Source organism: Pseudomonas sp. CBS (genome assembly GCF_024734645.1).
In the GTDB taxonomy this organism is placed as follows: Bacteria; Pseudomonadota; Gammaproteobacteria; order Pseudomonadales; family Pseudomonadaceae; genus Aquipseudomonas.
Map to the genome: position 1 here is coordinate 5,425,122 of NZ_CP102929.1, position 55,679 is coordinate 5,480,800.

The 55,679-nt window shown below is 60.8% G+C and carries 55 protein-coding genes (2 of these 55 cut by a window edge); 28 read left to right on the forward strand and 27 right to left on the reverse strand.

All coding sequences use genetic code 11. The features are described from left to right. The 4 genes from NVB75_RS24725 to NVB75_RS24740 all read right to left on the reverse strand — a co-directional run. Positions 1-33: the 5' end (the start) of a MerR family transcriptional regulator gene (locus NVB75_RS24725; RefSeq protein ID WP_258343741.1), read on the reverse strand. 897 nt of this gene lie to the left of the window's left edge; 33 of the gene's 930 nt are visible here — the first part of the coding sequence; it begins with the start codon at positions 31-33; its stop codon lies beyond the left edge, outside the window. A 3-nt stretch (positions 34-36) separates the two neighbouring features. Further along, positions 37-1,008, reverse strand: a complete 972-nt coding sequence (locus NVB75_RS24730; RefSeq protein WP_258343742.1) for a DUF523 and DUF1722 domain-containing protein — start codon at positions 1,006-1,008, stop codon at positions 37-39. A gap of 112 nt (positions 1,009-1,120) precedes the next feature. Next, positions 1,121-1,336: a TIGR02450 family Trp-rich protein gene (locus NVB75_RS24735; protein WP_003208432.1), complete on the reverse strand. Its 216-nt coding sequence runs from the start codon at positions 1,334-1,336 to the stop codon at positions 1,121-1,123. Then, positions 1,333-2,319, reverse strand: a complete 987-nt coding sequence (locus NVB75_RS24740; RefSeq protein WP_258343743.1) for an NAD(P)/FAD-dependent oxidoreductase — start codon at positions 2,317-2,319, stop codon at positions 1,333-1,335. Before NVB75_RS24740 ends, NVB75_RS24735 begins: the two co-directional genes overlap by 4 nt. A 209-nt stretch (positions 2,320-2,528) precedes the next feature. Here NVB75_RS24740 and NVB75_RS24745 point away from each other — a divergent pair, with 209 nt between their 5' ends. Further along, positions 2,529-3,428, forward strand: a complete 900-nt coding sequence (locus tag NVB75_RS24745) for a TIGR01777 family oxidoreductase (protein ID WP_258343744.1) — start codon at positions 2,529-2,531, stop codon at positions 3,426-3,428. 14 nt (positions 3,429-3,442) lie between these two features. Further along, a complete protein-coding gene (gene hemH, locus NVB75_RS24750) occupies positions 3,443-4,468 on the forward strand; it encodes a ferrochelatase (protein ID WP_258343745.1) in 1,026 nt (341 codons plus the stop codon). A gap of 1,618 nt (positions 4,469-6,086) precedes the next feature. Here the strand turns inward: hemH and NVB75_RS24755 are convergent. From NVB75_RS24755 to algW, 3 genes are all read right to left on the reverse strand, one after another. Beyond that, a complete protein-coding gene (locus tag NVB75_RS24755; RefSeq protein ID WP_258343747.1) occupies positions 6,087-6,806 on the reverse strand; it encodes a DUF4198 domain-containing protein in 720 nt (239 codons plus the stop codon). A 12-nt stretch (positions 6,807-6,818) separates the two neighbouring features. After that, positions 6,819-8,930, reverse strand: coding sequence for a TonB-dependent siderophore receptor (locus NVB75_RS24760; RefSeq protein WP_258343748.1), 2,112 nt, complete (start codon positions 8,928-8,930; stop codon positions 6,819-6,821). A 108-nt stretch (positions 8,931-9,038) separates the two neighbouring features. Further along, the gene (gene algW / locus NVB75_RS24765; protein WP_258343749.1) at positions 9,039-10,193 is read right to left on the reverse strand and encodes a Do family serine endopeptidase AlgW; all 1,155 of its coding nucleotides are present in this window, start codon (positions 10,191-10,193) and stop codon (positions 9,039-9,041) included. Positions 10,194-10,296: 103 nt separating this feature from the next. On the opposite strand from algW, the gene NVB75_RS24770 reads away from it, so the two are divergent. From NVB75_RS24770 to cysN, 3 genes are all read left to right on the forward strand, one after another. After that, positions 10,297-11,055 (forward strand): Nif3-like dinuclear metal center hexameric protein, encoded by a 759-nt coding sequence (locus tag NVB75_RS24770; protein ID WP_258343750.1) that lies wholly within the window; start codon positions 10,297-10,299, stop codon positions 11,053-11,055. Positions 11,056-11,311: 256 nt separating this feature from the next. Continuing rightward, a complete protein-coding gene (cysD, locus tag NVB75_RS24775; RefSeq protein WP_063033107.1) occupies positions 11,312-12,229 on the forward strand; it encodes a sulfate adenylyltransferase subunit CysD in 918 nt (305 codons plus the stop codon). A 9-nt stretch (positions 12,230-12,238) separates the two neighbouring features. Continuing rightward, on the forward strand, positions 12,239-14,137 hold the full coding sequence (cysN, locus tag NVB75_RS24780) for a sulfate adenylyltransferase subunit CysN (protein ID WP_063033106.1): 1,899 nt from the start codon (positions 12,239-12,241) through the stop codon (positions 14,135-14,137). 174 nt (positions 14,138-14,311) lie between these two features. Here cysN and NVB75_RS24785 read toward each other — a convergent pair whose 3' ends face one another. Genes NVB75_RS24785 through NVB75_RS24795 form a run of 3 tightly spaced genes read right to left on the reverse strand, consistent with a single transcriptional unit; the run spans position 14,312 to position 17,704 of the window. Further along, positions 14,312-15,205: an acyltransferase gene (locus NVB75_RS24785; protein WP_076014989.1), complete on the reverse strand. Its 894-nt coding sequence runs from the start codon at positions 15,203-15,205 to the stop codon at positions 14,312-14,314. Beyond that, complete coding sequence (gene pta / locus NVB75_RS24790; RefSeq protein WP_017476010.1) at positions 15,206-17,305, reverse strand: phosphate acetyltransferase; 2,100 nt, start codon at positions 17,303-17,305, stop codon at positions 15,206-15,208. A 60-nt stretch (positions 17,306-17,365) separates the two neighbouring features. Then, on the reverse strand, positions 17,366-17,704 hold the full coding sequence (locus NVB75_RS24795) for a DUF3565 domain-containing protein (protein WP_258343751.1): 339 nt from the start codon (positions 17,702-17,704) through the stop codon (positions 17,366-17,368). Between NVB75_RS24795 and NVB75_RS24800 the strand changes: the two genes are divergently transcribed. The 3 genes from NVB75_RS24800 (at position 17,673) to NVB75_RS24810 (ending at position 20,076) form a co-directional block, all read left to right on the forward strand. Then, the gene (locus tag NVB75_RS24800) at positions 17,673-18,158 is read left to right on the forward strand and encodes a peptidylprolyl isomerase (protein ID WP_003208457.1); all 486 of its coding nucleotides are present in this window, start codon (positions 17,673-17,675) and stop codon (positions 18,156-18,158) included. The two genes, NVB75_RS24795 and NVB75_RS24800, sit on opposite strands and share 32 nt — an antisense overlap. A 135-nt stretch (positions 18,159-18,293) precedes the next feature. Further along, positions 18,294-18,776 (forward strand): glutathione peroxidase, encoded by a 483-nt coding sequence (locus NVB75_RS24805; protein ID WP_258343753.1) that lies wholly within the window; start codon positions 18,294-18,296, stop codon positions 18,774-18,776. 196 nt (positions 18,777-18,972) lie between these two features. Next, positions 18,973-20,076, forward strand: coding sequence for an NADH:flavin oxidoreductase (locus NVB75_RS24810; RefSeq protein ID WP_258343754.1), 1,104 nt, complete (start codon positions 18,973-18,975; stop codon positions 20,074-20,076). Here the strand turns inward: NVB75_RS24810 and NVB75_RS24815 are convergent. Both NVB75_RS24815 and cysZ read right to left on the reverse strand, forming a co-directional pair. Then, entirely contained in the window at positions 20,045-21,247 is a 1,203-nt protein-coding gene (locus NVB75_RS24815; RefSeq protein WP_258343756.1) for a glycosyltransferase family 1 protein, read from the reverse strand. The genes NVB75_RS24810 and NVB75_RS24815 overlap by 32 nt on opposite strands. Positions 21,248-21,311: 64 nt before the next feature. Continuing rightward, positions 21,312-22,067: a sulfate transporter CysZ gene (gene cysZ, locus NVB75_RS24820; RefSeq protein WP_258343758.1), complete on the reverse strand. Its 756-nt coding sequence runs from the start codon at positions 22,065-22,067 to the stop codon at positions 21,312-21,314. Positions 22,068-22,360: 293 nt separating this feature from the next. On the opposite strand from cysZ, the gene trxB reads away from it, so the two are divergent. Next, positions 22,361-23,323, forward strand: coding sequence for a thioredoxin-disulfide reductase (gene trxB / locus NVB75_RS24825; protein ID WP_010176992.1), 963 nt, complete (start codon positions 22,361-22,363; stop codon positions 23,321-23,323). Positions 23,324-23,505: 182 nt separating this feature from the next. On the opposite strand, the gene NVB75_RS24830 is transcribed toward trxB, so the two are convergent. From NVB75_RS24830 to NVB75_RS24855, 6 genes are read right to left on the reverse strand one after another with little or no spacing between them, the layout of a single operon-like run. Continuing rightward, positions 23,506-23,847: a HopJ type III effector protein gene (locus NVB75_RS24830; protein ID WP_258343760.1), complete on the reverse strand. Its 342-nt coding sequence runs from the start codon at positions 23,845-23,847 to the stop codon at positions 23,506-23,508. Further along, on the reverse strand, positions 23,840-24,136 hold the full coding sequence (locus tag NVB75_RS24835) for a DUF1244 domain-containing protein (RefSeq protein ID WP_008432302.1): 297 nt from the start codon (positions 24,134-24,136) through the stop codon (positions 23,840-23,842). Before NVB75_RS24835 ends, NVB75_RS24830 begins: the two co-directional genes overlap by 8 nt. A gap of 23 nt (positions 24,137-24,159) precedes the next feature. Further along, positions 24,160-24,531, reverse strand: coding sequence for a dihydroneopterin triphosphate 2'-epimerase (folX, locus tag NVB75_RS24840; protein ID WP_003208474.1), 372 nt, complete (start codon positions 24,529-24,531; stop codon positions 24,160-24,162). A gap of 2 nt (positions 24,532-24,533) precedes the next feature. Further along, positions 24,534-25,094, reverse strand: a complete 561-nt coding sequence (gene folE, locus NVB75_RS24845; protein ID WP_258343761.1) for a GTP cyclohydrolase I FolE — start codon at positions 25,092-25,094, stop codon at positions 24,534-24,536. Positions 25,095-25,114: 20 nt separating this feature from the next. After that, positions 25,115-25,825 carry a dihydromonapterin reductase gene (gene folM / locus NVB75_RS24850; RefSeq protein WP_258343763.1) on the reverse strand — a complete coding sequence of 237 codons (711 nt, stop codon included), beginning with the start codon at positions 25,823-25,825 and terminating at the stop codon, positions 25,115-25,117. Positions 25,826-25,882: 57 nt separating this feature from the next. Then, complete coding sequence (locus tag NVB75_RS24855; protein ID WP_258343765.1) at positions 25,883-26,443, reverse strand: antibiotic biosynthesis monooxygenase; 561 nt, start codon at positions 26,441-26,443, stop codon at positions 25,883-25,885. A gap of 215 nt (positions 26,444-26,658) precedes the next feature. Between NVB75_RS24855 and NVB75_RS24860 the strand changes: the two genes are divergently transcribed. Further along, positions 26,659-27,615: a MerR family transcriptional regulator gene (locus tag NVB75_RS24860; RefSeq protein ID WP_375378884.1), complete on the forward strand. Its 957-nt coding sequence runs from the start codon at positions 26,659-26,661 to the stop codon at positions 27,613-27,615. A 2-nt stretch (positions 27,616-27,617) separates the two neighbouring features. Here the strand turns inward: NVB75_RS24860 and NVB75_RS24865 are convergent, their stop codons facing one another. Together NVB75_RS24865 and NVB75_RS24870 are read right to left on the reverse strand one after the other, a co-directional pair. Beyond that, complete coding sequence (locus NVB75_RS24865) at positions 27,618-28,223, reverse strand: hypothetical protein (RefSeq protein WP_017476024.1); 606 nt, start codon at positions 28,221-28,223, stop codon at positions 27,618-27,620. 58 nt (positions 28,224-28,281) lie between these two features. Further along, complete coding sequence (locus NVB75_RS24870; protein WP_258343767.1) at positions 28,282-28,749, reverse strand: PAS domain-containing protein; 468 nt, start codon at positions 28,747-28,749, stop codon at positions 28,282-28,284. Positions 28,750-28,862: 113 nt separating this feature from the next. Here NVB75_RS24870 and NVB75_RS24875 point away from each other — a divergent pair, with 113 nt between their 5' ends. Then, entirely contained in the window at positions 28,863-29,318 is a 456-nt protein-coding gene (locus NVB75_RS24875; RefSeq protein WP_003208486.1) for a flavodoxin, read from the forward strand. Here NVB75_RS24875 and NVB75_RS24880 read toward each other — a convergent pair. Then, positions 29,299-30,195, reverse strand: coding sequence for a LysR substrate-binding domain-containing protein (locus NVB75_RS24880; RefSeq protein ID WP_258343768.1), 897 nt, complete (start codon positions 30,193-30,195; stop codon positions 29,299-29,301). The two genes, NVB75_RS24875 and NVB75_RS24880, sit on opposite strands and share 20 nt — an antisense overlap. 99 nt (positions 30,196-30,294) lie before the next feature. Here NVB75_RS24880 and NVB75_RS24885 point away from each other — a divergent pair, with 99 nt between their 5' ends. The 9 genes from NVB75_RS24885 to NVB75_RS24925 all read left to right on the forward strand — a co-directional run bounded on the left by NVB75_RS24885 (position 30,295) and on the right by NVB75_RS24925 (position 41,455). Beyond that, the gene (locus tag NVB75_RS24885) at positions 30,295-30,681 is read left to right on the forward strand and encodes a CidA/LrgA family protein (protein ID WP_177022708.1); all 387 of its coding nucleotides are present in this window, start codon (positions 30,295-30,297) and stop codon (positions 30,679-30,681) included. Next, positions 30,671-31,357 carry an LrgB family protein gene (locus NVB75_RS24890; protein WP_258343769.1) on the forward strand — a complete coding sequence of 229 codons (687 nt, stop codon included), beginning with the start codon at positions 30,671-30,673 and terminating at the stop codon, positions 31,355-31,357. The genes NVB75_RS24885 and NVB75_RS24890 overlap by 11 nt, the downstream gene beginning before the upstream one ends. A 164-nt stretch (positions 31,358-31,521) precedes the next feature. Next, the gene (locus tag NVB75_RS24895) at positions 31,522-32,304 is read left to right on the forward strand and encodes a class II aldolase/adducin family protein (RefSeq protein ID WP_063033089.1); all 783 of its coding nucleotides are present in this window, start codon (positions 31,522-31,524) and stop codon (positions 32,302-32,304) included. After that, positions 32,304-33,206 (forward strand): alpha/beta fold hydrolase, encoded by a 903-nt coding sequence (locus NVB75_RS24900; protein WP_017476031.1) that lies wholly within the window; start codon positions 32,304-32,306, stop codon positions 33,204-33,206. The genes NVB75_RS24895 and NVB75_RS24900 overlap by 1 nt, the downstream gene beginning before the upstream one ends. A gap of 313 nt (positions 33,207-33,519) precedes the next feature. Continuing rightward, on the forward strand, positions 33,520-33,753 hold the full coding sequence (locus tag NVB75_RS24905; protein ID WP_258343770.1) for a hypothetical protein: 234 nt from the start codon (positions 33,520-33,522) through the stop codon (positions 33,751-33,753). 400 nt (positions 33,754-34,153) lie between these two features. Then, on the forward strand, positions 34,154-35,065 hold the full coding sequence (locus NVB75_RS24910) for an SDR family oxidoreductase (RefSeq protein WP_258343771.1): 912 nt from the start codon (positions 34,154-34,156) through the stop codon (positions 35,063-35,065). 484 nt (positions 35,066-35,549) lie between these two features. Then, positions 35,550-37,340, forward strand: coding sequence for a DUF1302 domain-containing protein (locus NVB75_RS24915; RefSeq protein ID WP_258343772.1), 1,791 nt, complete (start codon positions 35,550-35,552; stop codon positions 37,338-37,340). Positions 37,341-37,366: 26 nt separating this feature from the next. Then, complete coding sequence (locus NVB75_RS24920) at positions 37,367-38,734, forward strand: DUF1329 domain-containing protein (RefSeq protein WP_258343773.1); 1,368 nt, start codon at positions 37,367-37,369, stop codon at positions 38,732-38,734. A gap of 240 nt (positions 38,735-38,974) precedes the next feature. Further along, positions 38,975-41,455: a LuxR C-terminal-related transcriptional regulator gene (locus tag NVB75_RS24925; protein ID WP_258343775.1), complete on the forward strand. Its 2,481-nt coding sequence runs from the start codon at positions 38,975-38,977 to the stop codon at positions 41,453-41,455. Positions 41,456-41,610: 155 nt separating this feature from the next. On the opposite strand, the gene NVB75_RS24930 is transcribed toward NVB75_RS24925, so the two are convergent. After that, positions 41,611-42,399 carry an IclR family transcriptional regulator gene (locus NVB75_RS24930; RefSeq protein ID WP_258343776.1) on the reverse strand — a complete coding sequence of 263 codons (789 nt, stop codon included), beginning with the start codon at positions 42,397-42,399 and terminating at the stop codon, positions 41,611-41,613. Positions 42,400-42,518: 119 nt separating this feature from the next. Here NVB75_RS24930 and hmgA point away from each other — a divergent pair, with 119 nt between their 5' ends. The 4 genes from hmgA to NVB75_RS24950 all read left to right on the forward strand — a co-directional run bounded on the left by hmgA (position 42,519) and on the right by NVB75_RS24950 (position 47,291). Beyond that, positions 42,519-43,802 carry a homogentisate 1,2-dioxygenase gene (gene hmgA / locus NVB75_RS24935; protein ID WP_258343777.1) on the forward strand — a complete coding sequence of 428 codons (1,284 nt, stop codon included), beginning with the start codon at positions 42,519-42,521 and terminating at the stop codon, positions 43,800-43,802. 3 nt (positions 43,803-43,805) lie between these two features. Then, positions 43,806-45,092, forward strand: a complete 1,287-nt coding sequence (gene fahA / locus NVB75_RS24940; RefSeq protein ID WP_258343778.1) for a fumarylacetoacetase — start codon at positions 43,806-43,808, stop codon at positions 45,090-45,092. Between the two features lie 12 nt (positions 45,093-45,104). Further along, positions 45,105-45,740, forward strand: a complete 636-nt coding sequence (gene maiA, locus NVB75_RS24945; RefSeq protein WP_258343779.1) for a maleylacetoacetate isomerase — start codon at positions 45,105-45,107, stop codon at positions 45,738-45,740. Positions 45,741-45,905: 165 nt separating this feature from the next. Beyond that, positions 45,906-47,291: an aromatic acid/H+ symport family MFS transporter gene (locus NVB75_RS24950; protein ID WP_258343780.1), complete on the forward strand. Its 1,386-nt coding sequence runs from the start codon at positions 45,906-45,908 to the stop codon at positions 47,289-47,291. Here NVB75_RS24950 and NVB75_RS24955 read toward each other — a convergent pair. Beyond that, positions 47,215-48,018: a SirB1 family protein gene (locus NVB75_RS24955; RefSeq protein WP_258343781.1), complete on the reverse strand. Its 804-nt coding sequence runs from the start codon at positions 48,016-48,018 to the stop codon at positions 47,215-47,217. The two genes, NVB75_RS24950 and NVB75_RS24955, sit on opposite strands and share 77 nt — an antisense overlap. Before the next feature lie 186 nt (positions 48,019-48,204). On the opposite strand from NVB75_RS24955, the gene NVB75_RS24960 reads away from it, so the two are divergent. Both NVB75_RS24960 and NVB75_RS24965 read left to right on the forward strand, forming a co-directional pair. After that, entirely contained in the window at positions 48,205-49,224 is a 1,020-nt protein-coding gene (locus NVB75_RS24960) for a Glu/Leu/Phe/Val dehydrogenase dimerization domain-containing protein (protein WP_076017715.1), read from the forward strand. A 137-nt stretch (positions 49,225-49,361) separates the two neighbouring features. Then, positions 49,362-50,087 carry a dienelactone hydrolase family protein gene (locus NVB75_RS24965; protein WP_258343782.1) on the forward strand — a complete coding sequence of 242 codons (726 nt, stop codon included), beginning with the start codon at positions 49,362-49,364 and terminating at the stop codon, positions 50,085-50,087. A gap of 207 nt (positions 50,088-50,294) precedes the next feature. Here NVB75_RS24965 and NVB75_RS24970 read toward each other — a convergent pair whose 3' ends face one another. Beyond that, positions 50,295-50,555: a YebG family protein gene (locus NVB75_RS24970; RefSeq protein WP_003212789.1), complete on the reverse strand. Its 261-nt coding sequence runs from the start codon at positions 50,553-50,555 to the stop codon at positions 50,295-50,297. Positions 50,556-51,010: 455 nt separating this feature from the next. Here NVB75_RS24970 and NVB75_RS24975 point away from each other — a divergent pair, with 455 nt between their 5' ends. Both NVB75_RS24975 and NVB75_RS24980 read left to right on the forward strand, forming a co-directional pair. After that, complete coding sequence (locus tag NVB75_RS24975; protein WP_258343783.1) at positions 51,011-51,346, forward strand: DUF6124 family protein; 336 nt, start codon at positions 51,011-51,013, stop codon at positions 51,344-51,346. A gap of 451 nt (positions 51,347-51,797) precedes the next feature. Next, positions 51,798-52,286, forward strand: a complete 489-nt coding sequence (locus NVB75_RS24980) for a phosphate-starvation-inducible protein PsiE (protein ID WP_258343784.1) — start codon at positions 51,798-51,800, stop codon at positions 52,284-52,286. On the opposite strand, the gene NVB75_RS24985 is transcribed toward NVB75_RS24980, so the two are convergent. The 3 genes from NVB75_RS24985 to NVB75_RS24995 form a co-directional block, all read right to left on the reverse strand. Then, positions 52,283-52,600: a DUF3509 domain-containing protein gene (locus tag NVB75_RS24985; protein WP_076017627.1), complete on the reverse strand. Its 318-nt coding sequence runs from the start codon at positions 52,598-52,600 to the stop codon at positions 52,283-52,285. The genes NVB75_RS24980 and NVB75_RS24985 overlap by 4 nt on opposite strands. A 300-nt stretch (positions 52,601-52,900) precedes the next feature. Beyond that, complete coding sequence (locus tag NVB75_RS24990) at positions 52,901-54,196, reverse strand: serine/threonine transporter (protein WP_258343786.1); 1,296 nt, start codon at positions 54,194-54,196, stop codon at positions 52,901-52,903. Between the two features lie 201 nt (positions 54,197-54,397). Continuing rightward, on the reverse strand, positions 54,398-55,679 hold the 3' portion of the coding sequence (locus tag NVB75_RS24995; protein ID WP_258343787.1) for an L-serine ammonia-lyase. It continues 95 nt past the right edge of the window; 1,282 of the gene's 1,377 nt are visible here — the last part of the coding sequence; the start codon falls outside the window, past its right edge; it ends in the stop codon at positions 54,398-54,400.

Genomic DNA, 55,679 nt, shown 5'->3' on the forward strand with positions numbered 1-55,679 from the left:
GTCTTCCACAGGTGCTTGCAGGGGGAAAGTCATAGGTTAAATCGCATTACGCAGGCTGAGGTTTTCCGGGTGCGGTTGCAGGTAGGCCTGCTGCGCGATATAGCGGTCCGGATGCTGGCGAAAGTGGTGCTTGAGCAGCGTCAGCGGCACCACCAGCGGCACGATGCCCTGGCGGTATTGGCCAATGATGGTCTGCATTTCCTGTTTGTCTTCGGCGCTGATGGCTTGCTTGAGGTAGCCGCTGATGTGTTGCAGCACGTTGGTGTGGGTGCCGCGGGTGGCGCACTGGGTCAGGGCGGTCATCAGTTCGCTGAAGTAGCCGGCGGCCAAGGCGTCAAGGTCGACGTCCTTGGGCATGCTGCCCAGCAGGTTGCCCAGGCTTTTGTAATGCACCGGGCTGTGGGCCATCAGCAGGTATTTGTAGCGCGAGTGAAATTCCAGCAGGCGGTGACGAGTCAGGCCTTCGGCGAGCAGTTGCTGCCAGGTGGCATAGACGAATACCCGGGTCAGGAAGTTTTCCCGCAGCACCGGGTCATTCAGCCGACCGTCTTCTTCCACCGGCAGGTTGGGGTGGCGCGCGCAGAATGCCTGGGCGTAGATGCCGCGCCCGCCGCCGTCGATGGGCATGCCGTTGTCTTGATAAACCTTCACCCGCTCCAGGCCGCAGGACGGGGATTTCTGCATGAAGATGTAACCGCAGAGGTCGGTGTGTTCAGCGGCCATTTGCTGGCCGTAATCATCCAGTGGCTGGGTCACGTTGAGTTCGCGGTGCACGGTGCCGACAGCTTGGGGATTAAGCGGGTCACCCACCAGGCGAATCGGCTCGCGGGGAATGCCCAGGCCGATGGCGACTTCAGGGCACAGCGGCACGAAGTCGAAATAATCGGCGAGGGTCTGGCTGCACAGTTGAGATTGTTTGTGCCCGCCGTTGAAGCGCACGTTCTCGCCCAACAAGCAGGCGCTGATGGCGATTTTCGGTTTTCCGGTGGCGGGCAGGGTGCTGGACATGGCCAAACCTCAGTGAAATTCCTGTACAGAGTTAAATTTCTGTACAACTTGATCTCATCATAGGTTTGAAGCTGTACAAGTCAAATAATTTGTACAGGTATTTGCAGGATGGCTATTTCCAGCCGATTTTCCAGTCTTCGGCGTTTTGCAGGGTTTGCCAGGCCAGGCGCTGAACGCGATGGCTCATCACCGCTTCCAGTTCGATTTCCTGCACATCGCCTTCGTCGTCGCGCAACAGTTTGGTCACCAGGAAGTGTTTTTCCTTGTGCTGCGGGCGGGCTGCTGTCCACTTCGACAGCAGCAACTTGGCGGGATTGATCCGGTTCATTGCAGATGCTCGATCAACCGCCGTGCCGCTTCCTGGCCGCTGAGCCAGGCACCTTCCACACGGCCCGACAGGCACCAGTCGCCGCACACGTACAAGCCCAGGTCGGCGTCGGCCAGCACGCCAAACTCATGGCTGGTGGACGGCCGTGCATACAGCCAGCGGTGGGCGAGTGTGAAGGACGGCGCGGGCATGGCGCTGTGCAAAAGTTCGGCGAAGGCACCGTGCAGGTGTTCGATCACCGCTTCCTTGGACAGGTCCAGGTGTTGCTTGCTCCAGGTGCTGGTGGCGTGCAGTACCCAGGTGTCGAGGGTGGTGTCGCGCCCGGGTTTGCTGCGGTTGCGGGCCAGCCAGTCAAGCGGGCTGTCCTGCACGAAGCAGCCTTCCATGGGGGTGTCCAACGGTTTGTCGAAGGCCAGGGCGACGGCCCAGGTCGGGTCCATTTTCACCCCGGCGGCGGCACTCGCCAGCTTCGGCGCGGCGGCCAGCAAGGCAGTGGCTTGGGGCGCCGGGGTGGCAATGATCACGTGGCTGAACGGGCCGTGGTTTTCGCCGTCGGCGTCCAGCAGGTTCCAGTGGTGTTTGCCCTGGAACACTTCGGTGATGCGGCAACCGAACTGCACCGGCAAGTCATCCAGCAGGGCGCGGGTGATCGCACTCATGCGCGGCGTGCCGACCCAGCGGATCTGTTCATCGGGGGAGGGCGTCAGTTGCCCGGACTTGAAATTGTACAGCTGCGGCTTCCACTGCTCGGCACAACCATCGGCCTGCCAGCGTTGCACCTCGTTGACGAAGCGCCGGTCGCGGGCGGTGAAGTACTGCGCGCCCATGTCCAGTGCCCCCGCATCGCTGCGCTTGCTGGACATGCGGCCGCCACTGCCGCGGCTTTTATCAAAGAGTTGTACAACGTGCCCCGCGTTTTTCAACGCTCGGGCGGCGGAGAGACCGGCGATGCCGGTGCCGATGATCGCGATGGGAACAGTCATGGGAGGCCTCGTTTTACCGTTGGGTACAGACTACGCCGACACCAATAGCTGTACAATATTGTTTTTTGGTATAAGTTTTGGCGTACCTGATCGTTTGGCGTGACCTATGGTTAACCGTGAGGGTTTAACCACCGTTGCGCCCGATTAAAACATCCCTGTCTATAAAATAGACTAACGGTGGTCGGCGAACGTTACACGAGGAACGACTCATGCACATTTTGCTGACCGGCGGTACGGGTTTGATCGGCCGCCAACTTTGCCAATACTGGCTTGCCCAGGGCCATCGCCTTACGGTCTGGAGCCGCCATCCTGAACAAGTAGCCAAATTGTGTGGCGCCCAAGTGCGCGGCATTGCTCGCCTGCAAGACGTAAACGAGCCGGTGGACGCGGTGGTCAACCTCGCCGGCGCGCCGATTGCCGATCGGCCCTGGACGCATAAGCGCAAGGCGCTGCTGTGGAGCAGCCGCATCGGCCTCACCGAAACATTACTGGCCTGGCTTGAGGGCCTTGAGCAAAAACCGGCGGTGTTGATTTCCGGTTCTGCGGTGGGCTGGTACGGCGACGGCGGTGAGCGTGAGCTGACCGAAGACAGCGGCCCGGTACAGGACGATTTCGCCAGCCAGCTCTCCATTGCCTGGGAAGAAACCGCCCAGCGCGCCGAGGCTTTGGGTATCCGCGTAGTCCTGGTGCGTACCGGGCTGGTGCTGGCGGCCGAGGGCGGCTTTTTGTCGCGGCTGTTATTGCCGTTCAAACTGGCGCTGGGCGGGCCGATCGGCAATGGTCGGCAGTGGATGCCGTGGGTCCATATAAAGGATCAAATCGCCCTGATTGATTTTCTTCTGCACAAGAGCGATGCCCGCGGTCCTTATAATGCCTGCGCGCCACACCCGGTGCGCAATCTCGAATTCGCCAAGACCCTGGGCAAGGTGCTGCACCGCCCGGCGTTCATGCCCATGCCGGCGTTTGCCTTGCGCATCGGCCTGGGCGAACTGTCCGGTTTATTGCTGGGCGGCCAGCGGGCTTTGCCACAGCGTCTGTTGGCCGCCGGTTTCACTTTCCAGTTCACTGAGTTGCACGCGGCCCTGGACGACTTGTCCAGCCGCCTCTAGAAATAGGATGTTGCATGACGGATCACGCGTTGTTACTGGTCAACCTGGGTTCACCGGCCTCCACTTCGGTGGCGGATGTGCGCAGCTACCTTAATCAATTTCTGATGGACCCTTACGTCATCGACCTGCCGTGGCCGGTGCGGCGCTTGCTGGTGTCGCTGATCCTGATCAAGCGCCCGGAGCAATCGGCCCATGCGTACGCTTCGATCTGGTGGGACGAAGGTTCGCCGCTGGTAGTCCTCAGCCGCCGCCTGCAACAACAGATGACCGCGCAGTGGACTCAGGGGCCGGTGGAACTGGCAATGCGTTATGGCGAGCCGTCGATTGAAAGCGTACTGACGCGCCTGGCGTCCCAGGGCATCAAGAAAGTCACCCTCGCGCCGTTGTACCCGCAATTTGCTGACAGCACCGTGACCACGGTGATCGAAGAAGCCCGACGCGTGGTGCGGGACAAAAAGCTGGCGATCGAGTTTTCGATTCTGCAGCCCTTCTACGATGAACCGGAGTACCTCGACGCCTTGGCCAACAGCGCCAGGGCCTATGTGGAACAGGATTTCGATCACTTGCTGCTGAGCTTTCATGGGTTGCCCGAGCGCCACCTGAAAAAGCTCGACCCTACCGGACAGCACTGTTTCAAGGACGCCAACTGCTGCCAGAACGCCTCACCCGAGGTGCTTGCCACGTGCTATCGCGCGCAGTGCTTCAGCGTTGCGCGGGACTTCGCGGAGCGGCTGGGGTTGCCGGATGGCAAATGGTCGGTGGCGTTCCAGTCGCGGCTGGGCCGGGCCAAGTGGATCGAACCCTATACCGAGGCACGCCTTGAAGCGTTGGCTCAACAAGGCGTGAAGAAGTTGCTGGTGATGTGCCCGGCGTTTGTCGCGGACTGCATCGAAACGCTGGAGGAGATCGGCGATCGTGGCCTGGAACAATTCCGCGAAGCGGGGGGCGAGGAGCTGGTGTTGGTGCCTTGCCTGAATGATGACCCGCAGTGGGCGGTGGCGCTCAATACCTTGTGTGAAAGAGCGCCGGTTGCACTGTAATCAAGCCGAGTGAGGACTGAATGTGGGAGCCCACTCTGAATTTTCGGTGTTACTCGTGATGCGGCTCGCCCAGGAAGGTCAGGGAGCTGGAAAGAGCGCCGGTGGCGCTGTAATCAAGCCGAGTGAGACTGAATGTGGGAGCGGGCTTGCTCGCGAATACGGTGGGTCAGTTAATGAAGATAGCGACTGACACACCGCCTTCGCGAGCAAGCCCGCTCCCACATTGACGGTGCCCACTCTGAATTTTCGGTGTTACTCGTGATGCGGCTCGCCCAGGAAGATCAGGGAGCTGGAAAGAGCGCCGGTTGCACTGTAATCAAGCCGAGCGAGGACTGAATGTGGGAGCGGGCTTGCTCGCGAATACGGTGGGTCAGTTAATGAAGATAGTGACTGACACACCGCCTTCGCGAGCAAGCCCGCTCACACACTGACTGTGCCCACTCTGAATTTTCGGTGTTACTCGTGATGCGGCTCGCCCAGGAAGGTCAGGGAGCTGGAAAGAGCGCCGGTTGCACTGTAATCAAGCCGAGTGAGGACTGAATGTGGGAGCGGGCTTGCTCGCGAATACGGTGGGTCAGTTAATGAAGATAGCGACTGACCCACCGCCTTCGCGAGCAAGCCCGCTCCCACATTGACGGTGCCCACTCTGAATTTTCGGTGTTACTCGTGATGCGGCTCGCCCAGGAAGGTCAGGGAGCTGGAAAGAGCGCCGGTTGCACTGTAATCAAGCCGAGTGAGGACTGAATGTGGGAGCGGGCTTGCTCGCGAATACGGTGGGTCAGTTAAAGAAGATAGCGACTGACCCACCGCCTTCGCGAGCAAGCCCGCTCCCACATTGATGGTGCCCACTCTGAATTTTCGGTGTTACTCGTGATGCGGCTCGCCCTGAAAGGTCAGGGAGCTGGAAAGAGCGTCGGTTGCACTGTAATCAAGCCGAGTGAGGACTGAATGTGGGAGCGGGCTTGCTCGCGAATACGGTGGGTCAGTTAATGAAGATAGCGACTGACCCACCGCCTTCGCGAGCAAGCCCGCTCCCACATTGACGGTGCCCACTCTGAATTTTCGGTGTTACTCGTGATGCGGCTCGCCCAGGAAGGTCAGGGAGCTGGAAAGAGCGCCGGTTGCACTGTAATCAAGCCGAGTGAGGACTGAATGTGGGAGCGGGCTTGCTCGCGAATACGGTGGGTCAGTTAAAGAAGATAGCGACTGACCCACCGCCTTCGCGAGCAAGCCCGCTCCCACATTGATGGTGCCCACTCTGAATTTTCGGTGTTACTCGTGATGCGGCTCGCCCTGAAAGGTCAGGGAGCTGGAAAGAGCGCCGGTTGCACTGTAATCAAGCCGAGTGAGGACTGAATGTGGGAGCGAGCAAGCCCGCTCCCACATTGACGGTGCCCACTCTGAATTTTCGGTGCTACTCGTGATGCGGCTCGCCCAGGAAGATCAGGGAGCTGGAAAAAGCGCCGGTGGCACTGTAATCAAGCCGAGTGAGGACTGAATGTGGGAGCGGGCTTGCTCGCGAATACGGTGTGTCAGTTAATGAAGATAGCGACTGACCCACCGCCTTCGCGAGCAAGCCCGCTCCCACATTGACGGTGCCCACTCTGAATTTTCGGTGTTACTCGTGATGCGGCTCGCCCAGGAAGGTCAGGGAACTGAACAGTCCGCGAGTCGCGACATCAGCATTGTCTTTAAGCGGGATCTCAACCTGCGCCGCAATCACATTCAATCCTTCATTCCTCACCAGTACCTGGGCACGACCCTCTTTATCGGTCTCGGTGCTCAAGGTGTTCGGTGCGTTGCGATAGTCTCCGATCAGCTTGACTCCTGCCGCCGGCTTGCCATCCAGCAGCACCCGTACGGGCAGTGATTTACCCGGGCCGACCGTCAGCGGATCAACTTCCGGCAAGATCAGCAGTTTGATCTGATCCAGCTTCGGCAACTTCGCCCCCGGCTGGTAGATCGCCAGGCTGTACTTGAAGGTCTGGGTCGACTCAATCGCCCCCGGCACTTTGCTGCGGCCCTCGTTGATCCACTTCTTGTCAGGCGTCTGTGACCACATCCCGTTATCCAGGGCGACCGCCAATACAGCCGGCGATTTGAGCGGCTTCAGGCGCGCATGGTCGGGCAGACGTTCCACGGTCACCGGGATCATTTTGCCGCTGGCGTCGTAGGCCCAGGCGCCGCTGATTTTCTGCGCCTTGAACGCGTTGTCTTCGGCGCCGTGGCCGTAGATCACTTCGATATTGCCGCGCCGTTGTTCGGTCCACAGCCCGTGGGCCGAGACTTGGGTGGCAAACAGCAGGCCGAGCACGGCGAGGGATTTGAAGGCTTGCATGGAGACGTCCTTTTACAGGTTGAGGGTCAGGCTGACGGTGAAATTGCGCGGCTCGCCGGGGTTGACCCAGTAATTGCTGTAGGAGCGCTCGTAGTACTTTTCATCGAACAGGTTGTTGAGGTTCAGGCCCACGGTGACGTTGTCGCTGGCCTTGTAATGGGCCAGCAAATCGACGGTGTGGTAGGCCGGTAATTCAAAGCTTTTGCCGGCTTCGCCGGAGCGGTCGCCGACGTAGGTAAAGGCCGCGCCGAGGTCGGAGCCACGTAATAGGCCGTCCTGGAATTCATACACCCCGAGCAAACTGCCGCTCCGTTTGGCCACGCCGAGAATCCGGCTGCCCGCAGGGATGTCTTTGTCGCCTTTGGTCACTTCGGCGTCGATGTAGGCAAAGGCGCCGATCACCCGTATCGCGTCAGTCACTTGCCCGGTCAGTTGCAGGTCAAAACCCTGGCTGCGTGCTTTGCCCATGGCCCGCTGGGTGTCGGTGGCCGGGTCTTGGGTCAGGACATTTTCCTTCTCGATATGGAAGGCGGCGAGGGTGGTGCTCAGGCGGTCGTCGAACAGCTCGCTCTTGATCCCGATTTCATAACCCACGCCCTCTTCGGGCTTGAAGGATTTGCCGCCGGCGTCCAGGCCATTGTTGGGTTTGAACGAGGTGGAGGCGTTGGCGAACAGGCCCACTTCGGGCGTCAACTGATAGAGCAGGCCAGCGCGTTGGGTCAGGGCATCATGAGTCTGCCGGCTTTTGGCGTGGTTGCGGGCGAAGTCGTCGGTGTGTTGCTCGAAGTGTTCGAAGCGTGCGCCGATAATCCCGCGCAGGCGGTCGGTGAAGATGATCTGGTCCTGCAGGTTCAGCGCCTGGCTCTTCACCTGTTCGAAAAAGTCGGTACCCGAGCGTCCGCCGTTGGGTTTTGGCTTGCCATAGACCGGCTTATAGATGTCGAGGGTGTAGTTGCCGCCAGCAATCGCGGTGACTCGTTCTTTCTTGCGGTAATCCTCGTATTCGGTGCCGATCAGCAACTCGTGCTGCCAGCTGCCGATGTCGAACAGGCCGCGCAGTTCGAGCTGGGTGATGCTGTCGTGCCAACCGGTGGAGCGTTCGCGGTAGCGACGGTTGAGGGTGTGGCCGTCGGCACTCAGTGGGCGGTTTTCCGACGCATCGCCCCACAGGCTGCCCTGTTTGTAGTGGCTGGCCAGGCGCAGTTGCCAGGCATCGTTGAGGTGATGTTCGAGGGTGGCTTGCAGGCGGTTGTTGTGGTTGCGGATATCGCCGTCGTTGGGCTCGCCGAGGAAGGTCGAGCGGGAAACGCCGCTCCAGCGATTGTTCGGCGCGACGATGCCACGGTCGAAGGTGGAGCGGTGGCGCACGAATTCGCTTTCTACCAGCAGGCGGGTGTCCGGGTCCAGTTGCCAACTGATGGAGGGCGCGACGAAAACCCGTTTGGCCTCCACGTGGTCGCGGAAGCTGTGGTTGTCTTCCACCGCCAGGTTGACCCGTGACAACACGTTACCCTCGCTGTCGAGCGGCGTGTTCACGTCCAGCGCGGTGCGATAGCGGTCCCAGCTGCCGGCGCTGGTCTGCACGGTGGTGAAGGCTTCGGGCTGCGGCTTCTTGCTGACGATATTCACCGTGCCGCCCGGGTCGCCACGGCCATACAGGCTGGCGGCGGGGCCCTTGAGCACTTCGATGCGCTCGATATTGGCCGCATCCGGCGTGCTTGGGTAACCGCGGTTGGCACTGAAGCCGTCGACGTAAAACTCTGAGGTGGTGAAGCCGCGAACGCTGTATTCGTAAAGCGTCAGGCCGCCGAAGTTGTTCTGTCTGGATACGCCGCCGGCAAATTCCAGGGCGCGCTCGACGTTGGTACTGCCCAGGTCCGTGAGCACCGAGGCGGGAATCACGCTGATGGATTGTGGGATGTCTCGCAGGGCGGTGTCGGTTTTGGTAGCGCTGGCGGAGCGGGTGGCGCGATAGCCTTTGATGGGGCTGGTGGCGGATTCAAACGCCTCACTGGTGATGCGGGTGGCCTCCAGTTCAAGGGTGGCGGTGTCTTCGGCGTAGACCGGGTCTACCAACAAACCCAGGGCGATTCCCGCCAGTGGGGCAAATCTTCGAGACGGCATGATAGAACGTTCCAATAGCGATATTGAAACAATATAACATCTCTATTGAGAGTAATTTTCTTCTGAAACATTAGGTAACAGGAGCCCGCGAGCGGGCTCCTTTCCAGGTTATTCCTCTTCTTTCACCGGCGCCGGCGGCGGACGCAGGCCGATCTCTGCCGACAGCTTGATTTCCTTGCCATTGCGCATCACCTGGATCGCCACCTTGTCGGTCGGCTTGATCCGCGCCACCTGGTTCATCGATTTGCGGCCATCACCGGCCGGCTCGCCGTCGATGCTGAGGATCACATCCCCCAGTTGCAGGCCGGCTTTCTGCGCCGGGCCGTCGCGGAAAATCCCGGCGACCACGATGCCTGGGCGCCCGGTCAGGCCAAACGACTCGGCCAGTTCCTTGGTCAGCGGTTGGACTTCAATCCCCAGCCAGCCACGAATCACCTGGCCATGCTCGATGATCGACTTCATCACTTCCGTCGCGAGTTTTACCGGGATGGCGAAGCCGATGCCTTGGGAGCCACCGGACTTGGAGAAGATCGCGGTGTTGATGCCGGTCAGGTTGCCGTTGGCATCCACCAGCGCGCCGCCGGAGTTGCCCGGGTTGATCGCCGCGTCGGTCTGGATAAAGTCTTCGTAGCTGTTGAGGCCCAACTGGTTACGCCCGGTGGCGCTGATGATGCCCATGGTCACGGTCTGGCCCACACCGAACGGGTTGCCGATGGCCAGCGCCACGTCACCTACGCGCAAGCCTTCGGAACGACCGATGGTGATCGAAGGCAGGCTTTTCAGATCGATTTTCAGCACAGCGAGGTCGGTTTCCGGGTCGCTGCCGACTACGCGGGCCAGGGTTTCCCGGCCATCACGCAGGGCCACCACAATCTGGTCGGCGCCGGTGGTCACGTGGTTGTTGGTCAGGATGTAGCCTTCGGGGCTCATGATCACGCCGGAGCCGAGGCTGGATTCCATGCGTCGCTGCTTGGGCGAGTTGTCGCCGAAAAAGCGCCGGAACTGCGGGTCTTCAAACAGCGGATGCGCCGGTTTGTTGATGACTTTGGTGGTGTACAGGTTCACCACGGCGGGCGCGGCGATCATCACCGCGTCGGCGTAAGTCACCGGGCCTTGTACCACCGCGCTGGTTTGCGGTGCCTGTTGCAGGTTGACATCGAGGGTCGGCAGACCGACCAGTTGTGGATAACGCTGAATAATCAGCATCGCGATCAGCACGCCAGCCAACAATGGCCATCCAAAAAAACGCAGTGCCTTGAGCATTAAGAAAAATCCTGACGGGTTGCAGGGGGCGGGAGAGCGCCCATAATGTCGCGCATTATACGAGGCCGTGAGCGCCTCTGAACGGGATATTTAGGAGTCTTTTATGGCCGTTGCCCTGAGCACCCTAGTCGAGGAAGCGGACCGCTACCTTAATAGTGCAAAAATCGCCGATTACTGCCCCAACGGCCTGCAGGTCGAGGGCCGCCCGCAAGTGCTGCGCATCGTCAGCGGCGTGACCGCCAGCCAGGCATTGCTGGACGCGGCCGTCGAAGCCCAGGCCGACCTGGTGCTGGTGCACCACGGTTACTTCTGGAAAGGCGAAAGCCCGTGCATCACCGGCATGAAGCAGCGCCGCCTGAAAACCCTGCTCAAGCACGACATCAGTTTGCTGGCCTACCACTTGCCCCTCGACCTGCACCCGGAGGTCGGCAACAACGTGCAACTGGCCCGGCAACTGGACATCACCATCGAAGGCCCACTGGACCCGGACAACCTCAAGGTCGTCGGCCTGGTGGGCTCCCTGGCCGAACCGGTGTCGCCCCGCGATTTCGCCCGCCGTGTGCAGGAAGCCATGGGCCGCGAGCCGCTGCTGATCGAAGGCAGCGAGATGATCCGTCGGGTCGGCTGGTGCACCGGTGGTGGCCAGGGCTATATCGACCAGGCGGTGCTGGCCGGTGTCGACCTGTACTTGAGCGGCGAAGCCTCGGAGCAGACCTTCCACAGCGCCCGGGAAAACGACATCAGCTTCATAGCGGCCGGGCATCACGCCACCGAACGGTATGGTGTACAGGCGTTGGGTGATTACCTGGCGCGACGCTTCGCCCTCGAACACCTCTTCATCGATTGCCCAAACCCGATCTGACGAACACCACCGGACACATGTGGGAGCGGGCTTGCTCGCGAATGCGGTGCATCAGTCGCCATATGCATTGACTGACACACCGCATTCGCGAGCAAGCCCGCTCCCACATTTGATCGAGTTGAGCCAAACCGGGCGGTATATTGATATACCGTTTCGATCTAGCCAGCTCCCTCAATAGAATCAGGTGCTGTGCTAGCATGCCCCGCTCGAACACGGCCCGCTGGCCGTCCATAAGATCGTTTTTCCGTGAGTAGCCATGGTCGACAAACTGACGCATCTGAAACAGCTGGAAGCGGAAAGCATCCACATCATCCGCGAGGTCGCCGCCGAGTTCGATAACCCGGTGATGCTCTACTCGATCGGTAAAGACTCCGCCGTGATGCTGCACCTGGCACGCAAGGCATTTTTCCCGGGCAAGCTGCCGTTTCCGGTGATGCACGTCGACACCCGCTGGAAATTCCAGGAGATGTACAAGTTCCGCGACAAGATGGTCGAGGAACTGGGCCTGGACCTGATCACCCACGTCAACCCGGACGGCGTAGCGCAGGGCATCAACCCGTTCACCCACGGCAGCGCCAAGCACACCGACATCATGAAGACCGAGGGCCTGAAACAGGCACTCGACAAATATGGTTTCGACGCCGCATTCGGCGGTGCCCGTCGCGATGAAGAGAAATCCCGCGCCAAAGAGCGCGTGTACTCGTTCCGCGACAGCAAGCACCGCTGGGACCCGAAAAACCAGCGCCCGGAGCTGTGGAACGTCTACAACGGTAACGTCAACAAGGGCGAGTCGATCCGTGTGTTCCCGCTGTCCAACTGGACCGAGCTGGACATCTGGCAGTACATCTACCTTGAAGGCATTCCGATTGTTCCGCTGTACTTCGCCGCCGAACGCGAAGTGATCGAGAAAAACGGCACGTTGATCATGATCGACGACGACCGCATCCTCGAGCACCTGTCTGACGAAGACAAAGCCCGAATCGTCAAAAAGAAAGTACGTTTCCGTACCCTTGGCTGCTACCCGTTGACGGGCGCGGTGGAGTCCGAAGCCGAGACGCTGACGGACATCATTCAGGAAATGCTCCTGACGCGAACTTCCGAGCGCCAGGGCCGTGTCATCGACCACGATGGTGCAGGCTCGATGGAAGATAAAAAACGTCAAGGCTATTTCTAAGGGGCTGTCATGTCGCATCAATCTGATTTGATCAGCGAGGACATCCTCGCCTACCTGGGCCAGCACGAGCGCAAGGAAATGTTGCGCTTCCTGACCTGTGGCAACGTCGACGACGGCAAGAGCACCCTGATCGGGCGCCTGCTGCACGACTCCAAGATGATCTACGAAGATCACCTGGAAGCCATCACCCGCGATTCGAAGAAGTCCGGCACCACCGGTGACGACATCGACCTGGCCTTGCTGGTCGACGGCCTGCAGGCCGAGCGTGAGCAGGGCATCACCATCGATGTTGCCTACCGCTACTTCTCCACCGCCAAGCGCAAATTCATCATCGCCGACACCCCCGGCCATGAGCAGTACACCCGCAACATGGCCACCGGTGCCTCCACCTGTGACCTGGCGATCATCCTGATCGACGCCCGCTACGGCGTGCAGACCCAGACCCGTCGCCACAGCTTTATCGCCTCGTTGCTGGGGATCAAACACATCGTGGTGGCCGTCAACAAGATGGACATCAACGGCTTCGACCAAAGCGTATTCGAGTCGATCAAGGCCGATTACCTGAAGTTCGCCGACGGTATCGCGTTCAAGCCGAGCACCCTGGCCTTCGTGCCGATGTCGGCGCTCAAGGGCGACAACGTGGTGAACAAGAGCGAGCGTTCGCCCTGGTACACCGGCCAGTCGTTGATGGAGATTCTCGAAACTGTCGAGATCGCCAACGACCGCAATTACACCGACCTGCGTTTCCCGGTGCAGTACGTCAACCGTCCGAACCTGAATTTCCGTGGTTTCGCCGGCACCCTGGCCAGTGGCATCGTGCACAAGGGTGACGAAGTCGTGGTGCTGCCGTCGGGCAAGAGCAGCCGCGTCAAATCCATCGTCACCTTTGAAGGTGAACTGGAAAACGCCGGCCCAGGCCAGGCCGTGACCCTGACCATGGAAGACGAGATCGACATCTCCCGTGGCGACCTGCTGGTACACGCCGACAACGTGCCGCAAGTGACCGACGCCTTCGACGCCATGCTGGTGTGGATGGCTGAAGAGCCGATGCTGCCGGGCAAGAAATACGACATCAAGCGCGCCACCAGCTACGTGCCGGGCTCCATCACCAGCATCGTGCATCGTGTTGATGTGAACACCCTGGAAGAAGGCCCGGCGAGCGCCTTGCAGTTGAACGAGATCGGCCGGGTCAAGGTCAGCCTCGACACGGTCATCGCCCTGGACGGTTACGCGAGCAACCGCACCACCGGGTCGTTTATCGTCATCGATCGTTTGACCAACGGCACCGTGGCCGCAGGCATGATCATCGCGCCGCCGGTGACTCACGGCAGCGCGGCGCAGCATGGCAAGTTGGCTCACGTGGCCACCGAAGAACGCGCCCAGCGCTTCGGCCAGCAACCGGCGACCGTGTTGTTCAGCGGCTTGTCGGGCGCCGGCAAAAGCACCCTGGCCTACGCGGTTGAACGCAAGCTGTTCGACATGGGCCGTGCGGTGTTTGTGCTGGACGGCCAGAACCTGCGCCACGACCTGAACAAGGGGCTGCCACAGGACCGTGCCGGGCGTACCGAGAACTGGCGTCGTGCCGCGCACGTGGCGCGTCAGTTCAACGAAGCCGGCTTGCTGACGCTGGCAGCGTTCGTTGCCCCGGATGCTGAAGGGCGTGAACAGGCCAAGGCGCTGATCGGCGCTGATCGTTTGCTGACCGTGTACGTGCAGGCTTCGCCACTGGTGTGTGCCGAGCGAGATCCGCAAGGCTTGTACGCGGCGGGCGGGGATAACATCCCCGGTGAGTCCTTCCCGTATGACGTGCCGTTGAATGCTGACCTTGTGATCGACACTCAGGCGTTGTCGCTGGAAGAGAGCGTGAAGCAAGTGCTGGAATTGCTGCGCCAGCGCGGCGCGATCTAAGCGTCCCGCGCACAAAAAAGCCCGCCACCGATCACTCGGTGGCGGGCTTTTTCATGCGAACCGTGATCTCCGTAGGAGCGAGCTTGCTCGCGAAAAACCTGAGTGCGCCGCGTTGAATCAGGATGCCAACGTCATCGTTAACGACCTTCGCGAGCAAGCTCGCTCCTACAGGTGTCAAGCAGGAAAGTCGCGGTGAAGCTGTTCCAGCAACACATCCTTCTCTTCCCACAACCGGTTGATCCAACCCTGGAACGCCAACCGATACTCCCCATCCTGCTCATAATTCTTGCCGATGAACTCGGCCGGAATCTGCACTTCCTCAAACTGCACGACAACCTCTTTCACATTCCCGCACAGCAAATCCCAATAACCGGGGCGCCCACCAGGATAGTGAATGGTCACGTTCACCAGCGACTTCAGCTGTTCACCCATGGCATCCAGCACAAACGCGATACCACCGGCCTTGGGCTTGAGCAGATAACGAAACGGTGACTTCTGCTGTGCATGCTTGCCCGGGGTAAACCGCGTGCCTTCGGCAAAGTTGAAAATGCCCACCGGGTTGTGGCGAAACTTCGCACAAGTCTTGCGGGTGGTTTCCAGGTCCTTGCCTTTCTTCTCCGGGTGCTTTTCCAGGTACGCCTTGGTGTAGCGCTTCATGAACGGGAAGCCCAGTGTCCACCACGCCAGGCCGATCACCGGGACCCAGATCAGCTCCTGCTTGAGGAAGAACTTCAGCGGGCGAATACGCCGGTTGAGCACGTATTGCAGCACCATGATATCGACCCAGCTCTGGTGGTTACTGGTCACCAGGTACGAGTGTTCATAGTCGAGGCCTTCCAGGCCCTTCAGGTGCCAGCGGGTGCGACACACCAGGTTCATCCAGGCCTTGTTGTTGCTGATCCAGGCCTCGTGGGTCTGGTTCATCAGCCATTCACTGAAGCGCTTGGCAAACGGCAACGCCTTGAACAGCGCTACGATAAACAGGAACGAGCACAGCAGGATCGTGTTCAACGCCAGCAACAGCGAGGCGATCACCCCGCGCACGGCAGCAGGTAGAAAATCCAGCATTTAGACATCCATAGGTCGGTTGGCGGCTTGAATCGCGGTCAATGCGATGGTGTACACGATGTCGTCCACCTGCGCCCCACGGGGCAGGTCGTTCACCGGTTTGCGCAGGCCTTGCAGCATCGGGCCAAGGCTGACGCAATCGGCACTGCGTTGCACCGCCTTGTGGGTGGTGTTGCCGGTGTTCAGGTCGGGGAACACGAACACCGTGGCCTTGCCCGCTACGAGGCTGTTAGGCGCCAGTTGCCGGGCCACGGTTTCGTTGGCGGCGGCGTCGTACTGCAATGGGCCGTCGATCAGCAGTGAGCTTTGGGCTTCGTGGGCCAGCAGGGTGGCTTCGCGGACTTTCTCGACTTCTTCGCCCGTGGCGGAATCACCGCTGGAATAACTGATCATCGCCACCCGTGGCGTGATGCCGAACGCGGCGGCCGAGTCGGCGCTTTGCAGGGCGATTTCCGCCAGTTCGGCGGCGCTTGGATGCGGGTTCATCACGCAGTCGCCGTACACCAGCACCTGCTCCGGGAACAGCATGAAGAACACCGACGAGACCAGGGTGCAGCCCGGCGCAGTCTTGATAAGTTGGAGGGCCGGGCGAATGGTGTTGGCGGTGGAATGGATGACGCCGGAGACCAGGCCGTCGACTTCATCCAGGGCGAGCATCATGGTGGCGATCACCACGGTGTCTTCCAGCTGCTGCTCGGCCATCGGCGCGTTGAGGCTTTTGGTTTTGCGCAGGGCCACCATCGGCTCCACGTAGCGCTGGCGAATCAAGTCCGGGTCGAGAATCTCCAGGCCTTCGGGCAACTCGATGCCATGGGCGCGGGCCACCGCTTCCACGTCCGCTGGCTTGGCCAGCAGCACGCAACGGGCAATCCCGCGCGCCTGGCAGATGGCCGCAGCCTGTACGGTCAGCGGCTCGCTGCCTTCGGGCAACACGATGCGCTTGTTGGCGGCCTGGGCGCGCTGGATCAATTGATAACGGAATACGGCGGGCGACAGGCGCATCTCCCGTGGCGTGCCGCAGCGCTGGTGCAGCCAGCGGGCGTCGAGGTGGCTGGCGACGAAATCGGTGATGATCTCCGCGCGCTCGCGGTCATCAATCGGGATTTCCTTGTTCAGGCTGTTGAGCTGGTTGGCGGTGTCGTAGGAGCCGGTGCTCACCGACAGCACCGGCAAACCGGCCTGGAACGCGCCCCGGCACAGGTCCATGATCCGTGGGTCGGGCAGGGTGTCACTGGTCAGCAGCAGGCCGGCCAACGGCACGCCGTTGATGGCGGCCAGGCTGACGGCGAGGATGATGTCGTCGCGGTCGCCGGGGGTCACCACCAATACGCCGGGCTTGAGCAGCTCCACAGTGTTACGCATGGTGCGGGCGCAGATGATGATTTTGGTCATGCGCCGGGTTTCGTAGTCACCGGCGTTGAGGATCTGCGCGCCCATCAGGTCGGCCACGTCGCGGGTGCGCGGGGCGTTGAGTTCCGGCTGGTACGGGATGCAGCCCAACAGCCGGAAATCGCCGCTGCGCAACAACGGCGAATGCTCTTTGAGCCGCGCCGAGAACGCCTCCATGCTTTCGTCGGTGCGCACTTTGTTGAGGATCACGCCCAACACTTTTGGATCTTTCGGGCCGCCAAACAACTGGGCCTGCAATTCCACGCGGCCGGAGAGTTCGGTGAGCACTTCGTTTTCCGGGGCCGAGACCAGGATCACTTCGGCGTCCAGGCTCTTGGCCAGGTGCAGGTTGACCCGGGCCGCATAGCTGGCGCTGCGGGTTGGCACCATGCCTTCGACGATCAACACGTCCTTGCCCACGGCGGCTTGCTGGTAAAGGGTGATGATTTCTTCCAGCAGTTCATCCAGCTGGCCGTCGCCGAGCATCCGCTCCACGTGGGCCAGGCCCAAGGGCTGGGGCGGTTTCAGGCCGTGGGTACGGGCCACCAGTTCGGTGGAGCGCTCGGGGCCGGTGTCGCCGGGGTGCGGCTGGGCAATCGGTTTGAAGAAGCCGACTTTCAGCCCGGCCCGTTCAAGGGTACGCACCAGCCCAAGGCTGATGGAGGTCAGACCCACACCAAAATCGGTGGGCGCGATAAAAAAAGTCTGCATGCGAATTCTCTGGAGGTGCATGGCTTCGGTGGCGGCCTATGGCTGGCTGCCTACCGGGAATCAGGTGCCAAGGTTATCTCTATCTGAGCCTTGCGCACACCAGCCGCACGTAAAGGGCTTGTCTATTTTTTCAAGGCGTTGCGCCGGGTCCGTGACCCAGGCGCGGGATTGCCAGGGTGGCTGGTGGCGCAGGTGCTGGGTGTGGCCACAGGAAAGCTCGACGACCCAGTGCCGGTCTTCGTCCTGGTGAAATCCGACGACCGTCGGGTCAGTTGTTCGACCCCGTCCGTCCGGGTTGTGTTCGCTTTCGGGCAAATCCTTGTTTAGACTTGTCCGTTCTTCATTCTTCTGCAAAAGGTCTCGCCCCATGCCGATCGCCGCCAATAAGGCTGTCTCCATTGACTATACCCTGACCAACGACGCTGGTGAGGTCATCGACAGTTCTGCCGGCGGCGCGCCGCTGGTCTACCTGCAAGGTGCAGGTAACATCATCCCGGGCCTGGAAAAGGCTCTGGAAGGCAAAGAGGTCGGTGACGAACTGACCGTTGCCGTAGAACCTGAAGATGCCTACGGCGAATACGCTGCCGAACTGGTCAGCACCCTGAGCCGCAGCATGTTCGAAGGCGTCGACGAGCTGGAAGTGGGCATGCAGTTCCACGCTTCCGCTCCGGACGGCCAGATGCAGATCGTCACCATCCGCGACCTGGACGGCGACGACGTGACCGTCGACGGCAACCACCCGCTGGCTGGCCAGCGCCTGAACTTCCAGGTGAAGATCGTCGCTATCCGTGACGCTTCCCAGGAAGAAGTGGCCCACGGCCACGTGCACGGCGAAGGTGGTCACCACCATTAATTGACTGAGCGCCGCTCTGTCAGTTGGAAAAAGGCGCCTTCGGGCGCCTTTTTCATTTGGCGGCTATTCTTGCCGACTTGGCGGCTGTAATCTCGAGTGGCCGTTACAAAGAACATGGGATATCTGGAGTTCGTCATGAGTGCTTTCCACGACCTTAAACTCAAAGCCCTGGATGGTCAGGAGCTGCCTCTGGCGCCCTTCAAGGGGCAAGTCGTGCTGGTGGTCAACGTCGCCTCCAAATGTGGTTTGACACCACAGTACGCTGCGCTGGAAAACCTCTATCAGCAATACAAAAGCCAGGGTTTCACCGTCCTCGGGCTGCCGTGCAATCAATTTGCCGGGCAGGAACCGGGCACTGAAGGAGAAATCCAGGCGTTCTGCACCCTTAATTACGGCGTGACCTTTCCCCTGGGCAGCAAGCTCGACGTGAATGGCCCTGATCGCCACCAGCTGTATCGATTGCTGGCGGGCGAGGGCGCCGAGTTTCCCGGGGACATCACCTGGAACTTCGAAAAATTCCTGCTGGGTAAAGACGGCCGGGTGCTGGCGCGTTTTTCGCCGCGTACACCGCCGGACGATCCCACCATCGTGCAGGCGATTGAAAAAGCATTGAGCTGATACTTTCAGCATTGCCGAGTGAGCTTCTGTGGCAAGGGAGCTTGCTGTGGCGAGGGAGCTTGCTCCCGCTGGGCTGCGCAGCAGCCCCATGCCCTCTCGCTTTTACCCCTTAATCACCCCAATCAATAGTGCTATCCAGCACGCTGCCCACTCCATATTATCCACATCATAAATTCCTTTCTGATGGAGTGCTCCCATGCCTGTCCAAGCCTTGTTCAAACCGTTCCAGCTCGGCGCACTGCAACTGCCGACCCGCGTGGTGATGGCGCCGATGACCCGTTCGTTCTCCCCGGGCGGCGTGCCTAACGCCAAAGTCATTGAGTACTACCGCCGCCGCGCCGCTGCCGGTGTCGGCCTGATCATCACCGAAGGCACTGTGGTCGGTCACCCGGCGTCCAATGGCTATCCGAACGTCCCGCATTTCTACGGTGAGGCCGCCCTGGCCGGCTGGAAGAAAGTGGTCGACGCCGTACATGCCGAAGGCGGCAAGATCGTTCCGCAACTGTGGCATGTGGGCAGCGTACGGCGCATCGGCACCGAGCCGGATGCCAGCGTCCCGGCTTACGGCCCGACCGAAAAACTCAAGGACGGCACCGTCGTCGTCCACGGCATGACCGTGCAAGACATCAAGGACGTGATTGCTGCGTTCGCCCAAGCCGCCAAGGATGCCCAGAGCATCGGCATGGACGGCGTGGAAATCCACGGCGCCCACGGTTACCTGGTGGACCAGTTCTTCTGGGAAGGCACCAACCAGCGCACCGACGAATACGGCGGCAGCCTGGCCAACCGTTCGCGTTTCGCCATCGAATTGATCCAGGCCATCCGTGCCGCCGTGGGCCCGGACTTCCCGATCATCTTGCGTTTCTCCCAGTGGAAGCAGCAGGACTACACCGCGCGCCTGGTGCAAACCCCGGAAGCGCTGGGTGAATTCCTCAAGCCGCTGTCTGACGCGGGCGTGGATATTTTCCACTGCTCCACCCGCCGTTTCTGGGAGCCGGAATTCGAAGGCTCCGAGCTGAACCTGGCCGGCTGGACCCGCAAGCTCACCGGCAAGCCAACCATCACCGTGGGCAGCGTCGGCCTGGACGGCGAATTCCTGCAGTTCATGGTCAACACCGACAAGGTCGCGCAACCCGCCAGCCTGGAAAACCTGCTGGAGCGCCTTAACAACGACGAGTTTGATCTGGTGGCTGTCGGCCGCGCGCTGCTGGTGGATCCGGATTGGGCGCTGAAGGTTCGCGAAGGCCGTGAAGGCGACATCCTGCCGTTCAGTCGTGAGGCGTTGACGACGTTGGTGTAAGGGGCGACAGGACGGGCACCGGTTGCTCGTCCTCGCATACCCCGCGTAACTGCCGCTCAAACTGCTCGATAATCGCTGGCCAACCCTGACGGCTGGCGTGCTGCCGGGCGTTGAGCCGCACCCGCCTTAGACTTTCCCGCTCTTCCAGCAGCCAATTGGCCGCATCGCAAAACGCTTCCTCATCCCCCGGCATCGCCAGCACGCCACTGTAGCCATGGCGAATGTGCTGGGTCGCGGCCGCCTGGTCGTACGCCACTACACCCAATCCTGAAGCCATGGCTTCCAGCACCACGTTACCGAAGGTTTCAGTGAGGCTGGGGAACAGGAACAGATCCCCGGACGCATAATGCCGGGCCAGTTCTTCACCGCGCAGGGTGCCGCAGAAAATCGCCTCCGGCAGTTCCTTTTCCAGCATCGCCCGTTGTGGCCCATCGCCGACGATGATCAGTTTCATCTGGCGCAGTGGATAGGTGTCCTGCAGCGTTTCAAAGCAGCGCTTGAGGAGCCCGAGGTTTTTCTCCTGGGCCAGGCGGCCCACGTGCAGCACCGCGATCTGGTCACTGTTCAATGCCCAGCTTTCACGCAGCGCATTGTCGCGCTTGGCCGGATGAAACAGCTGGCTGTCGACACCGCGGGCGAGCATGCCCAGGCGCTCGAAATGGCGGCGCTCCAGCTCCAGGCGCTGGCTGGCGCTGGGCACCAGGGTCAAGCTCGAGCGGTTATGGAACCAGCGCAGATAGTGGGTCAACGCCCGGCTCAACATGCCCAGGCCGTACTGGTTGGAGTACTGCTGGAAGTTGGTATGAAAGCCACTCACCACACTGATCCCCAGGCGCCGCGCCGCGCGTAACGCCGACAAACCCAGCGGCCCTTCAGTGGCGATGTACAGCACATCCGGACGCTGGCGGGTCCAGCGCCGCAGCAATTTGTGCATCGACGACTGGCCCCATTGCAGCCCCGGATAACCCGGCAACGGCCAGCCGCGGCAAAGCATCAGGCCATCGTCACTGGGCCGGCTCTGGTCGCTGCCCTGGCGTGGGCGAACCAGTTCGACTTGATGCCCACGCGCGCGCAAGCCGTCACACAGGCGGCCAAGGGTATTGGCCACCCCGTTGATCTCAGGCGGGAAGGTTTCGGTGATCAGGGTGATGTGGAGCGAAGCTGTCGTCATGACCCACAGTGTCGGCGTGGGCCATGTCGTCATTGTGTCTTTTGGATGATGGATTTGTGACGGCTCAGGCCTTTTTAACGATCATCGCCTCGGTGCCTTGCTCACGCACCCAGAACAACGTCGCCCCGGCCACCGCCGCCGGCATCATCAGCAGGTTCACCACCGGCACCAGCAGCACCAGGTAAACGATGCCGCCGAAGCTCATGCTCTGCCAGCGCTTCTGGCGCAGCCAGGCGAGCATTTCGTTCCAGCCCAGCTTGTGGTTGTCTGCCGGGTAGTCGATGTACTGGATCGCCATCATCCACACGCCGAACAGCAACCACAGCGGCGCGGCCACCAGGTTGACCACCGGGATGAACGACAGGATAAACAGGCCGATGGCCCGGGGCAGGAAGTAACCCAGTTTGCGCATTTCCCGGGCCAGGGTGCGCGGGACCATGGCCGCCAGTTCGCCCCAGCTGAATGCCGGGAAGTCATCGGTGCCGCGCACCACCACTTCGACCTTTTCCGACAGAAAGCCGTTGAACGGCGCGGCAATGATGTTGGCGAGCATGGTGAAGGTGAAAAACACCATCAGCACCACCAGCACCACAAATAAAGGCCACAGCAGGTAATTGAGGAAGCTCAGCCAGCTCGGCAGGGTCGGCATCAGCGTGTCGACCCACAGGCTGAACTGATGGCCGGCGAAGTAGATCAATCCGACGAACAGGATCAGGTTGATCGCCAGCGGCAGCAGCACGAACAGGCGCAAGCCGGGGCTGAGTACCAGTTTGAGGCCTTCGCGCAGGTATTGTGGGCCTGATAGAACGGGGGCGGGCATGGATGACTCCGGGCAATGGGGGCGAACGCGCCGACCTTACCGGCTTTGGGAGTACCGGGAAAGCACGGCCCGCCTCGCGACATTAACGGTAACAAAGGTGTCGATTAATAGAGGGCACGGGATAGAGACCACCTATGAGCTGGATTGTTATTCCGTATTTCCTTAATCTTGCCTCCCTCTATACGCTGCACCCATTATTTTCAGGATCTGCGAGTTCAAGCCTTCCCCAAGTGCTTCGCGGTCCTTTTTTATTCCAGCCGTTCTGTAGTCCGGGCGGTCGATAGGAGTGAGTCATGTCTGATACCCGTCATTCGCGAGTGATTATTCTCGGTTCCGGCCCTGCCGGTTACAGCGCTGCCGTCTACGCTGCCCGGGCCAACCTCAAGCCGCTGCTGATCACCGGCATGCAAGCGGGCGGTCAGTTGACCACCACCACCGAAGTCGACAACTGGCCGGGCGACGTCCACGGCCTGACCGGCCCGGTGCTGATGGAGCGCATGAAAGAACACGCCGAGCGTTTCGAAACCGAAATCGTGTTTGATCACATCAACAAGGTCGACTTCTCCAAGAAGCCTTACAGCCTGACCGGCGACAGCGGCGTGTACACCTGCGACGCACTGATCATCGCCACCGGCGCCAGCGCTCGTTACCTGGGCCTGCCGTCGGAAGAAGCGTTCATGGGCAAGGGCGTTTCCGCTTGCGCGACCTGCGACGGTTTCTTCTACCGCAACAAACCAGTGGCTGTGGTCGGTGGCGGCAACACCGCGGTGGAAGAGGCGCTGTACCTGGCCAACATCGCCAGCACCGTGACCCTGGTTCACCGCCGCGAGACCTTCCGCGCCGAGAAGATCCTGATCGACAAGCTGCATGCCCGCGTGGCCGAAGGCAAGATCATCCTCAAGCTCAACGCCACCCTGGACGAAGTCCTGGGCGACAACATGGGCGTGACCGGTGCTCGCCTGAAGAACAACGACGGCAGCTTCGACGAACTGAAAGTCGACGGCGTGTTCATCGCCATCGGCCACACCCCGAACACCTCGTTGTTCGAAGGCGTGCTGGATGCCAAAGACGGTTACCTGATCGTGCAAGGCGGCCGTGAAGGCAACGCGACGGCCACCAACATCGAAGGCATCTTCGCTGCCGGTGACGTGGCCGACCACGTCTACCGCCAGGCAATCACCTCCGCCGGCGCTGGCTGCATGGCGGCCCTGGATGCCGAGCGTTACCTCGACGGTTTGAAAGACGCTGCGTTCTAAACCGCTGAAACAAAAAAACCGGCTGCGAGGCCGGTTTTTTTATGTCTGCGATTTATGCAACACCACAGCTCAAATGTGGGAGCGGGCTTGCTCGCGAACGCGGTGTATCAGTCACCCGATGTATTGACTGACACTCTGCATTCGCGAGCAAGCCCGCTCCCACATTTTGATCTATGCCTGACTCAGGATTTACGAGTCAGTGGCTGTGCGGTGAACTTCACACCCGCCAACCCATGCTCGATCAGCGCACGAATGTTGCCATGGTCACTGCCTTCAGGCGTGGCCAGTACCGAACGGTAATGCTCGCCAAACGCCAACAGCGCTTCCTCATCACTCAAGCCTTCCAGCAACGCCAGGCCCAGGGTCTTGCACGAACCTTCGTTCTGCCCGGCGGCGTTTTCCACGCTGGCGTTGGTGAAGGCTTGTGGCTGGTAGTCGTAACCGGCGGCAACAAACGCCAGGGTATCGGCAAACGCATGTTCGCCGCTGGTGAGGCTGGCGCGCAGGGTGTTCAGGTCAGTCATGGGTTTTTCCTTTGGCGAATGCCGCTTGCTGTTCGGCACTGGCTTCTTGCTGGTATTGGGCTTTCCACTCGGCGTACGGCATGCCGTACACCACTTCACGGGCGTCATCGAGGCTCAGCTCGATCTGGCGCTCGTCGGCCTCGGCCTTGTACCACTTGGACAAGCAGTTGCGGCAGAAGCCCGAGAGGTTCATCAGGTCGATGTTCTGAACATCCTTGCGGCTGTCCAGGTGGGCCACCAGCCGGCGGAAGGCGGCAGCTTCGAGTTCGAGGCGTTGTTGATCGTTCATGGTACTCACTGCAAAGGTAAGGGTTAGCGACTGGCCGCCAGGGTGATCGACACCGATTCGGCAAAACGCAACGCATGGGGTTTGTCGACTTCGACTTCGGCGTACAGCACCGACGTATTGCTCATCACCAGGTCGAGGATCTCCTGGGTCAGGCGCTCCAGCAGGGCAAAGCGGTTGCCTTCCACATGGGCGATGATCGCCTTGGTGATGGTGCGGTAGTTCAGCGCGTGGTCGATGTCGTTGTCACGTACGGCTTCCTGGGCGGCATACAGGATGGTCAGGTTGATCAACACATCCTGCTTGTTGAGGATTTCATCCTCGTTGATCCCGATAAACGTGCGCAGGCACAGGTCTTTGACCCGGATGCGCGCCATGCCTGGCTGAAGTTGTGGCATTGCTACTTGCTCCGTCCAATCAGTTGCAGGAACTCCATGCGCGTGGTGTTCGACTCACGGAAGGCGCCGAGCATCACCGAGGTGTTCATGGTTGAATTCTGTTTTTCCACGCCGCGCATCATCATGCACATGTGCTTGGCTTCGATCACCACCGCCACACCCGCTGCTTGAGTGACTTGCTGGATGGCGTCGGCGATTTCCCGCGTCAGGTTCTCCTGGATCTGCAGGCGCCGGGCGAACATGTCGACGATACGCGCCAGCTTCGACAGGCCCAGGACCTTGCCGGTCGGAATATAGGCCACATGGGCCTTGCCGATAAAGGGCAGCAGGTGATGCTCGCACAGCGAATACAGCTCGATGTCCTTGAGGATCACCATCTCGTCGTTGTCGGAGGCGAACAGCGCACCGTTGACGATTTCCTCCAGGTTCTGCTCGTACCCATGACACAAATACTGCATGGCCTTGGCAGCGCGCTTTGGCGTGTCGAGCAAACCTTCGCGCTCGGGGTCTTCACCCAGGCCCTTGAGGATCTCGCGGTAGTGGTGGGGCAGGGATAAGGTCATACAACATCCTCGCAAACGGCTTACTTGATATGCCGCCCGCCGTTGACGGTCAGGGTGGTACCGGTGACATACGGGTTATCCAGCAGGTAACGCACGCTCTGGTAAATCACCTCGGGGCCGGGTTCGATGCCCAGTGCCGCCTTGGCCAGGACCTTGGCGCGGTAGGCCGCGTCGTCGCCCTCGTTGAACATCACCATTGCCGGGGCAATGCCATTCACCTTGACCGTCGGTGCAAGTTGCGCGGCAAACGATAAGGTCAGGCTGTCGAGCCCGGCCTTGGTGGCGCAGTAGGCAATGTGCTGGCGGCTGCCCTTGCGGGTCACGTCATCGCTGATGTGCACGATATCCGCAGGCGTGGAGCGTTGCAGCAGGTAAGCACAATGCAGGTTGATCAGGTAGGGCGCAAGCATGTGCACACTGAACATACCGGCAAAGGCGCGGGGCTCGTCGCCGGGCGTTTCCGCCTCCCAGGCCGAAGCATTGTGAATGATCGCCCGCAGGCTCTGGGTGTGCGTCTTCAGTTCGTCGATGAAGGCGAGAATGCCCGCCTCGCAGGAAAAGTCGGCAAACACGCCAATCGCACCGCGCTCGCGCAGGGTCTGCACGCCGGGACGTTCGCTGCGGTAACTGAAAATCACCGGCTGCCCTTCGTCCAGCAGGCGCAGGGCGCAATGCAGGCCGACACGTTGGCCGGCACCGGTAATCAGGATCGGGGCGGGAGTTGAAGACATGGGAAGCTCGAGTCGCTGGCAGGTTAAAACTATACCAGCGCGCGGCCTCCCTTGTACTCAAGCGGTGGCTTCGGTGGCCTTTACCTGGGCCGGAGCCGGATGCAGCCAGCCGGCCAGCAGGTGGGTCGACAATGGGATAAAGAAGTAAACCATCAGCGGGGTCAGCGCGAGGGTGCTGACCAGCACACGGCTCAACAAACCCAACTCGCTGAGCAGCGGCTCAAGGCCGAAGTTGAACAGCAGCGACACCGGGAAAAACGCCAGCCAGATGGCCACGGCCTGCTTCCAGCGTGGCGGTCGTGCGGCGGCGGCGCCAAACCAGCCGTCGATACCGCGTACGCGATGCTCCGACGGCGCAGCAAACAGCTCACTGCCACGCCCGAGCCATGCACCACGGGATGCGGAAAACTCCCACGCATGCAGGGTTTTTTCGTCGGCGAAGCGGAAAATAATCTGGAACTCATCATCGTTGGGCGGCGGTGCAAGCACGCCGGAGCCCAGGTAACCGGGAAAGTCCGTGGCCAATTGCTCGCCTTCGCGCAGCCAGGCCATCAACTCTTCGTAACGACCCTTGGCCACGCGGCGCGCAACCATCAGGGTAACGGGGGAGGTAGACATTGTGTATCTCCATAAGGATCGGGTGCGCTGAACCGGGTAGGTGGCGCACGAACGAAGCTGCGGGGTAAGCAGCCACGTTGAAAAAACAGGCAAGGATTATTCCTGTTTTGAAGAAATACACCAGCGACATTGGTCGGCTGGGCTAAGACCTTGAAACGGACAGTCGTATCGGCGTTAAATGGGATCCAAGTTCCTCACAGTATGTTAGTGCCCTGATGTCTGTAATGACTGCTCCATGCTCCAATATCGCCCTTGGCAATTCCGCTGATTCCGATGAGCTGTTCCCGATTCGTGAAGTGGCAAGATTGACAGGCATCAACCCCGTCACCCTGCGTGCCTGGGAGCGTCGTTATGGGCTGATCCAGCCGATTCGCACCGAAAGCGGGCATCGCCTGTATTCACGCACCGACATAGAAACCGTTCATCGCATTCTCGATTGGATCGAACGTGGCGTGGCGGTGAGCAAAGTCGGGAAAATCCTCGCCCGCGATGATCAGCAAGCCGCTGTTGCGGCGGTTACGCCAGCAGGCGCCGAGCATGAATGGAGCCAGTGGCAGCAGCAATTGCGAACGGCCGTCGGTGCCTTCGACGACCGGCAACTGGATCGGTTGTATGGCCAGATTTTCGCGGCATACCCGGTTGCGGTGGTTTTTCAGGACATCCTGATGCCCCTCTGGCAGCAGTTGCTGCGTCACCAGGGACTCTTTGGCCAAACGAGCGAATGGCTGTTTTTTGATGGGTTCTTGCGCAGCCGCACCTGGAAACGCCTGCAAATAGGCTGCGCCTCCCCGGCGCCCCGGGTACTACTGGCCGCAATCGCCGGAGAATGCCGAGAGCTTGAACTATTGGTTGCAGGTTTGCTGCTGAGCAGTGACGAGTTGGCGGTCAAGGTCTTGAGCGTGGGCCAACCGATCGATGAATTGACGCTTATCTGCGAAAAAACCAAGCCACAAGCCCTCGTGGTGTTCTCCAATCACTCGCCCACCCTTGAGTTGCCCCGGCGCCTCGAGCGGCTGGCCTTGACCATTGACTGCCCGCTTTTGCTGGCCGGCGATGCGTCGGAATTGGCCCAGGAGCAACTGAAGGGGTCGCCCGTCGGCTGCCTGGGTAATGAAGGGCGGTTGATGCAGCGCCGCTCGCAGCAGTTTCTGCGCGGCAGCCTGGATACCTGACGTCAGGCGTGGACTTCGGGATGAAACAGGCGGTGTTGCTGCAGGATAAACTGGCGCAGGCGCTCGGTTTCATCCACATCACTCTGGTTCAGGCGATAGGCGAACAACCCTCGGGATGTTTCCCGCTCCAGGGTGCCCCGCACCGAGATACGCTCGTACCCGGACGGGCTGAACCACAGGGAAAAGGTTTTTGGCGCCTTGATCCGCCCGCGAATTTCCACCAGCAACCCTTTGAATGACACCTCATGCACCCAGAGTGCCCCCGGCTGGCCCTTGATATTTTCCAACGGCACCGGCTCTTCAAGCGCGAGGCGCCAAGGGCGAATCATCGGCCCGTCTTCGAAAATACTCGGTACACCCAGCCGCAAATGCACGGCATGAAACTCGTCTTCCACCAATTGCAGCGGAAAGGTCATTTGCTGGTTGTCGAATTGCGCCTGGAGGGTGACATGGTCATGGGCGGCCAGTCGGGTGAGCAAATCACGAATCTGCGCACCGCCATTGACCGTCAGGCTCGACGACGCGTCCCGCACGTTGAGTTGCGGGTTATGGTGCATGGTCTGAATAAAATCCAGCTCGTCCTGCGTCAAAAGCGCGTCGCGTTGCATTGATCTTGCTCAAGAAAAAGGTATTAAAACGCCATTATCTCTTTAAAGACCGCGTTTTCTAGTTTTTGTTAGATCCGCTCGTCGACTTGAGTGCCGCAAGCTCCGCCCTGAGGTCCTTCAATTGTGCCTCCAGTTGCGCGACACGCTGCTGGGCCTTGACCTGAACGGTCACATCCTTCTGCACGCCCACAACGTAGGTTTGCTTGTCGGCCGCGTTGTAAACCGTCGATAACGACAGCTCGTTCCAGAAATGCGTGCCGTCCTTGCGGTAATTGCGCAGGATTTCCCGACAGGAGCCGCCACTCTCCAAGGCTTCGCGAATCGCCATCAGCCCCGCCTGGTCACGGTCACCCGATTGCAGGAAGCGGCAATCCTGATAGAGGATTTCGTCGAGGGTGTAGCCGGTCATACGCTCGAACGCCGGGTTTACGTAAATCAGTGGCATATCCTTGCCTTCGCGCTCGGCGATAACGATGCCGTCGTTGGAAGCGTTGATCACCAGTTGCATCAGCTTGGCGTTAATCATTGAGCGGTCCAGGGCTTGTCTCGGGGATTTGCAGTTTAAGACATGCCAGCAGCCTGTCCACTTGCCCTAGCTGTTAATATCCCAGGCTTTTAGTCAGCTACAGGATCAGATTGATGAAAGTCGCCATCCTTTCCGGCTCGGTATACGGCACCGCTGAAGAAGTCGCCCGTCACGCTGCAAGCATTCTCAACGCTGCCGGTTTCGACGCCTGGCACAACCCGCGCGCCACCCTGGCCGATGTGCAGGGTTTTGCCCCCGAGGCCTTTTTAGCCGTGACCTCCACCACCGGCATGGGCGAATTGCCCGATAACCTGCAACCGCTGTATTCGACCATTCGCGACCAACTGCCGGCCGCCTGGCGCGGACTGCCGGGCGCGGTGATCGGCCTGGGCGACGCCAGCTATGGCGACACCTTCTGCGGCGGCGGCGAGCAAATGCGCGAGCTGTTTGCCGAGTTGGGCGTGCACGAAGTGCTGCCGATGCTGCGCCTGGACGCCAGCGAAAGCGTGACCCCGGAAGCCGACGCCGAGCCCTGGCTGGCCGAGTTGGTTACTGCACTGCGCGGTTGACCGGAAACTCGCGCAACAATGCCAGCCAGGCCTGGGCGGCTTTCGACAGATAGGCGCCCTCACGCCAGATAAAGGCAATGTCCCAGCGCAGGTATTCCGGCGCCTTGAGCGTCAGGCGCACCACCCCGGGCCGCACCAGGCCCCGGGCTACTACGCTGGGCAGCAGCACCACGCCTTGGCCGGCGGCCACCAATGCGGCGAGAAAATCCGCCTGGCCACTGCGCCCGCTTTCCTTCGGGGTAAAGCCCACCTGCTGACAGGCCTGCAACAGGCGGTCGTTCAATACAAAACTGCGCTGGTACATCAGGAACGGTGTATCAGCCAGTTCCTCCAGGCGGATGTGCGCGTTATCGGCCAGCGGATGGTCCATGGGCAGCAGGGCGTCCAGCGGCTCATCGCAGAATGCCTGCCAGGCAAATGCCGGGTCGCTGGGCATCAAGCTACCGCCCACCTCCAGTTCTCCACTCAAGATTGCCTGCTCGATGCTGCGGCTGCCGCCTTCCAGCAATTGGATGGTGACGTTCGGATAGCGCCGGCGGTATTCGGCAAACAACCCGGCAAACAGCGTGTCGCCACCCAACTGCGGCAAGCCCATGCGCAGTTCGCCACGGGTCAGCTGATTCAAGTCATCCAGCTCACTGAGCAACTCGGCTTGCTGGCGCAGCATCGCTTCTGCCCGCTGCAACACCACTTGCCCGGCCGCCGTCAGGCGAATCTGCGAACCCAGGCGATCCAGCAGCGGCGTGCCCAGGCTTTGTTCCAATTGCGCCACCTGCTTGCTGACCGCGGACTGGCTGATGTGCAGGGTTTTACCGGCTTGGGTAAAACCGCCTCGGTGGATCACTTCGACAAAGCTGCGCAGCTGTTTAAATTCCATTCGCCTGATTCCAGTTTGGAATAGATTGCAGTCTAACAATTCGCTGTGGGGATGCCAGGCGCCTCTTTAAAATGGGTGCACTGGGAGGACCCAAAGCTCATGAAACGTTTCACCTTCAAATTCGTTGGTCGGTTGCTGGCTGAACTGATCATCCTGCTGGCCATTTACTTTCTGGGCTGCCAACTGGCGGCCTGGCTGAGCTGGCCTATTCCCGGTGGCGTAGTCGGCCTGGGCCTGTTGCTGCTGACCTTCGCCACTGGCCTGGTCAAGCCGGCGGCCCTGCAATTGGGCGCCGGTGTGTTGATGGCGGAGATGCTGCTGTTCTTCATTCCTGCGTTGATGAGCCTTCTGGACTACGGCGGCCTGGTAAAGCACGACGGCTGGCGGATCATGTTGGTGATCGGTTTCAGCACCTTGTCGGTAATGCTGGTGACGGCGTTTACCGTCGAATTCGTCTGCCGCTGGAAGCTGCGCCATGAAGCTTGAGCTGATGCCGATGTTCTGGCTGGCGCTGACCCTCGGCGCCTACGCCTTCAGCCGCTGGATCTACCGGCGCACCGGGCGTTACCTGCTGTCGCCGCTGATCCTGGTGCCCGCGCTGTTACTGGCCGTGGCCGTGCCGATGAAGACGGCCTATGCCGAATACTCCACCGACACCCACTGGCTGATGCTGGTGCTGGGCCCGGTGACCGTGGCGTTCGCCATTCCGATCTGGCAACAGCGCCAGTTGCTGATGCGTCATTGGTCAGCGTTGTTGCTGGGGATGGTGGCGGGCAGCGCGGCGTCCATTGCCACTTCGTACGGCCTGGCCAAAGCCTTGGCACTCGACAGCTCGGTGACAATGTCGTTGGTGCCCCGTTCGATCACCACGCCGTTCGCCATGCCGGTGTCCTCCGACCTGGGTGGCGTGCCGGAGCTGACGGCCGTATTCGTGATGTTCACCGGAGTGTTCGGCGCCATGCTCGGCGGTGTACTGCTCAAGTGGCTGCCGTTGCGCACGCCATTGGCTCGTGGCGCGTTGTTCGGCGTGGGCGCCCATGGCGCCGGCGTCAGCCGCGCCCATGAAGTGGGGGGCGAGGAGGGCTCGGTGGCGGGCCTGGTGATGGTGCTGACCGGGTTGCTCAACCTGTTTGCTGCGCCTTTATTGGCGTCGCTTCTCTGACACGCATTGAGCAAATTCGAACTATTCTCAGGACTGACCCGCTCGGTCATCAAGGTGGCTGCCAATGCAACTACGGCAGCCTCGGCGTCTGACTAGACTGCCTCTTCTGCCTGGATTGCCCCTTCACTCAAAAAAATAATAAAGCGCGCCAAGGAGGTCATGCCGTGAGCCTAGCCACTGTTCAATCGACACACAGCGTAAAAGATCAGGTCAGCGCTGCCGAATGGCAGACCCGCGTCGACCTCGCCGCGTGCTACCGACTGGTGGCGATGCACGGTTGGGATGACCTGATTTTCACCCATATCTCGGCCAAGGTGCCGGGCACCGAAGACTTCCTGATCAACCCTTATGGGCTGATGTTCCACGAGATCACCGCGTCGAGCCTGGTGAAGGTCGACCAGGCCGGCAACAAGCTGATGGACAGTCCCTACGAGGTCAACCCGGCGGGCTACACCATCCACAGCGCGGTACACGAAGTTCGCCACGACGTGGTCTGCGTGCTGCACACCCACACCGCTTCCGGAATCGCCGTTTCCGCGCAGAAGCAAGGTGTGTTGCCCATCAGCCAGCAATCCTTGTTTGTGCTGTCCAGCCTGGCCTACCACGCCTACGAAGGGGTGGCGCTGAACCACGAGGAAAAGGCCCGCTTGCAGGCCGATCTTGGCGAAAACAATTTCCTGATGCTGCACAACCACGGCCTGCTGACCTGTGGTGCCAGCATCGCCGATACGTTCCTGATGATGTTCATCTTCCAGCGCACCTGCGATATCCAGGTGATGGCGCAGAACGGTGGTGCGGAATTGATCACGATTGCACCACAGATATTGGCCGGTGCCCGGGCGATGATCGCCGGGGTCACCAAAAGCGCCCAAGGCATGGGCGGCGCGCTGGCCTGGCCGGCGCTGCTGCGCAAACTGGACGCACTCGACCCCGGGTATAAAAGCTGATGCCACTCGCCGAGATCCCGCTGCGCATCTGGCGCCAGCGCGCCCAGAGCTTCGAGTTTCGCGGCCGCACCATTCGGTACTGGGTGGCGGGGCAGGGCGAGCCGTTGCTGCTGATCCATGGTTTTCCCACCGCCAGTTGGGATTGGCATTACCTCTGGCAGCCGTTGGCTCAGCGCTATCAAGTGATTGCGTGCGACATGCTGGGGTTTGGCGATTCGGCCAAGCCGCTGGATCACACGTATTGCCTGCTGGAACAGGCGGATTTGCAGCAGGCTTTGCTGGAGCATCTTTGGGTGCAGCAGCCGGTGCATGTGCTGGCTCATGATTACGGTGACAGTGTTGCGCAGGAATTGTTGGCGCGGCATTACGAAGGGCGGTTTCAGATGGCCAGTGGTGTGTTTCTCAACGGTGGGTTGTTTCCGGAGACGCATCGTCCGGCGTTGGTGCAGAAGCTGTTGCTGAGCCCGTTGGGGTGGATGATCGGACGGGCGTTTGGGCGTAATGCGCTGGCCAATAGTTTCGGGCAGATTTTCGGGCCTTCGACCCGGCCCAGTGAAAGTGCGTTGGATGATTTTTGGAGCTTGATCGAGAGCCAGGATGGGCCGCGGATTTTGCACAAGTTGATTGCGTATATTCCTCAGCGTCGGCGGCAGCGGGATCGATGGGTGGCAGCGATGCAGCGGGGGGAGGTGCCGTTGCGGGTGATCGATGGGGAGGTTGATCCGATTTCTGGGGGGCATATGGTTCAGCGCTATCGTGAGCTGGTGCCGCATGCGGATACGGTGTTGCTCGCGAATATTGGGCACTATCCGCAGATTGAGGCACCGGTGCAGGTGTTGAAGCATTATCTGGCGTTTCGGGAGGGGCTTGGGGTGGGGGCTTCTCGGGTGGCTTATTCTTGATTGGGTTGAGTACATATCCGTTATTTAGGTAACGGCGGCTTATGGTTCCGCTCTTACAGCGGCTCACTTTGGAAAAGCCCCAAAGTAAGCAAAGGGCTCTGCCCCGCCTGTCGGCGCCTCGCCTAGGCTCGGCGTTCCCTCACTCCGGCATTGCTCCGCGGGCCGCCGCGACGGGCCATCCATGGCCCGGCGCGGCTAAACCGGCGTCCTGCCGGTTTACCCGCTCCGCAATACCTGCGTTCGGCCTCGGGCTTATTGGGGCAGTCAGATCAAAATCAAAAGCAAAAGCACAGCGGCCTACCGGCCGGCTTGAGTGTTAAAAGCAAAAGCAAAAACCAGAGCGAAAACAAATCTGCTTTTCTGTGGGAGCGGGCTTGCTCGCGAAAAACCTGAGAGCGCCGCGTTCATCCAGAATGCCCGCGTCATCGTTAACGACCTTCGCGAGCAAGCCCGCTCCCACATTTGGACCGTGCCCGCTTTAGATTTTGATTTTGCTTTTAACACTCAAGCCGGCCGGGAGGCCGCTGTGCTCTTGATCTGCTTTTGATCTTGATCTTAGGCGCCCCGTTAAACCACGCTGGCCGAACGCAGGCTTTGGAGCGTGGGTAACCTGGCAGGACGCCAGGTTAGCCGTCCTGGGCCAGGGATGGCCCATGACGGCGGCCCACGGTCCAAAGCCGGAGTGAGGGCACACCGAGCCTAGGCGAGGTGCCGAGTGGTGGGGCAAGAGCGTTTTGCTTACTTTTGCGCTCTTCAAAAGTGAGCCGCTGTAAGAGCGGAACCATAGGAGGCCGTTACCTAAATAACGGATATGTCCCCCATCTAACCCACACCAATCATCCCCCAGCCTTATCGCGCACCATTCACCCCCAACCGTATTTATTGTGACCACAAGCCCCGTGCCTGACACTCAACCCATCCACCCCTAACCACCCCTGGAGTCCCCAATGAGTGAGCCTGTGCAGTTCCAAGACAAGGTCGTGATCGTCACCGGTGCCGGCGGCGGACTGGGTCGCGCCCACGCACTGCTGTTCGCCAAACACGGCGCCAAAGTGCTGGTCAACGATCTTGGCGGCTCAACCCAGGGCGAAGGCGCCAACGCCTCGGCGGCCGACCGCGTCGTCGCCGAAATCCGCGAGGCCGGCGGTATCGCCGAAGCCAACCACGACTCCGTCACCGACGGCGACAAAATCGTCCAGAACGCCCTCGACGCCTTCGGCCGCATCGACGTCGTCGTCAACAACGCCGGGATCCTGCGGGACAAAACCTTCCACAAAATGGAAGACAGCGACTGGGACCTGGTCTACCGCGTTCACGTCGAAGGCGCCTACAAAGTCACCCGCGCCGCCTGGCCCCACCTGCGCGAACAAGCCTACGGCCGCGTGATCTTCACCGCCTCGACCTCAGGCATTTACGGTAACTTCGGCCAGTCCAACTACGGCATGGCCAAGCTCGGCCTGTACGGCCTGACCCGCACCCTGGCGCTGGAAGGCCGCAAGAACAACATCCTGGTCAACGCCATCGCACCTACCGGCGGCACACGCATGACCGAAGGCCTGATCCCGCCGCAAGTCTTCGAACGCCTCAAGCCGGAACTGGTCAGCCCGCTGGTGGTGTACCTGGGCAGCGAGGCATGTCAGGAAACCTCCGGGCTGTTCGAGGTGGGCGGTGGCTGGATCGGCAAGACCCGCTGGGAGCGCAGCCTGGGGGTTGGCTTCGACCCTGAGGCAGGGTTCTCGCCGGATGACGTCGCCGCCCACTGGCAGCAAATCTGCGATTTTGAAGGGGCCGCTCACCCCAAGGACAACATCGAAGCCTTGAAAGAGATGATGGCCAACCTGCAGAAATACAGCCTGTGATCGTTGCATGAAAAAGTTTTAATCAACCGGGGCGCCATGGCGCCCCGGTTTATTTCAGGCATAAAAAAAGCCGCTGCAAAGGCAGCGGCTGAAGTAAGACGTTTGATCAAGGAGCAATAAATCAACGTCAGTGAACACCGGTAACAGATTGAAAATAGTGATCAATCCATAAAATCGTGCTGTTCTTCCAGGTTCTGGAAGCGGGCGGTTTGCCCTGAAAGCCAAGCAAGAATAGGCTTTTGTTACAGAATGAAAAATAGCGATTCGAGACAAGGACTGTTACCAAACCGGCAACAGTGGCAATAAGGCCTCATCCATCCTCCTGATAATCCTCCATCCATCTCGTCCATACCCTCGCCAATACCCCGGCCAGAGCGCCCTTTCATCCTTTCGAGCGACAACACGAATACCTCCTTGGTGCGCTTATCGCTCCTGATCGCGGGCAGTAGGGTGGGGCCTTCTGTCACACCACCGGGGAAGACGCATGACAAGAACAACAATGCGCGCCATCTTCAGGCCACAGGCGCTGGCCGCTGCGGTTGCTTTGGGTTGCTGTGCCCAGGCGCAGGCTGTTTCGTTCAACATCGGCGAGATCGAAGGGCAATTCGATTCCTCGCTGTCGGTCGGTGCCAGCTGGGGCATGCGCGACGCCGACAAAAAGCTGGTGGGCGTTCCCAACGGCGGCACTGGCCAGGCTTCCACCGGCGATGATGGTCGCCTGAACTTCAAGAAGGGCGAGACCTTCTCCAAGATCTTCAAGGGCATCCACGACCTGGAGCTCAAGTACGGCGACAGCGGCGTGTTCGTGCGCGGCAAGTACTGGTACGACTTCGAACTGCAGGACGAAGACCGCGAATTCAAGCAGATCAGCAATAACCACCGCGACGAGGGCGCACGCTCTTCCGGCTACGAATTACTCGACGCGTTTGTCTATCACAACTATTCCATCGGCGATTTGCCGGGCAACGTGCGCGTCGGCAAGCAGGTGGTCAGTTGGGGTGAAAGTACGTTCATCGGCAACTCGATCAACAGCATCAACCCCATCGACGTTTCCGCCTTCCGCCGGCCCGGCGCCGAGATCAAGGAAGGGCTGATTCCAGTCAACATGGTGTTTGCATCCCAAAGCCTCACCAACCAGTTGAGCGTTGAAGGTTTCTACCAGTTGAACTGGGAAAATACCGTGGTGGACAACTGCGGCACCTTCTTCGGCAACGACGTGGTGGCCCACGGCTGCAACGGCAACTACACCGTCGGCAGCCCGGCGATTGCGCCGTTGCAGCCGGTGGCGGCGGCGTTTGGCCAAGGCTTCCAGGTTACGAAAGAAGGCGTGGTGGTGCAGCGTGCAAAAGACCGCGAGGCGCGCGATGGCGGCCAGTTCGGGATGGCGCTGCGCTGGCTGGGGGATGACACGGAGTACGGCCTGTACTTCATGAACTACCACAGCCGCACGCCCACCGTCGGTACCATCACCGCCAACACCAACCTGGCTACCATTGGCCGTATCGTCAATGCCGCCAACGGGATTGCCCCGGGTTCCGGGTCTGGGCTGGCGCAAAGCACGATGCTCGGTCGCGGCCAGTATTACCTCGACTATCCGGAAAACATTCGTCTGTTCGGTGCCAGCTTCTCGACCACCTTGCCAACCGGCACGGCCTGGACCGGCGAAATCAGCTACCGCCCGAATGCCCCCGTACAACTCAACACCACCGACCTGACGCTGGCATTGGTCAACCCGATTGCCGGTAACGCCGCGTCACCGATCGCCAGTTCCTTCGGTGCCGACAACGCCGGCTATCGCCGCAAGGAAATCACCCAGATCCAGAGCACCATGACCCAATTCTTCGACCAGGTACTGGGCGCCGAACGCTTGACCCTGGTGGGCGAAGCGGCCTTCGTGCATGTGGGCGGGCTGGAGGCGAAATCCAAGCTGCGTTACGGCCGTGACTCGGTCTACGGCCAATACGGCTTTGGCGGTGACACCGACGGTTTTGTCACGGCCAACTCCTGGGGTTATCGCGCCCGGGCCATCCTCGATTACAACAACGTGTTCGCCGGGGTCAACCTCAAGCCCAACGTGTCGTGGTCCCAGGACGTCAGCGGCTACGGCCCCAACGGCCTGTTCAACGAAGGCGCCAAGGCCATCAGCGTCGGCGTGGACGCGGACTACCGCAACACCTACACCGCGAGCCTGAGCTACACCGACTTTTTTGGCGGTGACTACAACACCCTCACCGACCGCGACTTCATCGCCCTCAGCTTTGGCGTGAACTTCTGATTTGGCTTAAAGAAGGACAAAAGACTATGCGCAAGATGATTCTGCAATGCGGCGTGTTGGCACTGAGCCTGTTGGCGGCCAACGTGATGGCCGCGGTGTCGCCGGAAGAAGCGGCCAAACTTGGCACCACCCTGACCCCGGTGGGTGCCGAAAAGGCCGGTAACGCTGACGGCTCGATCCCGGCATGGACCGGTGGTATCCCGAAAAACGCCGGGGCGGTGGACAGTAAAGGCTTCCTTGCCGACCCGTTTGCCAGTGAAAAACCGCTGTTCGTGATCACCGCCGCCACCGTCGACAAGTACAAGGACAAACTGTCCGAAGGCCAGGTGGCGATGTTCAAGCGCTACCCGCAAACCTACAAGATCCCGGTGTACCCGACCCACCGCACGGTCAACCTGCCGCCGGAGATTTACGAGTCGATCAAGCGCAGCGCGCTCAATGTGCATGCAATCAACGACGGCAATGGCCTGGAGAACTTCACCGGCAACCGCTACTACGCGTTCCCGATTCCGAAGAACGGCGTTGAGGTGCTGTGGAACCACATCACCCGTTACCACGGCGGCAACCTGCGCCGCATCATTACCCAGGCCACGCCGCAGACCAACGGCAGCTACACGCCGATCCGCTTCGAAGAAGAAGTGGCCGTGCCGCAGCTGATCCCGGACATGGACCCGGTCAAGGGCGCCAACGTGCTGACCTTCTTCAAGCAATCGGTGACCGCCCCGGCGCGCTTGGCCGGCAACGTGCTGCTGGTGCATGAAACCCTCGACCAGGTGAAGGAACCGCGGCTGGCCTGGGTCTACAACGCCGGCCAGCGCCGGGTGCGCCGTGCACCGCAGGTGGCCTACGATGGGCCGGGCACTGCGGCCGACGGCCTGCGTACCTCGGATAACTTCGACATGTTCTCCGGCGCCCCGGACCGCTACGACTGGAAGCTGGTGGGCAAGAAGGAGATGTACATCCCCTACAACAGCTACAAGCTCGACTCGCCGACCCTCAAGTACGACGACATCATCAAGGCCGGCCACATCAACCAGGATTTGACCCGTTACGAGCTGCACCGGGTCTGGGAGGTGGTGGGTACCGTCAAGCCGAGCGAGCGGCACATCTACGCCAAGCGTCACATGTACATCGACGAAGACAGCTGGCAAGTGGCGTTGGTGGACCACTACGACGGCCGTGGCCAACTGTGGCGGGTTGCAGAAGGCCACGCGCAGTTCTACTACGACCACCAGGTGCCGGCCTACACCGTCGAGACCCTGTACGACATCATCGCCGGGCGCTACATCGCCCTGGGGATGAAGAACGAAGAGAAGAGCAGCTTCGTGTTCGGCTTTGCGGCGAAGGCGGCGGACTACACGCCGGCGGCACTGCGCTCTGAAGGCGTGCGCTGAAACCTGATTGAAATAGGGTCAAACTGTGGGAGCGGGCTTGCTCGCGAAAGCGGTGTATCAGTCAATATATCCGGTGACTGACACTCCGCCTTCGCGAGCAAGCCCGCTCCCACATTTACGGTGCTCCACCTTTGGAACATATGCCCGGCAATCAGCCTGCTGAATACTCCTCAACAACCGCCAGCCACAGGACTAGGGTAGGGCGCACGCCGCCTAATAATAAAAAACAGGGACGCAGTAATGACCGCCATGACCCGTTGTCTGGATCGTCCTGGATTCATGCCACGCTTGTCTCCCCATCATCTGCTGCGCCCGCGCTTGTCCGGGCCGTTGCTCAACGCCTCGGCGCGGGTGAAGTTGCTCTGCGCCCCGGCCGGCAGTGGCAAGAGTGCGCTGCTTGCCGAATGCGCATTACAGGCACCTGCGGATTGCCAGGTGTATTGGTTGCCGCTGAATGGTGCCGTTCCGGATTTGTGTCAGCGTCTGGCCCAAAGCCTCGGCCTGGATTGTGTCGATGAAGCCTCGCTGCTGCTGGCCCTCAACCGCTGGCAGGCGCCGGCCTGGCTGTTTCTCGATGACTTCTGCCGGGTGCCGGCGCCTGAACTGGATGCGTTGCTCGATCGCATTCTGGCGGCCAGCAGTCCCGTTTTAACCTGGTGGATTGGCGCGCGGCGGCGGCCGGCGTGCAACTGGCCACGGCTGTTGCTCGACGATGAATTGTGGGAGTGCAACGCAGCCGAGCTGGCGTTTGATCACACCGAGATCCAGCACTTGGCCGGGCCCTGCTTCGACAAGGTGCTGAAGTTCAGCGCCGGCTGGTGCGCCGGCGTGCGCATCGCGTTGCTTGAGAGCGACGGGCACCCCGAAAAAACCTTGCTCGATTACCTGCAGCACGAGCTGTTCAGCGGCCTTTCCCCGGAGTTGGCCGAAGCCTGGCGCGTGCTTGCGCACCTGCCACGTTTCAACCCGAGCCTGTGTGATCATCTGTTCGGCTTCGGTGATTATCTGCGTGACTTGCAGACGTTGGGCGCCTTTATCGAACCCTGGGAAGACACCACCGACTGGCTGCAAATCTTCCCGCCGTTGGCGCAGCTCATGCGCGACGAACCCTGGCCAGCCAGGCGCTCCTGGCACCGTCGCGCCTGCCAATGGTTTACCGCCGCCGAGGACTGGCAGGCCGCGTTTGAGCAGGCGCTGCTGGCCGAAGAGTACGAAGTGGCCGTGAGCCTGTTGCAGCACTTCAGTTTTGAAGACCTGTTCCGCCAGCAAAATGCTGTGCTTTTGTTGCGCCTGCATGAGCAGCATGGCGATGAATTGATGCTGGGGTCGGCGCAGCTGGTGGGCCTGGTAACGGCGGCGTTGCTGTTTGCCGGGCGCTTCGACCAGGCGGCGTTGTGCATCGATCAACTGGCGCGTTTCACCCCGCAACCGACTGCGCATTCGCAGCGCTATCTGCTGGCCCGCTGGCAGGCGCAATGGGGTTGGTTGTTACACCTGGGCGGCGAAGCCGCACGCGCTCGGGAACATTTTCTGGAAGCCCTGCAAGACTTGCCCGAGAGCGCCTGGACGTCGCGCTTGATGTGCCTGTCGGGCCTGACCCAGCAAGCCTTGCTGCGTGGCGAGTTGGACGTCGCCCAGTCGTTGAACCGTGAAGCACTTTGCCTGGCGCGTTCCCACGGCTCATTGCTGCTGGAGGCGTTGCTGGAACTCGATCATGCGCAGTTGCTGGAGCAGCGCGGCGCGCCGTATCGGGCCCAAAGCCTGCTGGAAAACGTGCAGCGCATGCTGGTGCAGCAGCGGCTTAAAGCCGGGCCGTTGATGGGGCGGATTTCCTTGCGGCGTGGGCATCTGGCCTTGCGCCAGGGGCACGACGCCGTGGCGGCCGAATGCTTCGAATCCGGCCTGGGCATGTGCCTGCACAGCCAGGACAAACGCGTGCTCTATGGCTACCTCGGTCTGGCTTTATTGGCCGCCAACAAAGGCGATTACGCCGAGGCGTTTATCCAGTTGCGGGACGCCGAGCGCCTGATGCAGCAACGCCAGGTGCCCGACACCGTGTACCGCGCTGTGCTGCTGTTGCTCAGTGGGCATTTCTGGCTGCAACAGGGCCGCGCCGAACTGACCCTGGAAGCGGTGACCCGCGTGCTGCGGCACTACCGTGGGCCAAAGGCCAAACAGGCGCCGCCGGCCACCCTGGAGCTGATCCCGCGCCTTGAGTATTTGCAGGTGCTGGCGGAAGTGAAATTACGCCGCGCCGAAGAGCCTGTTGTCCGCTTGAGTGCGTTACTGGAGACTTCCCGTCAGCGCGGCATGCTGTGCCTGGAAGCGGAATTGCAGTTGGTGTTGGGAGAAGTGGCCTGGCAAGTCGGCGATCGAGCGTTGGCCGTGCGCTCACTGGAGGCCGGCTTGGAGCTGGCGGGGCGTTGCCAGGTGCAACAGGCGATTCGCGAGTTGCGCCTCAGGCAGCCGGGGTTGTTGAGTGCGTTGGGGCTGGAGCCGCAAGAGTGCCTGGCGACGGCGGGGGAAAACCCTCTGAGCCAGCGCGAGCTTGAGGTGCTGCAATTGATTGCCCAGGGCAATTCCAATCTGGAAATTGCCGGGCAGCTATTTATCTCGCTGCACACGGTGAAAACCCATGCGCGGAGGATTCATAGCAAGTTGGGGGTGGAGCGGCGTACCCAGGCGGTGGCCAAGGCCAAAACCTTGGGATTGATGGCCTGAAGCCAAGCGCTATTTCTCAAACAATGAAGATCAAATGTGGGAGCGGGCTTGCTCGCGAATGCGGTGTATCAGTCACTGATGCTTTAACTGACAGACCGCATTCGCGAGCAAGCCCGCTCCCACATTTTGTTTTGTTGTGTGCCTGATACTGAGCGTCAGGGCTGATAACCCATCCGCCAACTCACCGCCTGGGTCGCCGCCAATAAACGCTTCGCCGCCGGGCCGTCTTCATCGGCATGGAACAGCGAAGTCGGCCCCACCACGGTCAAAACCGCCGCCACTTGCCCGACCGCGTTGAACACCGGCGCCGACAACGCGTCCACACCCGGCATCAGCAAACCGTGCACAAAGTGCAGGCCGCGCTGGCGGATCTGCTCGCAGGTGGTGGCGTAGGCCTGGTCATCCGCCAACGTATGGGCGATACCCGCCTGAATTTCCCGCTCGCGCAAGTCCACGGTTTCCCGCGACGGCAGAAACGCGCTGAACACCAGCCCGGTGGATGAACTGAGCAGCGGCAACACCGAGCCCAATTGCGTCACCACCGTTACCGCGCGCACCGCCGGCTCGATGTGCACCACGGTCGCGCCCTGGTTGCCCCAAACGGCCAGGAAGCAGGTTTCATTCAACTCGTCCCGCAGTTCCGCCAGGGGCAGGGCGGCGACTTTCAGCACGTCCATGCTGCCCAGCGCGGCAAGGCCCACGCGCAAGGCTTCGCGGCCCAGGCCGTAATGGTTGGTGGCGGTGTTCTGTTCGGCAAAACCTGAAGCGATCAGCGCCTGCAAGTAGCGGTGGACCTTGCTCGCCGGCATTTGCACGTGCTCGGCCAGGCGCGACAACGAGGTGGCCGGCGACAGTTCGGCCAGGGCCTTGAGGATGTCGGTGCCCACTTCAGCCGAGCGGACTTTCTGTTTACCGGTGTCGCGAGGGGCGGGCGGCTTTTCCATGGAGGGCATGAATCCGAAAGACGAATGGGCGTCTTTATAGCTTGACGGTCAACAGGTATCAAATTACGTTATGCGTAACTGGATTACGATAAAAACAACTTCCGCTCAGAGGATGATCCATGACCCTCGAATACCAATCAGGCTTCGGCAATGAATTTGCCAGCGAAGCCTTGCCCGGCGCACTGCCGGTCGGCCAGAACGCTCCGCAAAAAGCGCCCTACGGGCTGTACACCGAACTCTTCTCCGGCACTGCCTTCACCATGGCCCGCAGCGAAGCCCGGCGCACCTGGTTGTACCGCATCCAGCCGTCGGCCAATCACCCGGCGTTCGTCAAGCTGGAGCGGCAACTGGCCGGTGGCCCGCTTGGAGCGGTGACGCCTAATCGCCTGCGCTGGAACCCGCTGGATATTCCTGCTGAGCCAACAGATTTCATCGACGGGCTTGTAGGCATGGTCGCCAACTCAGGGTTGGAAAAGCCCTCAGGCATCAGCATCTACAACTACCGCGCCAATCGCTCCATGGACCGCGTGTTCTTCAACGCCGACGGCGAACTGTTGATCGTTCCCGAGCAGGGCCGCCTGCGCATCGCCACCGAACTGGGTGTGCTGGACGTTGAGCCGCTGGAAGTTGTCGTGCTGCCCCGCGGCCTGAAATTCCGCGTCGAGCTGCTGGATGCACAAGCTCGCGGCTACGTCGCTGAAAACCACGGCGCGCCAATGCGCCTGCCGGACCTTGGGCCCATCGGTAGCAATGGCCTGGCCAACCCACGGGATTTCCTCACCCCCGTCGCCCATTACGAAGACCTCAAGCAACCCACCACACTGGTGCAGAAATTCCTCGGCGAACTGTGGGGCTGCCAGCTCGACCATTCGCCGCTGAACGTGGTGGCGTGGCACGGCAACAACGTGCCGTACAAATACGACCTGCGTCGTTTCAACACCATCGGTACCGTGAGCTTCGATCATCCGGACCCGTCGATCTTCACCGTATTGACCTCGCCCACCAGCGTGCACGGCCTGGCCAACCTCGACTTCGTGATTTTCCCGCCCCGCTGGATGGTCGCCGAAAACACCTTCCGGCCACCGTGGTTCCACCGCAACCTGATGAACGAATACATGGGCCTGATCCAGGGCGCCTACGATGCCAAGGCCGAAGGCTTCGTGCCCGGTGGCGCGTCGTTGCACAGCTGCATGAGCGCCCATGGCCCGGATGGCGAGACCTGCACCAAGGCCATCAACGCGACGCTTGAGCCCCACAAGATTGATAACACCATGGCCTTCATGTTCGAGACCAGCCAGGTGCTGCGTCCTACACAATTCGCGCTGGAATGCTCACAGCTGCAACCTTCTTACGACGCTTGCTGGGCCTCGCTCCCTGCAACCTTCAACCCGAATCGGAGATAACCCATGACTCAGCCTAATCTCACCCGCAGTTGGGTGGCTTCCGCCAACGGTCACCGGGATTTCCCGCTGCAAAACCTGCCGTTGGGTGTGTTCAGCGTTGACGGCGCTGCGCCGCGCAGTGGCGTGGCGATTGGCGAGCACATTTTTGACCTGCATGCCGCGTTGGAATTTTTTGACGGCGAAGCCCGTCGCGCGGTTGAAGCCACCGCTGGCGGTCAACTGAACGCGTTTTTCGAACTGGGCCGTGGCCCGCGTGTGGCCCTGCGTGAACGCCTGCTGGAACTGCTGGCGGAAGGCAGCGACCTGCAAGGCAGACTGCAATTAGCGCTGCATCCGGCTGCCGCTTGCCAGATGCACTTGCCGGCCAAAATCAATGATTACACCGACTTCTACGTCGGGATCGAGCACGCGCAAAACGTCGGCAAATTGTTCCGTCCCGATAACCCGCTGCTGCCCAACTACAAGTACGTGCCGATCGGTTATCACGGCCGTGCGTCGACGATTCGTCCGTCGGGCACCGACGTCCGCCGCCCCAAAGGCCAGACTCTGCCAGCCGGTCAAACCGAGCCGACCTTCGGCCCTTGCGCACGCCTGGACTACGAGTTGGAACTGGGCATCTGGATCGGCCAGGGCAATGCCATGGGCGACTCGATTGCCATTGGTGACGCCGCTGATCACATCGCTGGTTTCTGCCTGCTCAACGACTGGTCGGCGCGGGATATCCAGGCCTGGGAATACCAGCCGCTGGGCCCGTTTCTGTCGAAGAGTTTTATCACCAGCATTTCGCCGTGGGTGGTGACGGCTGAAGCCCTCGAACCCTTCCGCAAGGCACAACCGGCGCGCCCTCAAGGCGACCCACAACCGCTGCCATACCTGCTGGACAAGCGCGACCAGGCGGCCGGTGGTTTTGATATCGAACTGGAAGTGCTGCTGACCACCGCCTCGATGCGTGAGCAGAACCTGCCGGCCCATTGCTTGACCTTGAGCAACACCCAGCACATGTACTGGACCGTCGCGCAGATGGTTGCGCACCACAGCGTCAACGGCTGCCAGTTGCAGGCGGGTGACCTGTTCGGTTCGGGCACCTTGTCGGGGCCGGAAGCCGGTCAGTTCGGCAGCCTGCTGGAAATCACTGAGGGCGGTAAAAAACCGATCGAATTGGCCTCCGGCGAAGTACGTAAATTCCTCGAAGACGGCGACGAAATCATCCTGCGTGCCCGCTGCACCCGCGACGGGTTTGCCTCCATCGGCTTCGGCGAATGCCGGGGTACCGTGGTCGCGGCGCGCTGAGAGGGCAGGGCCATGGAACTCTATACCTACTACCGCTCCACTTCGTCCTACCGGGTGCGGATCGCGCTGGCCCTCAAGGGCCTGGACTTCACCGCCGTGCCGGTCAACCTGCTGATGCCCAAGGGCGGCGCCAACCATCAGCCGGAGTACCTGGCGATCAACCCGCAAGGTCGTGTACCGGCCTTGCGCACGGATGATGGTGATGTGTTGATTCAGTCACCGGCGATCATCGAGTACCTGGAGGAACGTTATCCACAGGCGCCGTTGCTCTCCAGGGATTTGGCAACCCGCGCCCATGAGCGTGCGGTGGCGTCGATCATCGGTTGCGACATTCATCCGCTGCACAACTCCAGTACCCAGAATCTGCTCAAGCAATGGGGGCACGATGAAGCGCAGGTGCTGGAGTGGATCGGGCACTGGATCAGCCAGGGGCTGGCGGCGGTTGAGCAGTTGATTGGTGATCAGGGTTATTGCTTTGGTGACCAGCCGGGGATGGCGGATACGTTCTTGATTCCACAGCTGTATGCGGCGCAGCGGTTCAAGGTGTCGTTGGCGGCGTACCCGCGCATTCAGCGGGTGGCGGGATTGGCGGCGCAGCATCCGGCGTTCATGGCGGCTCATCCCGCCAACCAACCGGATACACCATAAATCTCCAGGCTCACACCGGCCAAATGTGGGAGCGGGCTTGCTCGCGAATACGGTGTATCAGTCAGCAGATGTATTGACTGGCATGCCGCTTTCGCGAGCAAGCCCGCTCCCACATGTGATCTTCAGCGTGTCCAAAATATATAAAAACAATACAGGTCCCTTGCGATGCACAATCAGATTGCCAGCTTTCGTGCGGCACTCGACGCCCGTCCGGTGTCGCGCTATCAGTGGTTGATTCTCCTGTTGCTGGCACTGTTGCTGGTCACCGACGGCTACGACGCCCAAGTCCTGGGCTACGTGGTCCCGGCGCTGGCCAAGGACTGGGGCCTGGAAAAAGCTGCGTTCGGCCCGGTGTTCAGCGCCAACCTGCTGGGGCTGACCCTCGGTTCCCTGGCCGTCACGCCGCTGGCGGATCGCTTCGGGGTGCGACGCATCCTGCTGTGCTGCGTGCTGATCTACGCCAGCCTCACGGTGCTGATGGTGTTCGCCAATTCCCTGAATACCCTGATGGCCGCCCGTTTTATCTGCGGCATCGGCATGGGCGGTGCAATGCCCAGCGCCATGGCCCTCATGTCGGAATACTCACCACCCCGCCTGCGAACCTTGATGGTGACGCTCGCCGCCTGTGGCTTCTCTTTCGGTGGTGCGGCCGGTGGTTTTGTCGCGGCCGGGTTTATCGACAGCTTCGGCTGGCAGGCGGTGTTCCTCGCCGGTGGTGTGACGCCGTTGCTGTTGTTCCCGTTTCTTGCCTGGATGTTGCCTGAATCGCTGCCGCGCTTGCTGCGTGATGCACCGCCCTATGCGCGCCTGCAAAAAGTCACCGCGCGCATGCTGCCAGGCTGGCAACCGCCGGCGGCCAACGAAGCAGAAAACCGCCAGGAGCAAGGCAGCAACCTGACGGTGGTGGAGCTGTTCCGCCATGGCTACGCGCGCCCGACATTACTGCTGTGGGCGACGTTTTTTGTCAGCCTGATCCTGCTGTATTTCATGATCAGCTGGCTGCCTTCGCTGTTGCTGGAAAGCGGTTTGGGCCTGAATGAGGCCAATCTGGTGACCTCGATGTTCCTGTTCGCCGGGACCTTGGGCGCCATCGGTATGGCCTGGTTTGCCGACCGGCTCAAAAGCAAAGTGCGCCTACTGTCCGGCGTGCTGGCAGCGGCTGCGGTGTGCACCATCCTGCTGGGGCTGAATCACGACAATCCGCGCTATCTGGTGGCCTGCGTGTTTGCTGCGGGCTTCTGCATCATCGGCGGTCAACTGACCCTGAACGCGTTCGCCAGTAACTTCTACCCGGCTCACGTGCGGGCCACCGGTACAGGCTGGGCACTGGGTGTCGGGCGGTTCGGGTCGATCCTGGGGCCGCTGTTCGGCAGCCTGCTGCTGGCGATGCACATACCGGTGCAGCAGATTTTCTTCTTCTGCGCGATTCCGGCGGTGATGGCGGCGTTGTTGATTATCCAAGTGCGCTCGCCAGTCAATGCACCACAGAGTTCGGCGGCAAATGCCCCAGCCGTTCGGTCAGGCGTAGACGCTGGATCGGGTCTTCGCTGAGCATCAATGCGTGTTCCAGGTCAAAACGCTCGGCGTTCGGGCAATCCAGGCGCTGATACAAACTGGCCCGGGCCAGGTAATCGGCGGCGCTGGCATTGCCCAGCTCCAGCACGCGTTCGGCGTCCACCAGAGCGGCCAGGTGGTCGTCGTTGGACAGGTGCAACTGGCGCAGATTGCGCGACAGCCGTTGCAGGATCGATCGCGGCTCGGCGGTGTGCAGGTGGTCGGCCTGCAACTTGAGATTGGGCCCGTACTGGCGAGTCAGCAGGTCGCGGCAATCGTTGGGGTACAGCCGGCGGCCGCCGCACGGGTCGAGCAGGTGATCGGCACCCGGCACCCGCAACAGGAAGTGCCCCGGAAAGTTGACGCCGACCAGCGGAATGTCCAGGCGCCGCGCCAGCTCCAGGGCAATCAGCCCCAGGGCCAGCGGCTGCCCGCGTTTGCGCTTCAACACCTTGTCCAGCAAGGCGGCGGCGGGGCGCAGCGGGGTGTGGTCATCCTGGGCGAACCCCAGGTCATTCATGCGCCGCAGCAAGGGTTGCCCGAGTTCATCTGCCGGCAGCACCGGCATGCTGAGGCTGACCAACTGCTGTAACACCTTGAAGTCCTGCAGGATGGCCACGGGGTCTACCGCGGGGTCGTGTTCGGCCGCCATCCACAGCGCGGCTTCAAACAGCGCGGGCGGTGATCGTTCCAGGCAGGCAAAAAAAGCGTCGCGGGGCTTCATTGGGTTCTCCGGCGGATGCCTCGTTTTAGCCTTGCTGTGAACTTTCGTCCAGTGCCTTGAGAAGCGTCCTACCTGTTTATGTCGCAAACCCTTTAAAACCGGTGGCCTTATTCCTGCGTGCTCGGGCAGGGTTTCGCAGGCAGTCCTATACTTGGCGCCTACCAGAAGTGATTCGGGAGCTCGACGATGTTTGCGCTCATGCACAGCACCCGCCTTGAATCGCTGCACCTGAGCGTTGACCCGGCCACCGGGTTGAAGGCGGTCATTGCCATCCATAACAGCCGCCTGGGCCCCGCCCTTGGAGGTTGCCGCTATCTCTCTTACCCCGACGATGAAAGTGCCGTGGAGGATGCCGCGCGCCTGGCCCAGGGCATGAGCTACAAGGCCGCGCTGGCCGGTTTGCCGGTGGGTGGCGGCAACGCGGTGATCATCCGACCCGCCCACGTGGAAAGCCGCGCCGCGCTGTTTGAGGCCTTTGGCCGCTGCATCGAGCAACTCGACGGCCGCTACATCACCGCCATCGACAGCGGCACCTCGGTGGCCGACATGGATTGCATCGCCCAGCAGACCCGCTATGTCACCAGCACCACGGCGGCCGGCGATCCGTCGCCCCACGCGGCGATGGGGGTGTTCGCCGGCATTCGCACCACCGCGATGGCTCGCCTGGGCAGCGATAACCTGGAAGGTTTACGCGTGGCGATCCAGGGCCTGGGCAACGTCGGTTATGCCCTGGCCGAGCAACTGCACGCCGCCGGCGCGGAATTGCTGGTGAGCGACATTGACCATGGCAAAGTGCAACTGGCCATGGAACAGCTGGGCGCGCACCCGATTGCCAATGAAGCCTTGCTCAGCACTCCGTGCGACATCCTCGCGCCCTGCGGCGTGGGCGCGGTGTTCAACCGCTACACGGTCGCCCAGTTGCGGTGCGCGGCGGTGGCCGGCTCCGCCAGTGCGCAACTGACCAACCTGCAAGTGGCCGATCAACTGGAAGGCCGTGGGATTCTTTACGCGCCGGACTACGTGATCAATTCCGGCGGCCTGATCTACGTGGCCCTCAAGCACGGCGGCGCAGAGCTGGAAACCATCACCGCGCACCTGTCGAACATCGGCACGCGCCTGACCGAAATCTTCGCCCATGCCCAGGCAGAAAAACGCTCACCCGCGCGGGTGGCGGATGAGCTGGCGGAGCGCTTGCTGTACCGCTGAAGATAATCGCTGCTTAACCGTCGACGTGTAACTGTCATTCGCCCAGCGTGGGAAATAGATGGTTACACCCACGTAGCCGTGCACTTTACTATTGTGGTTGAACGCTAGGTTTCTCAATTCCCGAGACAGAGGTTGGCATGTCCAAACAAACAGCAGGGCGCTCCAGCGGGCGCATGATTACCTTCAAACGCCCGGATGGCGCTGACGTCAACGGCTACTTGGCCAGCCCGGCGGTACTCGAAGGTGCGCCAGCAATTGTGGTGATCCAGGAATGGTGGGGCCTCAACGACCAGATCAAGGGCGTGGCGAATCGCTTGGCCGAGTGCGGCTACCGGGCACTGGTACCGGACCTTTATCGCGGTGCATCCACGGTAGAAGAGGAAGAAGCCCATCACTTGATGGATGGCCTGGATTTTGGTGACGCGGTTTCCCAGGACATCAAGGGCGCCGTGCAGTATTTGCAGGCAGATTCGAAAAAAGTCGGCGTGACCGGTTATTGCATGGGTGGGGCGTTGACGTTGCTGGCGTTGAACGCAATTCCGGAAGTGGCGGCGGGCGTGGTGTGGTACGGCTTCCCGCCGCTGGAATACCTGGATGCGTCGAAGATCAAGGCGCCGCTGATCGGGCATTGGGGCACGCAGGATGCCTTCTTCAATATCGACACCGTGGCGGAGCTGGAGTCAAAACTGCATGCTGCGGGTGTGGACGCGACTTTCCATCGCTACCTGGCGCGCCATGCGTTTGCCAACGAGACAGCGATTGGCGATGGCCGTATTGCGGACACGCAATACGATGCCGCTTGGTCGCAACTGGCGTGGGACCGGACGCTGACGTTCTTTGGCAAGACCTTGTGGCAGGCATGACACAGGTAATAGGCATTAACGAATAACCTGTGGCGAGGGAGCTTGCTGTGGCGAGGGAGCTTGCTCCCGCTGGAGTGCGTAGCGCTCCCAAGCTTTTGGGTCTGCTGCGCAGCCCAGCGGGAGCAAGCTCCCTCGCCACAACAAGCTCCCTAGCCACAGCAAGCGCCCTTGGCCACAGCAAGCCCTTTCGCCACTACAGGCAACGCATCACTCAGCCGCTGGCTGCCCAATCTCCGCCAATGCACTCGCATTGTTCTTGAACGCCGCCGCAAACGCCGCGCGGTTCTTGGCCATGAAAATACCGGCATCTTCAGCCTGCTTCTCGCTCAAGCCTTCGACGTTTTTCAACAGCACTTCCATCAGGGACTCTGCCAGTTCAAGCATCTGGTCGTGTGCGTCGGCAAGTTTGCGATCCACGAATGTAGTCTCCAGGTCACGGGTACTGCGATACAGGGTTTCAACAGCCATTTTTCGGCCTCGTCATCGGTGCAGTATTGAAGGGAGTTGCCCTTGGTTCGAGTGTCGCCAAGCGTTCTTGCGACTACTGTATTTATATACAGCTAAAAGCATAAGCCAATCCATGGGCTTTGGGTAGTGGCTTTTCAATGTAGTTGGAATCCGGGGGTTTGCAGCAAGAGAAATTTCTGACAACTTGCCGGGGTTGCGCCGGCTTCGTCCGTTCGCTTACCTTCCTCGGGCGCTGCAAATGCAGCGGACGGGCTTGGCGGCTCGGTATAAGGCACAACAGCATCCACCACACGATTGCAGGCGTTTTTGCACCTGGACTCCTTTTTACGGTGGGTTGCGCAGGGACCCTTCAGGGTGCCGGGTTGTTCCTTTACCGGTCCGCCAACCTTGTGCAATCCGCCACCCAAATCTGCTTGGCGGCAGACGGTGGCGGTTCCATTTAAAGGAACTGTTCGATGAAAAAGCTTACCCCAAGTCCCCCTTACGATTCACACACTGACACCCGTCTTCAAGCCGCAGCCAACCGCGCCATTGATCACTATCTGCGCCCTGAAACACCTGAACCACCTCCCGAACCCTCCTCGATTCTTTTCAGCGTTACGCCCAATGCCGACACGGAAACGTTACTCGCCAACGCCAGCGAAACGTTGAACAGTGCCCGTGAAATGGCCAGCAGCCTGGCTTTTGAGCTTGAGGGCCCACAGCGAAGTTTGCTTCTGGCGATCCATCAACTGCTGGAAATGAGTGGGTTATTGGTCGATCAAGCGTTGGATCAAGTCGCCCCGACCTGACCTAAATCACCCGGTCACCTGGATCGTCCCCACGCTCTGCGTGGGAATGCATACCGTGACGCTCCGCGTCACCTCTACTCGAAACCATTGGGCATGGGACGCGGAGCGTCCGGGGCGGCATTCCCACGCAGAGCGTGGGAACGATCATCGAGCAGCAAGATAAGTGCCTGATGCCACCCTACCACCATGGATCGTTCCCACGCTCTGCGTGGGAATGCATACCGTGACGCTCCGCGTCACCTCTACTCGAAACCATTGGGCATGGGACGCAGAGCGTCCGGGGCGGCATTCCCACGCAGAGCGTGGGAACGATCATTGAGCAGCAAGATAAGTGCCTCATATCACCCCGCCACCATCTCACTTCCTGTTCCCTGGCCTTTTTTCTGCATGCAGAGAAACCGTCACGTCCAACCCGCATTATCCGGTCGAGCCGACCTAAGGAAGCATCATCGTGAAAATCAACTGGGCTGAAAACCTGCGCAAGACCGTGCACCAACTGGCCGAGTCCTTGGGAAATCTGTTCGTCGAGACGTTCCACTACCTGGCGTTGTTCGCCATTGGTGCGGTGACCGCCTATGCCGCGGTGATGGAGTTTCTGGGGATGCTGGAAACGGGGCACATCAAGATCGATGACATCTTGCTGCTGTTCATTTACCTGGAACTGGGGGCGATGGTCGGGATTTACTTCAAGACCAACCACATGCCGGTGCGCTTCCTGATCTACGTGGCGATCACCGCGCTGACCCGCTTGCTGATCTCCAACGTGTCACACCACAACCCGCCCGACCTCGGCATCATCTACCTGTGCGGTGGGATTCTGCTGTTGGCGTTCGCGATTCTGGTGGTGCGGTATGCGTCGTCGGCGTTTCCGTCGGTGAAGGTCGAAGGCCCGCGGCGCAAGGGCGAAGCGAGCCTTGAAACAGAGAAAGGCGAGGTTTAGAACCCGACGTTCAGCGGCGGCCTGGTGACCGGCGGCCGCTGCAACACTTTGTGACTGTCCCCATCGGTCATCACCGCCAATATCTCGATCGCGCTGTGCCCCTGCTCGATCGCAATCCCGAATTGTACGCTCTGCACCAGCCGTTTCAGGCGCTGCGGGTCGTTGCGTTGTTCGGCGCTGATCATGCGTTTGGCCACGACGCCGTCTTCATCGGACAGGGTCAGCATGATGCTGCCGTCCAGCCGCTGGATGCTTAAATTGACCCGGTATTTCGGGGCGAAGGTGTCGGTGATGATCTGAAAAGGGTTGTCCATGGTGCGTTACCGCCTGATAAGAACATGCAGTCATTGACGACCGGTGTCGGGATTAGTTCGCGTTTCCTGACCACCGGCCATTCGCTCGCTGAGGCTTTCACAAGGTCCGTTTTCCTCAGTAGCTGTACAGCAAAGGGCGTGCCGTACAGCAATCTGCCTGCCATCGAATGACCCCTGTGGGAGCGGGCTTGCTCGCGAATGCGGTGTGTCAGCCAATGAATACTCGGCTGAAGGACCGCTTTCGCGAGCAAGCCCGCTCCCACATTGGGTTGGCGGTGTTTTTGCGCGCGGTGATCCGTTTCAGGGCATCACGGAAAAAACGATCGCAGACAGCGCAATCAAGCCGACCAACACCACAAACACGTTGGACGCCTGGCCCGAGTACTGGCGCAAGGATGGCACCCGGCGGATGGCGTACATCGGCATCAGGAACAACAGGCAAGCGATGATCGGCCCGCCCATGGTTTCGATCATGCCGAGGATGCTCGGGTTGAAGGTGGCCACGGCCCAGCAGGTGAGCACCATGAACAGCGCAGTGCAGCGCTCCAGCCACTTGGCCGACATGCTGCGGTTACGCCCGCGCAGGGATTTGACGATCAGGCCCTGGAAGCCTTCGCTGGCGCCGATGTAGTGGCCCAGGAAGGATTTGGTGATTGCCACCAGCGCGATCAACGGCGCGGCGTAGGCGATGACCGGGGTCTGGAAGTGGTTCGCCAGGTACGACAGGATCGAGATGTTCTGCGCCTTCGCGGCGGCGAGGTCAGCCGGCGACAGGGCCAGCACGCAACTGAAGCAGAAGAACATCACCGTCAGCACCATCATGCTGTGGGCCATGGCCAGTATGCCGCTGCTTTTGCGCTCGGCCTGCGGGCCGTACACGCGTTTCTGGTCGACGGCGAAGGCGGAGATGATCGGCGAGTGGTTGAAGGAAAACACCATCACCGGGATTGCCAGCCACAAGGTCTTGAAGAACGCCGGCAGGGGCATGCCTTCGCTGGCGGAGGCGAAGAACGCGCCGTTCCAGTTGGGGATCAGGCTCACCGCCAACAGCAGCAGGGCGGCGACGAACGGGTACACCAGCACGCTCATGGCCTTGACGATCACGCCCTGGCCGCAACGCACGATGGCCATCAGGCCGAGGATCAGCACCAGCGACAGGATCGCCCGGGGCGGCGGCGCCATGTGCAGTTGGTGTTCCATAAAGCTGGTCAGGGTGTTGGTCAGCGCCACGCTGTACACCAGCAAAATCGGGAAGATCGCGAAGAAGTACAGCAGGGTGATCAGCTTGCCGGCGCCGATGCCGAAGTGTTCTTCCACCACGTCGGTGATGTCGCCGGATTTGCCCGACAACACAAAGCGCGTCAGCCCACGGTGGGCGAAGAAAGTCATCGGGAAGGCCAGCAGCGCCAGCACGATCAACGGCCAGAAGCCGCCGACGCCGGCGTTGATCGGCAGGAACAAGGTGCCAGCACCGATGGCGGTGCCGTAGAGGCCGAGCATCCAGGTGGTGTCGTGTTTGTTCCAGCCTTGTGTAAAGGTGGTCGGCGTCAGGTCTACAGCGGGATTTTCGGCAGCAGGTGTACGTACATCGGTCATCGTTATTGCCTCGTTATTGTTTTTGCGCGGGCTCACGTTGGGACGCTCAGGCCATGTGAAAACTACTGCGCTCGGCAATCCTGCGTTAAAAACAGGCTCGGAATGCTCATTTAGGGGCCTAAACTCCGCTTCCTCGCCTGTTTTTGCCTTGTCTTGCCTTCGCTCGCTACGTTTTCACACGGCCTTCGTGGAGTGCTCCGATCAGCACTCCACCCAGCTGACCGCCAGGCCGCCCCGTGAAGTTTCTTTGTATTTGTCGTGCATGTCGGCGCCGGTGTCGCGCATGGTGCGGATCACCCGGTCCAGGGAGATGAAATGTTTGCCGTCGCCGCGCAGGGCCATTTGCGTGGCGTTGATCGCCTTGACCGCGGCGATGGCGTTGCGCTCGATGCAGGGCACCTGCACCAGCCCGCCCACCGGGTCGCAGGTCAGGCCCAGATTGTGTTCCAGGCCGATTTCGGCGGCGTTTTCCAGTTGTTCCGGAGACGCACCGAGTATGTCGGCCAAACCTGCGGCGGCCATGGCGCAGGCCGAACCGACTTCGCCCTGGCAGCCGACTTCGGCACCGGAGATCGAGGCGTTTTTCTTGCAGAGGATGCCGACGGCGGCGGCAGCCAGGAAGAAATTCACCACGTCATCGTCGGACGCGTCCGGGTTGAACTTCATGTAGTAGTGCAGCACCGCCGGGATGATTCCCGCTGCGCCATTGGTTGGCGCGGTGACCATGCGACCACCGGCAGCGTTTTCTTCGTTGACGGCGAGGGCAAACAGGTTGACCCATTCCATCGCCGACAAGGTCGACGTGATGACGTTGGGTTTACCGATTTCCAACAGGCTGCGGTGCAATTTCGCCGCGCGCCGTGGCACGTCCAAGCCGCCGGGCAAGATGCCCTCGTGGCGCAGGCCTTGTTCGACGCATTCGCGCATCACCGACCAGATATGCAGCAGGCCGCTGCGGATCTCGGCGTCACTGCGCCAGGCCCGTTCGTTGGCCATCATCAGTTCGGAGACCCGCAGGCCGTGCTTGTTGCACAAGGCCAGCAGTTCGACGGCGCTGGAGAAGTCGTAAGGCAATTGCACTTCGCTGGTCGGCGCGATGCCGGATTCGGCTTCCGCCGCTTCGATGATGAAACCGCCACCCACCGAGTAGTACGTTTGCTCGCTCAACAGGCCGTTTTCGCCGTAGGCATGCAGGGACATGGCGTTGGGGTGGTAGGGCAGGCTTTCGTCCAGCAGCAGGAGGTCGTGTTGCCAATTGAAGGCAATCGACGTGCGGCCGCCGAGCAGCAATTGGCCGGACTCGCGCAATTGCTGGATGCGAGGGCCAATGCTGGTGGGGTCGATGCTGTCTGGCCATTCGCCCATCAGGCCCATCACGCAGGCGCGGTCGGTGGCGTGGCCGACACCGGTAGCGGACAGCGAGCCGTACAAGCGCACTTCTACGCGACGGGTTTCGTCGAGCAATTGCCGGTCAGTCAGAGCC

Bases quoted from the DNA above. Each gene is read 5' to 3' on its own strand.
- folM (WP_258343763.1), bottom strand. From the start codon at position 25,825: ATGTCTTCAACTCCCGCCCCGATCCTGATTACCGGTGCCGGCCAACGT.
- NVB75_RS24890 (WP_258343769.1), top strand. From the start codon at position 30,671: ATGAAGCTTGAGCTGATGCCGATGTTCTGGCTGGCGCTGACCCTCGGC.
- NVB75_RS24880 (WP_258343768.1), bottom strand. From the start codon at position 30,195: ATGGAATTTAAACAGCTGCGCAGCTTTGTCGAAGTGATCCACCGAGGC.
- NVB75_RS24910 (WP_258343771.1), top strand. From the start codon at position 34,154: ATGAGTGAGCCTGTGCAGTTCCAAGACAAGGTCGTGATCGTCACCGGT.
- NVB75_RS24755 (WP_258343747.1), bottom strand. From the start codon at position 6,806: ATGCAAGCCTTCAAATCCCTCGCCGTGCTCGGCCTGCTGTTTGCCACC.
- NVB75_RS24760 (WP_258343748.1), bottom strand. From the start codon at position 8,930: ATGCCGTCTCGAAGATTTGCCCCACTGGCGGGAATCGCCCTGGGTTTG.
- NVB75_RS24830 (WP_258343760.1), bottom strand. From the start codon at position 23,847: ATGACTGACCTGAACACCCTGCGCGCCAGCCTCACCAGCGGCGAACAT.
- NVB75_RS24865 (WP_017476024.1), bottom strand. From the start codon at position 28,223: ATGCAACGCGACGCGCTTTTGACGCAGGACGAGCTGGATTTTATTCAG.
- NVB75_RS24770 (WP_258343750.1), top strand. From the start codon at position 10,297: ATGGCCGTTGCCCTGAGCACCCTAGTCGAGGAAGCGGACCGCTACCTT.
- NVB75_RS24855 (WP_258343765.1), bottom strand. From the start codon at position 26,443: ATGTCTACCTCCCCCGTTACCCTGATGGTTGCGCGCCGCGTGGCCAAG.
- NVB75_RS24740 (WP_258343743.1), bottom strand. From the start codon at position 2,319: ATGACTGTTCCCATCGCGATCATCGGCACCGGCATCGCCGGTCTCTCC.
- NVB75_RS24805 (WP_258343753.1), top strand. From the start codon at position 18,294: ATGAGTGCTTTCCACGACCTTAAACTCAAAGCCCTGGATGGTCAGGAG.
- hmgA (WP_258343777.1), top strand. From the start codon at position 42,519: ATGACCCTCGAATACCAATCAGGCTTCGGCAATGAATTTGCCAGCGAA.
- NVB75_RS24735 (WP_003208432.1), bottom strand. From the start codon at position 1,336: ATGAACCGGATCAATCCCGCCAAGTTGCTGCTGTCGAAGTGGACAGCA.
- NVB75_RS24970 (WP_003212789.1), bottom strand. From the start codon at position 50,555: ATGGCTGTTGAAACCCTGTATCGCAGTACCCGTGACCTGGAGACTACA.
- NVB75_RS24950 (WP_258343780.1), top strand. From the start codon at position 45,906: ATGCACAATCAGATTGCCAGCTTTCGTGCGGCACTCGACGCCCGTCCG.
- NVB75_RS24885 (WP_177022708.1), top strand. From the start codon at position 30,295: ATGAAACGTTTCACCTTCAAATTCGTTGGTCGGTTGCTGGCTGAACTG.
- NVB75_RS24870 (WP_258343767.1), bottom strand. From the start codon at position 28,749: ATGATTAACGCCAAGCTGATGCAACTGGTGATCAACGCTTCCAACGAC.
- NVB75_RS24965 (WP_258343782.1), top strand. From the start codon at position 49,362: ATGTCCAAACAAACAGCAGGGCGCTCCAGCGGGCGCATGATTACCTTC.
- algW (WP_258343749.1), bottom strand. From the start codon at position 10,193: ATGCTCAAGGCACTGCGTTTTTTTGGATGGCCATTGTTGGCTGGCGTG.
- NVB75_RS24930 (WP_258343776.1), bottom strand. From the start codon at position 42,399: ATGGAAAAGCCGCCCGCCCCTCGCGACACCGGTAAACAGAAAGTCCGC.
- NVB75_RS24900 (WP_017476031.1), top strand. From the start codon at position 32,304: ATGCCACTCGCCGAGATCCCGCTGCGCATCTGGCGCCAGCGCGCCCAG.
- folE (WP_258343761.1), bottom strand. From the start codon at position 25,094: ATGACCTTATCCCTGCCCCACCACTACCGCGAGATCCTCAAGGGCCTG.
- NVB75_RS24835 (WP_008432302.1), bottom strand. From the start codon at position 24,136: ATGAACGATCAACAACGCCTCGAACTCGAAGCTGCCGCCTTCCGCCGG.
- NVB75_RS24815 (WP_258343756.1), bottom strand. From the start codon at position 21,247: ATGACGACAGCTTCGCTCCACATCACCCTGATCACCGAAACCTTCCCG.
- fahA (WP_258343778.1), top strand. From the start codon at position 43,806: ATGACTCAGCCTAATCTCACCCGCAGTTGGGTGGCTTCCGCCAACGGT.
- NVB75_RS24955 (WP_258343781.1), bottom strand. From the start codon at position 48,018: ATGAAGCCCCGCGACGCTTTTTTTGCCTGCCTGGAACGATCACCGCCC.
- NVB75_RS24810 (WP_258343754.1), top strand. From the start codon at position 18,973: ATGCCTGTCCAAGCCTTGTTCAAACCGTTCCAGCTCGGCGCACTGCAA.
- NVB75_RS24975 (WP_258343783.1), top strand. From the start codon at position 51,011: ATGAAAAAGCTTACCCCAAGTCCCCCTTACGATTCACACACTGACACC.
- NVB75_RS24960 (WP_076017715.1), top strand. From the start codon at position 48,205: ATGTTTGCGCTCATGCACAGCACCCGCCTTGAATCGCTGCACCTGAGC.
- pta (WP_017476010.1), bottom strand. From the start codon at position 17,305: ATGCAGACTTTTTTTATCGCGCCCACCGATTTTGGTGTGGGTCTGACC.
- cysD (WP_063033107.1), top strand. From the start codon at position 11,312: ATGGTCGACAAACTGACGCATCTGAAACAGCTGGAAGCGGAAAGCATC.
- NVB75_RS24985 (WP_076017627.1), bottom strand. From the start codon at position 52,600: ATGGACAACCCTTTTCAGATCATCACCGACACCTTCGCCCCGAAATAC.
- NVB75_RS24925 (WP_258343775.1), top strand. From the start codon at position 38,975: ATGACCGCCATGACCCGTTGTCTGGATCGTCCTGGATTCATGCCACGC.
- NVB75_RS24915 (WP_258343772.1), top strand. From the start codon at position 35,550: ATGACAAGAACAACAATGCGCGCCATCTTCAGGCCACAGGCGCTGGCC.
- NVB75_RS24785 (WP_076014989.1), bottom strand. From the start codon at position 15,205: ATGCTGGATTTTCTACCTGCTGCCGTGCGCGGGGTGATCGCCTCGCTG.
- trxB (WP_010176992.1), top strand. From the start codon at position 22,361: ATGTCTGATACCCGTCATTCGCGAGTGATTATTCTCGGTTCCGGCCCT.
- NVB75_RS24920 (WP_258343773.1), top strand. From the start codon at position 37,367: ATGCGCAAGATGATTCTGCAATGCGGCGTGTTGGCACTGAGCCTGTTG.
- NVB75_RS24745 (WP_258343744.1), top strand. From the start codon at position 2,529: ATGCACATTTTGCTGACCGGCGGTACGGGTTTGATCGGCCGCCAACTT.
- NVB75_RS24800 (WP_003208457.1), top strand. From the start codon at position 17,673: ATGCCGATCGCCGCCAATAAGGCTGTCTCCATTGACTATACCCTGACC.
- maiA (WP_258343779.1), top strand. From the start codon at position 45,105: ATGGAACTCTATACCTACTACCGCTCCACTTCGTCCTACCGGGTGCGG.
- NVB75_RS24730 (WP_258343742.1), bottom strand. From the start codon at position 1,008: ATGTCCAGCACCCTGCCCGCCACCGGAAAACCGAAAATCGCCATCAGC.
- hemH (WP_258343745.1), top strand. From the start codon at position 3,443: ATGACGGATCACGCGTTGTTACTGGTCAACCTGGGTTCACCGGCCTCC.
- NVB75_RS24875 (WP_003208486.1), top strand. From the start codon at position 28,863: ATGAAAGTCGCCATCCTTTCCGGCTCGGTATACGGCACCGCTGAAGAA.
- folX (WP_003208474.1), bottom strand. From the start codon at position 24,531: ATGCCACAACTTCAGCCAGGCATGGCGCGCATCCGGGTCAAAGACCTG.
- cysN (WP_063033106.1), top strand. From the start codon at position 12,239: ATGTCGCATCAATCTGATTTGATCAGCGAGGACATCCTCGCCTACCTG.
- NVB75_RS24990 (WP_258343786.1), bottom strand. From the start codon at position 54,196: ATGACCGATGTACGTACACCTGCTGCCGAAAATCCCGCTGTAGACCTG.
- NVB75_RS24795 (WP_258343751.1), bottom strand. From the start codon at position 17,704: ATGGAGACAGCCTTATTGGCGGCGATCGGCATGGGGCGAGACCTTTTG.
- NVB75_RS24860 (WP_375378884.1), top strand. From the start codon at position 26,659: ATGTCTGTAATGACTGCTCCATGCTCCAATATCGCCCTTGGCAATTCC.
- cysZ (WP_258343758.1), bottom strand. From the start codon at position 22,067: ATGCCCGCCCCCGTTCTATCAGGCCCACAATACCTGCGCGAAGGCCTC.